The organism is Streptomyces sp. NRRL WC-3742 (genome assembly GCF_000720635.1).
Taxonomy (GTDB): domain Bacteria; phylum Actinomycetota; class Actinomycetes; order Streptomycetales; family Streptomycetaceae; genus Kitasatospora.
Genome location: NZ_JOCF01000035.1, coordinates 1 through 57,221, shown reverse-complemented (window position 1 = coordinate 57,221; position 57,221 = coordinate 1). Strand labels below are relative to the sequence as shown.

Annotated in this window: 48 protein-coding genes and 5 pseudogenes (1 of these 53 running past the window's edge); 36 read left to right on the top strand and 17 right to left on the bottom strand. The window is 72.8% G+C overall.

What is annotated here, in order from left to right:
* On the bottom strand, positions 1-978 hold the 5' portion of the coding sequence (locus IH61_RS0120160) for a trypsin-like peptidase domain-containing protein (RefSeq protein ID WP_031071720.1). Its footprint begins 789 nt before the window's first position; only the first 978 of its 1,767 coding nucleotides appear in the window; it begins with the start codon at positions 976-978; its stop codon lies off the left edge, out of view.
* 1 nt (position 979) lies between these two features.
* Positions 980-1,420 carry a CU044_2847 family protein gene (locus IH61_RS0120155; protein WP_031071718.1) on the bottom strand — a complete coding sequence of 147 codons (441 nt, stop codon included), beginning with the start codon at positions 1,418-1,420 and terminating at the stop codon, positions 980-982.
* 349 nt (positions 1,421-1,769) lie between these two features.
* On the opposite strand from IH61_RS0120155, the gene IH61_RS0120150 reads away from it, so the two are divergent.
* From IH61_RS0120150 to IH61_RS0120140, 3 genes are read left to right on the top strand one after another with little or no spacing between them, the layout of a single operon-like run.
* Positions 1,770-3,206 (top strand): APC family permease, encoded by a 1,437-nt coding sequence (locus IH61_RS0120150; RefSeq protein ID WP_234327265.1) that lies wholly within the window; start codon positions 1,770-1,772, stop codon positions 3,204-3,206.
* The gene (locus IH61_RS0120145) at positions 3,203-3,640 is read left to right on the top strand and encodes a hypothetical protein (RefSeq protein WP_031071714.1); all 438 of its coding nucleotides are present in this window, start codon (positions 3,203-3,205) and stop codon (positions 3,638-3,640) included. The genes IH61_RS0120150 and IH61_RS0120145 overlap by 4 nt, the downstream gene beginning before the upstream one ends.
* A gap of 10 nt (positions 3,641-3,650) precedes the next feature.
* Positions 3,651-4,997, top strand: coding sequence for a dipeptidase (locus IH61_RS0120140; protein ID WP_031071711.1), 1,347 nt, complete (start codon positions 3,651-3,653; stop codon positions 4,995-4,997).
* A 157-nt stretch (positions 4,998-5,154) separates the two neighbouring features.
* On the opposite strand, the gene IH61_RS0120130 is transcribed toward IH61_RS0120140, so the two are convergent.
* Both IH61_RS0120130 and IH61_RS47030 read right to left on the bottom strand, forming a co-directional pair.
* Entirely contained in the window at positions 5,155-6,519 is a 1,365-nt protein-coding gene (locus IH61_RS0120130; RefSeq protein ID WP_031071708.1) for an NAD(P)/FAD-dependent oxidoreductase, read from the bottom strand.
* 621 nt (positions 6,520-7,140) lie between these two features.
* Complete coding sequence (locus tag IH61_RS47030; protein WP_031071707.1) at positions 7,141-8,274, bottom strand: thioesterase domain-containing protein; 1,134 nt, start codon at positions 8,272-8,274, stop codon at positions 7,141-7,143.
* 270 nt (positions 8,275-8,544) lie between these two features.
* Between IH61_RS47030 and IH61_RS0120120 the strand changes: the two genes are divergently transcribed.
* On the top strand, positions 8,545-8,979 hold the full coding sequence (locus IH61_RS0120120) for a CBS domain-containing protein (protein WP_031071705.1): 435 nt from the start codon (positions 8,545-8,547) through the stop codon (positions 8,977-8,979).
* 54 nt (positions 8,980-9,033) lie between these two features.
* On the opposite strand, the gene IH61_RS0120115 is transcribed toward IH61_RS0120120, so the two are convergent.
* Positions 9,034-9,603 (bottom strand): TetR/AcrR family transcriptional regulator, encoded by a 570-nt coding sequence (locus IH61_RS0120115; RefSeq protein WP_031071703.1) that lies wholly within the window; start codon positions 9,601-9,603, stop codon positions 9,034-9,036.
* A 95-nt stretch (positions 9,604-9,698) separates the two neighbouring features.
* Between IH61_RS0120115 and IH61_RS0120110 the strand changes: the two genes are divergently transcribed.
* Positions 9,699-11,150 carry a DHA2 family efflux MFS transporter permease subunit gene (locus IH61_RS0120110; RefSeq protein WP_078911258.1) on the top strand — a complete coding sequence of 484 codons (1,452 nt, stop codon included), beginning with the start codon at positions 9,699-9,701 and terminating at the stop codon, positions 11,148-11,150.
* A 46-nt stretch (positions 11,151-11,196) separates the two neighbouring features.
* On the opposite strand, the gene IH61_RS0120105 is transcribed toward IH61_RS0120110, so the two are convergent.
* Positions 11,197-12,246, bottom strand: a complete 1,050-nt coding sequence (locus IH61_RS0120105; RefSeq protein ID WP_158845116.1) for a hypothetical protein — start codon at positions 12,244-12,246, stop codon at positions 11,197-11,199.
* An 84-nt stretch (positions 12,247-12,330) separates the two neighbouring features.
* Here IH61_RS0120105 and IH61_RS0120100 point away from each other — a divergent pair, with 84 nt between their 5' ends.
* The 4 genes and pseudogenes from IH61_RS0120100 to IH61_RS0120085 all read left to right on the top strand — a co-directional run bounded on the left by IH61_RS0120100 (position 12,331) and on the right by IH61_RS0120085 (position 15,123).
* Positions 12,331-12,630, top strand: coding sequence for a PadR family transcriptional regulator (locus IH61_RS0120100; protein WP_031071696.1), 300 nt, complete (start codon positions 12,331-12,333; stop codon positions 12,628-12,630).
* On the top strand, positions 12,627-13,415 hold the full coding sequence (locus tag IH61_RS0120095) for a hypothetical protein (RefSeq protein ID WP_031071695.1): 789 nt from the start codon (positions 12,627-12,629) through the stop codon (positions 13,413-13,415). Before IH61_RS0120100 ends, IH61_RS0120095 begins: the two co-directional genes overlap by 4 nt.
* 69 nt (positions 13,416-13,484) lie before the next feature.
* Positions 13,485-14,255: pseudogene (uppS, locus tag IH61_RS41145) on the top strand (polyprenyl diphosphate synthase).
* 202 nt (positions 14,256-14,457) lie between these two features.
* On the top strand, positions 14,458-15,123 hold the full coding sequence (locus tag IH61_RS0120085) for a DUF6304 family protein (RefSeq protein ID WP_031071693.1): 666 nt from the start codon (positions 14,458-14,460) through the stop codon (positions 15,121-15,123).
* A gap of 118 nt (positions 15,124-15,241) precedes the next feature.
* On the opposite strand, the gene IH61_RS0120080 is transcribed toward IH61_RS0120085, so the two are convergent.
* From IH61_RS0120080 to IH61_RS47785, 3 genes are read right to left on the bottom strand one after another with little or no spacing between them, the layout of a single operon-like run.
* The gene (locus IH61_RS0120080; protein ID WP_037973126.1) at positions 15,242-15,718 is read right to left on the bottom strand and encodes a GNAT family N-acetyltransferase; all 477 of its coding nucleotides are present in this window, start codon (positions 15,716-15,718) and stop codon (positions 15,242-15,244) included.
* 20 nt (positions 15,719-15,738) lie between these two features.
* Positions 15,739-16,197 (bottom strand): NUDIX hydrolase, encoded by a 459-nt coding sequence (locus IH61_RS47790; protein ID WP_078911257.1) that lies wholly within the window; start codon positions 16,195-16,197, stop codon positions 15,739-15,741.
* On the bottom strand, positions 16,194-16,511 hold the full coding sequence (locus IH61_RS47785) for a MazG-like family protein (RefSeq protein ID WP_037973125.1): 318 nt from the start codon (positions 16,509-16,511) through the stop codon (positions 16,194-16,196). Before IH61_RS47785 ends, IH61_RS47790 begins: the two co-directional genes overlap by 4 nt.
* Positions 16,512-16,702: 191 nt before the next feature.
* On the opposite strand from IH61_RS47785, the gene IH61_RS0120065 reads away from it, so the two are divergent.
* A complete protein-coding gene (locus IH61_RS0120065; RefSeq protein ID WP_199823354.1) occupies positions 16,703-16,951 on the top strand; it encodes an XRE family transcriptional regulator in 249 nt (82 codons plus the stop codon).
* Positions 16,952-17,240: 289 nt separating this feature from the next.
* Entirely contained in the window at positions 17,241-18,152 is a 912-nt protein-coding gene (locus tag IH61_RS0120060) for a JmjC domain-containing protein (protein ID WP_158845113.1), read from the top strand.
* Between the two features lie 107 nt (positions 18,153-18,259).
* Here the strand turns inward: IH61_RS0120060 and IH61_RS49610 are convergent, their stop codons facing one another.
* The gene (locus IH61_RS49610) at positions 18,260-18,391 is read right to left on the bottom strand and encodes a hypothetical protein (RefSeq protein WP_267884034.1); all 132 of its coding nucleotides are present in this window, start codon (positions 18,389-18,391) and stop codon (positions 18,260-18,262) included.
* Positions 18,392-18,636: 245 nt separating this feature from the next.
* Between IH61_RS49610 and IH61_RS0120050 the strand changes: the two genes are divergently transcribed.
* Together IH61_RS0120050 and IH61_RS0120045 are read left to right on the top strand one after the other, a co-directional pair.
* A complete protein-coding gene (locus IH61_RS0120050; RefSeq protein ID WP_051837513.1) occupies positions 18,637-21,828 on the top strand; it encodes a lantibiotic dehydratase in 3,192 nt (1,063 codons plus the stop codon).
* Positions 21,825-22,982: a lanthionine synthetase LanC family protein gene (locus IH61_RS0120045; protein WP_051837511.1), complete on the top strand. Its 1,158-nt coding sequence runs from the start codon at positions 21,825-21,827 to the stop codon at positions 22,980-22,982. The genes IH61_RS0120050 and IH61_RS0120045 overlap by 4 nt, the downstream gene beginning before the upstream one ends.
* Before the next feature lie 45 nt (positions 22,983-23,027).
* On the opposite strand, the pseudogene IH61_RS48660 reads toward IH61_RS0120045, so the two are convergent.
* Both IH61_RS48660 and IH61_RS0120040 read right to left on the bottom strand, forming a co-directional pair.
* Positions 23,028-23,123: pseudogene (locus IH61_RS48660) on the bottom strand (IS982 family transposase); the annotation flags it as partial.
* A 290-nt stretch (positions 23,124-23,413) separates the two neighbouring features.
* Entirely contained in the window at positions 23,414-23,902 is a 489-nt protein-coding gene (locus tag IH61_RS0120040; protein WP_031071676.1) for a phosphoribosyltransferase family protein, read from the bottom strand.
* A gap of 257 nt (positions 23,903-24,159) precedes the next feature.
* Here IH61_RS0120040 and IH61_RS0120030 point away from each other — a divergent pair, with 257 nt between their 5' ends.
* A complete protein-coding gene (locus IH61_RS0120030) occupies positions 24,160-25,236 on the top strand; it encodes a pentapeptide repeat-containing protein (protein ID WP_037973122.1) in 1,077 nt (358 codons plus the stop codon).
* Positions 25,237-25,445: 209 nt separating this feature from the next.
* Here IH61_RS0120030 and IH61_RS0120025 read toward each other — a convergent pair whose 3' ends face one another.
* The gene (locus IH61_RS0120025; protein ID WP_031071673.1) at positions 25,446-25,877 is read right to left on the bottom strand and encodes a hypothetical protein; all 432 of its coding nucleotides are present in this window, start codon (positions 25,875-25,877) and stop codon (positions 25,446-25,448) included.
* 52 nt (positions 25,878-25,929) lie between these two features.
* On the opposite strand from IH61_RS0120025, the gene IH61_RS0120020 reads away from it, so the two are divergent.
* The 16 genes and pseudogenes from IH61_RS0120020 to IH61_RS0119930 all read left to right on the top strand — a co-directional run bounded on the left by IH61_RS0120020 (position 25,930) and on the right by IH61_RS0119930 (position 50,477).
* Positions 25,930-26,961 carry an alpha/beta hydrolase gene (locus tag IH61_RS0120020; RefSeq protein WP_234327260.1) on the top strand — a complete coding sequence of 344 codons (1,032 nt, stop codon included), beginning with the start codon at positions 25,930-25,932 and terminating at the stop codon, positions 26,959-26,961.
* Positions 26,962-27,115: 154 nt separating this feature from the next.
* Positions 27,116-27,877, top strand: a complete 762-nt coding sequence (locus IH61_RS0120015; RefSeq protein ID WP_234327259.1) for a hypothetical protein — start codon at positions 27,116-27,118, stop codon at positions 27,875-27,877.
* Complete coding sequence (locus IH61_RS44685; protein ID WP_078911255.1) at positions 27,864-28,472, top strand: Fic family protein; 609 nt, start codon at positions 27,864-27,866, stop codon at positions 28,470-28,472. Before IH61_RS0120015 ends, IH61_RS44685 begins: the two co-directional genes overlap by 14 nt.
* A 132-nt stretch (positions 28,473-28,604) precedes the next feature.
* Positions 28,605-29,399: an ArsR/SmtB family transcription factor gene (locus IH61_RS0120005; RefSeq protein ID WP_031071665.1), complete on the top strand. Its 795-nt coding sequence runs from the start codon at positions 28,605-28,607 to the stop codon at positions 29,397-29,399.
* A gap of 134 nt (positions 29,400-29,533) precedes the next feature.
* Entirely contained in the window at positions 29,534-30,742 is a 1,209-nt protein-coding gene (locus IH61_RS0120000; protein WP_051837507.1) for a 4-hydroxybenzoate 3-monooxygenase, read from the top strand.
* 120 nt (positions 30,743-30,862) lie between these two features.
* On the top strand, positions 30,863-32,599 hold the full coding sequence (locus IH61_RS0119995; protein ID WP_037973121.1) for a methyltransferase: 1,737 nt from the start codon (positions 30,863-30,865) through the stop codon (positions 32,597-32,599).
* A gap of 183 nt (positions 32,600-32,782) precedes the next feature.
* A complete protein-coding gene (locus IH61_RS0119990; RefSeq protein ID WP_031071659.1) occupies positions 32,783-34,159 on the top strand; it encodes an exo-alpha-sialidase in 1,377 nt (458 codons plus the stop codon).
* Between the two features lie 299 nt (positions 34,160-34,458).
* A complete protein-coding gene (locus IH61_RS0119985; RefSeq protein WP_031071657.1) occupies positions 34,459-36,219 on the top strand; it encodes a DUF885 domain-containing protein in 1,761 nt (586 codons plus the stop codon).
* A gap of 176 nt (positions 36,220-36,395) precedes the next feature.
* Positions 36,396-36,917: an RICIN domain-containing protein gene (locus IH61_RS0119980; RefSeq protein WP_031071654.1), complete on the top strand. Its 522-nt coding sequence runs from the start codon at positions 36,396-36,398 to the stop codon at positions 36,915-36,917.
* Between the two features lie 378 nt (positions 36,918-37,295).
* The gene (locus IH61_RS41135) at positions 37,296-42,512 is read left to right on the top strand and encodes a DUF7507 domain-containing protein (RefSeq protein WP_051837505.1); all 5,217 of its coding nucleotides are present in this window, start codon (positions 37,296-37,298) and stop codon (positions 42,510-42,512) included.
* Positions 42,449-43,279 (top strand): annotated as a pseudogene (locus IH61_RS50335) (DUF7507 domain-containing protein); the annotation flags it as partial. The gene IH61_RS41135 and the pseudogene IH61_RS50335, both read left to right, overlap by 64 nt.
* 40 nt (positions 43,280-43,319) lie before the next feature.
* Positions 43,320-44,813, top strand: coding sequence for a DUF7507 domain-containing protein (locus IH61_RS0119950; protein ID WP_031071648.1), 1,494 nt, complete (start codon positions 43,320-43,322; stop codon positions 44,811-44,813).
* A gap of 273 nt (positions 44,814-45,086) precedes the next feature.
* A complete protein-coding gene (locus tag IH61_RS50330) occupies positions 45,087-46,811 on the top strand; it encodes a carbohydrate binding domain-containing protein (protein WP_078911254.1) in 1,725 nt (574 codons plus the stop codon).
* A gap of 189 nt (positions 46,812-47,000) precedes the next feature.
* Entirely contained in the window at positions 47,001-47,768 is a 768-nt protein-coding gene (locus IH61_RS0119940) for an ABC transporter ATP-binding protein (protein ID WP_031071644.1), read from the top strand.
* 14 nt (positions 47,769-47,782) lie between these two features.
* The gene (locus tag IH61_RS0119935) at positions 47,783-49,192 is read left to right on the top strand and encodes an FtsX-like permease family protein (protein ID WP_234327256.1); all 1,410 of its coding nucleotides are present in this window, start codon (positions 47,783-47,785) and stop codon (positions 49,190-49,192) included.
* Between the two features lie 73 nt (positions 49,193-49,265).
* Entirely contained in the window at positions 49,266-50,477 is a 1,212-nt protein-coding gene (locus tag IH61_RS0119930) for a sensor histidine kinase (protein WP_031071641.1), read from the top strand.
* A 69-nt stretch (positions 50,478-50,546) separates the two neighbouring features.
* On the opposite strand, the gene IH61_RS0119925 is transcribed toward IH61_RS0119930, so the two are convergent.
* From IH61_RS0119925 to IH61_RS50325, 3 genes and pseudogenes are all read right to left on the bottom strand, one after another.
* Positions 50,547-51,215, bottom strand: a complete 669-nt coding sequence (locus IH61_RS0119925; RefSeq protein ID WP_031071639.1) for a response regulator transcription factor — start codon at positions 51,213-51,215, stop codon at positions 50,547-50,549.
* A gap of 35 nt (positions 51,216-51,250) precedes the next feature.
* The gene (locus tag IH61_RS0119920) at positions 51,251-51,484 is read right to left on the bottom strand and encodes a hypothetical protein (RefSeq protein WP_158845103.1); all 234 of its coding nucleotides are present in this window, start codon (positions 51,482-51,484) and stop codon (positions 51,251-51,253) included.
* A 167-nt stretch (positions 51,485-51,651) separates the two neighbouring features.
* Positions 51,652-52,589, bottom strand: a pseudogene (locus IH61_RS50325) (cupin domain-containing protein).
* Positions 52,590-52,634: 45 nt separating this feature from the next.
* Between IH61_RS50325 and IH61_RS50320 the strand changes: the two are divergent.
* The 5 genes from IH61_RS50320 (at position 52,635) to IH61_RS0119900 (ending at position 55,618) form a co-directional block, all read left to right on the top strand.
* Positions 52,635-53,168: an SDR family oxidoreductase gene (locus IH61_RS50320; RefSeq protein ID WP_420713978.1), complete on the top strand. Its 534-nt coding sequence runs from the start codon at positions 52,635-52,637 to the stop codon at positions 53,166-53,168.
* Entirely contained in the window at positions 53,117-53,353 is a 237-nt protein-coding gene (locus tag IH61_RS50315) for a hypothetical protein (protein ID WP_420713977.1), read from the top strand. Before IH61_RS50320 ends, IH61_RS50315 begins: the two co-directional genes overlap by 52 nt.
* A gap of 11 nt (positions 53,354-53,364) precedes the next feature.
* Complete coding sequence (locus IH61_RS50310; protein ID WP_420713976.1) at positions 53,365-53,487, top strand: hypothetical protein; 123 nt, start codon at positions 53,365-53,367, stop codon at positions 53,485-53,487.
* Positions 53,488-53,731: 244 nt separating this feature from the next.
* Positions 53,732-54,325: an ArsR/SmtB family transcription factor gene (locus IH61_RS0119905; protein ID WP_031071634.1), complete on the top strand. Its 594-nt coding sequence runs from the start codon at positions 53,732-53,734 to the stop codon at positions 54,323-54,325.
* 33 nt (positions 54,326-54,358) lie between these two features.
* The gene (locus IH61_RS0119900) at positions 54,359-55,618 is read left to right on the top strand and encodes an MFS transporter (RefSeq protein WP_031071632.1); all 1,260 of its coding nucleotides are present in this window, start codon (positions 54,359-54,361) and stop codon (positions 55,616-55,618) included.
* A 172-nt stretch (positions 55,619-55,790) separates the two neighbouring features.
* Here the strand turns inward: IH61_RS0119900 and IH61_RS41120 are convergent.
* Positions 55,791-56,522 (bottom strand): annotated as a pseudogene (locus tag IH61_RS41120) (SDR family NAD(P)-dependent oxidoreductase).
* A gap of 76 nt (positions 56,523-56,598) precedes the next feature.
* On the opposite strand from IH61_RS41120, the gene IH61_RS0119890 reads away from it, so the two are divergent.
* Positions 56,599-57,144, top strand: coding sequence for a MarR family winged helix-turn-helix transcriptional regulator (locus tag IH61_RS0119890; protein ID WP_234327255.1), 546 nt, complete (start codon positions 56,599-56,601; stop codon positions 57,142-57,144).
* Positions 57,145-57,221: the final 77 nt, after the last annotated feature.

Genomic DNA, 57,221 nt, shown 5'->3' with positions numbered 1-57,221 from the left:
GACGAGGATCGGCGACCAGGTCCCGGGTGGCCAAGTGCGGGCCGGCTCACCCGTGTCGGCGGAAGGCCCGGTCGGTGGAGGGCGGTTCTCCGACCACTGCCGCAGGGCGGCTCCGGCCGTGGCGTCCTCGGTCCAGTCCGCCAGGTCCGATGTGAGCCGGGCGGCCGGACACCGCCCCGGTGGCGGGACGACCTCCGAGACGAGGTACCACGCCAGGTCCCACAGCGAGGTCAACTCCCGTGTGGGGTAGGAAGGTCCGAGCGGCCCGACGGCGCTGGTGTAGAAGCGAGCGAGGTCCTCGGGGCGCAGTGGGTCGCGTACCAGCGCGAGGGCGGCGCGCAGCCGGGCCTTCTCGTCCCTGGTGAAACCGGGGGTCGGGACGAGGTCGGCGGCGTCGGGCCAGTGACGTGCGATGACGTGCCCGGGAATCATCCGACCGGTCCGGACGTCCGCCGGCTTGGCGGCGGCGGAGATCATCCCGACGACCTTGTTGGTCCCCTCGATGACGGCGGCCGCGCCGCTGTACCCTCGGGCCAGCGACTGGCCGCTCACCGTCCAGGCTTCCAGCTGGTTCCACTCGCCGGCGATCAACTGCCGGGCGGTGACGCGGAATTCCGTCAGGGCGCCCACCTCGAAACCGTGCGGGAAGCCGTAGGCGACGAGCTTCGGCGCGGGATCGGCGAAGGCGTCGTCGAGGTCCGCGAACTGCGCCGGGGAGATGGGGACGTCCTCGTCCAGGAGCAGGACGGCGACATCGCCCCGGTCGTCGACCCTGCCTGCCCAGCCGCCGCGTTCCACCACCGTCGCGCCGACCGGCCCGAGGCCCGGCAGTCCCACGAAGGTCAGCTCCGCCCGGTCGGCGCGGGCGACCACATGGGCGCAGGTGAGCACCTGGCGCCCGGTGACGAGGAAGCCGGAGCCGACGGCGCCGCCGCAGGTGACCTTCGCCTGCCAGGGCGCGCGACCGCCTTCCCCCACCTCACCGGCCCTCGTCGTCGGACCCGTGCCCATCGGATCCGGGCCCATCGGATCCGGGCCCCTCGGACCCGGGCCCCTCGGATCCGAGTCCCTCGGACCCGCGCCCGTCGGGCCGGTCCTCGGGGGACGGGGTCCAGGAGAGCTTCACGACCAGGTGTCCCTCCAGGCTGCTCCTGGCGATGACCGCGCCGGCCTCCGTGGTGAGCTTCACCCCGAACTCGATCTCGACCGAGTCCGGCTTCAGGCGGCCGTCGCGGAAAACGCGCAGCGTGGATTCAGCCGCGCTGTGGATGCCCTCCAGAGCCTGCTCGAAGGTGCGCCCGACCCGGGTGACCGCGCCGCCGTCGCCCCGGGCGACCAGTTCGAGACCCGGCCCCTCGTCGTCCACCTCGACGACCACGTTCGCGCCGCTCTCGGTCCGGAATTCAACCAGCGAGTCCAACGGATTCCCCCTGCTCAGCGCTGAGTTGCCAGTGCGTTCCGGATCAGTATGCCGTTCGCGAAGGCGCGTGGTCCCCGGAACGGAACCCCGGGGACGCCTCTGCTGGACGGGAAACCGGCGGGCTCGCCCCGGGCCGAACAGCCTCACCCGTACGGCCGTACGCCGCATGCGGCGGGGTCGGGGGGCCGGTGGACTGGCCGGGTGCGGCCCGCCTCGGGGCCCCTTCGGAGGAGGACCGATGAGTGCCACGGACGCGTCGCCGCCCGGCCCCGGTTCGGGTGGTGAGGCCGGTGCCGGGATCCGGGAGCGCGGTGGTTCGGTGGCCAGCCGGGTGGCTGCCGCGCCGCGGATGTCCTGGGTCACCCTGGCTCTGATGACCACGAGTTCGGTGGCCAGTCTGCGCTCCGCCCCGACGATGGCGGTGTACGGGCTGGCCTGCGTGTTCCTGTACCTGGTGCCGGCGGTGGTGTTCCTGCTGCCGACGGCGCTGGTCTCGGCCGAGCTGGCCTCGGGCTGGGAGGGCGGGGTCTACCGGTGGGTGTCGGAGGGGCTGTCGAAGCCGCTCGGGTTCCTGGCGGTCTGGTGCCAGTTCGCGATGACGATCTTCTACTACCCGTCGCTGCTGGCCTACGTGGCCTCGACCGTCGCCTACGTGGTGAACCCCCGGCTGGCCAGCAACGGCCCGTACACCGCCCTGGTGATCATGGTGCTGTACTGGACGGGCGTCTGGGTCTCCTCGCGAGGGACGAAGGCGGTCGCCGGGCTCTCCTCGATGGGCCTGGTGATCGGCACTCTGATCCCCGGCACCCTGCTGGTGGTGCTCGGCTTCGTCTTCCTCGGGCAGGGCAACGCCTCGGCCGCGCCGATGGACGCCTCGCACCTGTTCCCGCAGTGGACGGGCCTGGCCAGCCTGGTGCTGATCGTCAACAACTTCCTCAGCTACTCCGGCATGGAGATGAACGCGGTCCACGTCTCCTCGCTGCGCGACCCGGCGCGGGAGTTCCCGCGCTCGATGTTCACCGCCTCCGCGATGGTGCTGGCGATCTTCATCCTGCCCGCGCTGGCGATCAGCTGGGTGGTGCCCTCGGCCGAACTGAGCCTCACCGCCGGGGTGATGCAGGCGTTCGACGCCTTCTTCCAGTACTTCCACATCGGCTGGTTCACCCCGGTCATCGCGGTGGCGCTGATCGCCGCCTCGCTCGGCGGCATGCTGACCTGGCTGGCCGGGCCGTCCAAGGGCCTGCTGATGATCTCCCGGCAGGAGGGCTACCTGCCGCCCTTCCTCCAGAGGCTCAACAAGGAGGGCGTCCAGCAGAACCTGCTGGTCACGCAGGGCGTCGTCACCACCGCCATCGCCCTGCTGTACGCGCTGATCCCGAACGTCTCCAGCGCCTACTGGATCTTCTCGGTGATCACCACCCAGGTGTACCTGATCGTCTACCTGCTGATGTTCGCGGCCGCGATCCGGCTGCGCCGCACCCAGCCCGACCACCCGCGCGGCTACCGGGCCCCGGCGCTGGTGCCGATGTGCGTGATCGGCCTGCTCGCCTCGGCGGCGGCGATGGGGATCGGCTTCGTGCCGTCCTCGCAGTTCGGCAGCGGCTCCGTCTGGTCGTACATCGGGATCGTCGGAGGCGGCCTGCTGGTGCTCGGACTGCTCATCCCGTTCCTCTTCCTGCGGCTGCGCAGGCCGAGTTGGCGCTCGCCCGAGGCCGCGGCCGAGCTGGCCGCCCAGGCGGCGGAGGAACGTCGGGGCGCCGGAAGCGAAGGAGGAGCGGCGTCATGACCAGGAGTCCGATGGCCTCCCGGCACCGCTGGATCTACCTCGGCTCGATCGTGCTGCTGGTCGCGATGCTGGTCACGGGCCTGCTGTCGTTCTCCCAGCTGCACGCCACCGACCTCGCGAACGAGAAGGCGAAACAGCTCTCCGCGAAGCTGGGTTCGGCCGGCTACCCGGTGCCCACCAACGACCAGATCACCCACACCCTCGGCGAGGACGGCGGCGCGGTCTGCGAGGACCCGGCGAACGCGCTCAACCAGGCGCAGTGGAAGTACGGGATGTCCAACGGCGCGGGCGGGCCGGGCCAGCGTCCGGTGCTGTCCGACGCGGCGATCGTCCGGGCCGAGGCGATCGTGCTCTCGGTGTACTGCCCCGACCGGCTCGCCGCCATCCAGGGCAAGATCGAGGGCCTCGACCTGCGCGACACCGTCCGCAAGTAGGAGTGGAACCATGACCGACGAACTCGCCCGCCGGATCGACGCGTTGATGCCCCGCGCCAGGACCGACCTGGCCGAGCTGGTGGCCATCCCGTCCGTGGCCGACCCCCGGCAGTACCCGCCGGAGAAGTGCCGGGAGGCCGCCGAGTGGGTCGCCGCCGCCTTCACGGACGCGGGCCTGCGCGACGTCCACCTGGAGGAGACCCCGGACGGCAGCCACGCCGTGGTCGGCCACCGCCCGCCCCCGCCCGGCGCCCCGACTGTGCTGCTCTACAGCCACTACGACGTCCAGCCCCCGCTCGACGAGGCCGCCTGGACCTCCCCGCCGTTCGAACTCACCGAGCGCGACGGCCGCTGGTACGGGCGCGGCGCGGCCGACTGCAAGGGCAACATCCTCATGCACCTCACCGCGCTGCGGGCGCTCGGCGAGGACATCCCGGTCGGGCTGAAACTGGTGGTCGAGGGCTCCGAGGAGCAGGGCACCGGCGGCCTCGAGCAGTACGTGCCCCCGCACGCCGGGGAGTTGCACGCGGACGCCCTGCTGATCTGCGACACCGGCAACGCCGCCGTCGGCGTCCCCACCGCCACCACCTCGCTGCGCGGGGTCGTCTACGTGGTCGTCGCCGTCGAGGCGCTCAAGGGGGACGTGCACTCCGGAATGTTCGGCGGCCCCGCCCCCGACGCCCTGGCCGCGCTGATCCGGATCCTGGACTCGCTGCGTGACGCCGACGGCGGCACCAGGATCAACGGGCTCGACTGCGACGGCAGTTGGAGCGGCGTCGGCTACGACGAGGGCACCTTCCGCACCGACGCGGGCGTCCTGGACGGCGTCCGGCTGACCGGCTCCGGCACCGTCGCCGACCGGCTCTGGGCCCGCCCCGCCGTCACCGTCATCGGCATCGACTGCCCGCCCGTCGTCGGCTCCGTCCCCGCCGTCCCGGCCACCGCCCGGGCCCGGGTGAGCCTGCGGGTGCCGCCCGGTACCGACGCCCAGGCCGCCCAGGCCGCCCTGGTCGCGCACCTGGAGGCGGCCGCGCCCTGGGGCGTACGGGTCTCCGTCGAACGGGAGAGCGCCGGCGCGCCCTTCCGGGCCGAGACCGGCGGGCCCGCGTACGCCGCCCTCGACAAGGCCATGCAGGAGGTCTACGGCAAGCCGATGTCCTTCCTCGGCCAGGGCGGCTCGATCCCGCTGTGCAACGTCCTCGCCACCACCTTCCCCGAGGCGGAGATCATGCTGATGGGCGTCGAGGAGCCGCGCTGCCGGATCCACGCGCCGAACGAGAGCGTCGACCCGGAGGAGATCCGGCGGATGGCGCACGTGGAGGCGCTGTTCCTGCGGCACTTCGCCGCCTCCCGCTGAACCCCTGTTCCAGCTAGGTTCTGTCGTCAAATGTCAGGCCCAACACCAGGAGGGATGTGAGGGCGACGGCTGCTTCGCAAAGCTCGGGGGTCCTGTCGTCGCGGGTGGCGACCTGGAACCACGCCACGCCGCCGCGGATCAGGTGCTACCCAAACCTTCAGGAGTTCCCACGCCTGCCACGACGGAGCGCCCGCCGGGCCAGTGTCCTGCTGCCGTTGAAGAAGTCGTTGAACCGGTCCAGCCCCCAGATGGCTCGGAGGACGAACGGCTGCATCAGCAGCGACATCGACCGCGGGTACTTCGAGGCGTCCGACCAGATGCCGGCGAGGTCGTCCGACATCTCACCGTCGACGATGTAGTCGGCGAGCTGGTGGGCCACGTACGGCACCTGACAGAGGCCGTGGCCGTTGCAGGCCATCGCGTAGAAGACGTTGTCGCCCACCTGCCCGGCGACCGCCAGCCAGTCCGGGCTGACGCCGATCCAACCGCCCCAGGCCCGCTCGACGGCCACGTCGGACAGCGACGGGAACCGGTTGGCCAGATCCTTCCCCATGTCCCGCACGACACGGGGGTCCGGGACACGGTCCGGGAGCGGGTAGGTCTGGCCTCGCTGCGCTTGGCGGACCCCGCAGACGATGGTGTTGCGCTCGGTGAGCCGGTAGTGGGTCATCACCTGGTGCTGGGTGATGATGCCGGACCGACTGGTCCAGTCCAGCGCGGCAAGCCGCTCCGGCGCGACGGGTTCCGACTCGATCTCGATGACGTACAGCGGCGTCGCGAGGTTCCTGGGCGTGATGTCCCACTCGCCGCCGTAGACGCTGGTTGCGAGCACCACCTTGTCGGCCCGCACGGTGCCGTGCGGTGTCGTGATCTCGACGGTGCTGCCGGTGCGCCGGACATCGCTCACCCGCGTCCGCTCGAAGACCTTGGACGAGGAGGCGAGCAGCGCGCGACGCACACCACGAGCGAGCTTGCCCGGGTTCAGCATCCCGCCGATGGACTCCCGCATCCCGCCCACGAAGCCTGCAGGGAGGCCGAGTTCCTCTCTGCTGCCGACGGTCCCTTGCCCACCGAAGGCGCGCAGAACCGCCGCCTGAGTGCGCACCCTGAGCATCATGAGGGGTGAGACCGCACCCCACACCAGGCCGTTCGCCACGTAGTCGCAGTCGATGTCGTGCGTCTTGATGAGGTCTTCCACGTAGCGGCCCGCGTGCTCCGCCAGTTTGACCATGACCGGCATCTTCTTCGGGGACTGGAGGCTGAGCATCCGCAGGTCGCCACCCGGCGCCCCGGCGATCTGACCGCCGTTGCGCGAGGCCGAGCCGTAGCCGCAGAACTCGGCCTCCAGCAGGACCACGTCCTGGCCGCGCTCCGCGAGGCGCAGCGCAGCCGCCATGCCACCCATGCCTCCGCCGATGACGGCGACGCCACAGGTCAGGTCGCCGTCCAGCGCGGGCTGCACGTCGTCCGGCGGGTCGATCCAGCCGGTGAAGTTGCTGTACTTCGTGTCGTCGGTCCTCATGCCGTCCTGATCTCGTTGAGGTGGGGTGTTCGTCCTACGTCCTGCTTCGCGTCAAGACCTGTCCGATGGCCTGCTCGAAGCCGTAGTGGCCGACGACTTCGCCCCGGCAGCGAGCCTTCTCGAACTCCTCTCAGATCGGGGTGGCTCTGCCATGGATGGGCGAGCTCTTCGCAGTCCGCGCGTTGCAGCAAGGAAGAAGCGATGGCCCGGCCAGTGGCACCGAGACCCACCATGACAGTGTGATTACTCAACATCAGTCCCCTGGGTGTCCCGGTCGGCAGGTCCACGACACAGTGCGTAGCGAAACCAAACTTTGCCTGCGGCGGTCATCTCGTACGCCACTGTCGCAAGCCACGGCCGCGGCGAGAACGACACTGAGCACCTGCTTCCCCTGAGGACGGTGCACGGTGCACAGGCCGGCCTTGTCCGTGCGCTCATGCGCTGCCCGAGTGGGGCGCGGCCTCGACCGAGGTCGCGCCCCACTCGGGCAGCGAGGAAACGCCATCACGGCTGCGGTGTGAGACGCCGTCGAGAAGTTCGACGTGGCGATCATCGGAGCGGGACTCTCCGGGATCGGCGCGGCCACCCATTTCGGCCGAGAACTCCCCGACAAGTCGCTAGCTAGCGGGGGAGCAGGTACCGCCACACGTCGCGCTCGGCCGTGGCCGACCAGACGACGTCGCCGTGGCCGTAGCCCTGGACGACGCGGTAGTCGACGCTCGCGCCGCCGTGGCGGATGAGGCGGGCGCCGAGGTCGTGGTCGCCGCGGCCGAGTTCGGCGTTCAGCCAGACGACCTCGGCGCGCACGGCCGGCCAGTCGATCCGGTGGACGTCGGTGCGGTCGGCCCAGATCGCCGCCAAGTCGCGGAGCAGGGCGGTGGGTTGGAGGCCGCTGCCGAGGCGGGCGACGGCCTGTTGCCAGACGGGGAGGGGGGTGTGGTCGAGGGTGAAGCGGTCCTCGGCGGGGGTGGGGCCGAAGGTGTGGGTGCCGCTGCTCTGGGCGCGGTGGTAGATCCAGTTCACGGGGCCGGGGAGGTCGCGGGTGTGGGTCAGGGCGTAGTGGAGGAGGGCCAGGTTGGTGAACCGGCCTGCGCGACCGGCCGGTCGGGGGAGGCCGCTGGGTGCGTCCGGGGCGGTGGCGGCGCGGGCGAACAGGGCCTTCAGGCCGGGGTCCACCGTCCGTACGCCGGAGGCGAGTTGGTGGCGGAAGTGATCGGTCAGGGCGTCGGCCCTCGCCGCGAGTTCGGGGTGGGCCCGCGGGTCGTACGGGCCGGTAGTGTCGAGGACGAGGACACGTCGCAGGCCCGCGTCCTCGCGGCGGGCGGCGGCCGTGGCCAGGGCGAGGGCGGCCCCGGCCGAGTGGCCGAGCAGCTCGTACGGCAGGCCCGTGACGGCGGTGGCGGCTTCGAGGACGCGCTCGAGGTCCGCGCGGTGGCCGTCCAGGCCCCAGTCGGCGCAGTGCGGTCCGAGGAGGTCGGGCGTCAGGGTGTCCTCGCGCGGCGTGGTGCCGATGACCAGGTAGCCGTGGTCGGCGAGGAAGCGGGCGAGGCTGCGGCCCTGCGCCGTGCAGTAGTTGGCGGCGACGATGAGCCCTCCGCCGGGCAGGAGGTGGATCACCCGGTGGGCGGTACGGGCGTCGCCGAGGACGTCGACGCTGAACACCGGGGCGGCCAGCCGGTGGTGGTCCGGGCCGACGTACGTGGGTGACGCGTCGCCGCAGCCGAGGGCCGCCCCCAGATCCCTGACGATGTCCATCGCTTCCCCTCCCGTACCCCGGCCACCTTGCAACGGCGGCCATTGTGACCGACGGAACGGGCGCGGCCGATCCCACGGCCAATCCCACGGCCAATCCCGGGGCCGATTCCGCGACCGGTCCCGGGCCCGGGTCCGGACCCGCGACGCGTGGCAGGATGCGGCGGCGTCGCCTACGGTGAGGGCACGGTCACCTCGGGTGCGGCGCTGTGGGCCGCCGAGGGAAGGACCGTCGGGGGGTAACCGGGGGGTAACACCGACGAAGGAGTCCCCGTGACCACTGCCCGAGACATCATGCACACCGGCGCCCAGTGCATCGGCGCCCACCAGACGCTGGACGAGGCCGCGAAGATGATGCGCGACATGAACGTCGGCGCGCTGCCGATCTGCGGCGACGACCAGAAGCTCCACGGCATCATCACCGACCGTGACATCGTGGTGCGCTGTCTCGCCGAGGGCAAGGATCCCGCCGCCATGACCGCCATCGAGCTGGCCGGTCACCTGCACTGCGTACGGGTCGACGACACCGTGGACGCCGTGCTCAAGAAGATGGAGCAGCACCAGATCCGCCGCATCCCGGTGATCGACGGTGACCGTCTGGCCGGCATGATCAGCGAGGCCGACCTGGCGATGGGCCACCGCGACGGCCACCGGGTCACGGACCAGCAGATCATGGAGTTCATGGACAGCGTCTACATGAAGCGGTGACGATTCCGGCTTCATCGCAGCCCCGTCGTGACCACGGTCGGTCGCGGCGGGGCTTCAGCGTAGGAGGGGGAGGAAGAGCGTGTCGACGATCTCCTCGAGCACGTGGTCGGGCACGGCGGCGAAGGTCGTCAGGAACTCGTGGCGCAGCAGGTCGAAGGGCAGCGTCTTCATGCGCTCGGTGAGGCGCTCCGCCTCGACCTCGCCGCGGGCGGCGGCGCGCTCGTAGACCACGTCGAGGGCCTGCTTGCGGCCGGTGACGGAGGGGTCGAGCAGGTCACGGGGGCTGGTGCCGGTCTCCTGGTGGTACCCGGCCAGGTACACGCTCATCACGGTGACGAGCTGGACGCGGGTGGCATTGATCTCCCGCATGAGGGTCAGCACGTCCTCGCGCAGGCTCCCGGTGTCGGGGACGGCCAGGATGCTCCGGCGCCCGACGTGGGCGAGGGTCGCCCGGATGAGGGCCTCACGGTCGGGCCAGCGGCGGTAGAGCACCGGGGGGCTGGTGGCGGCGCGCTTGACGACGCCGTCGACGGTGAACCTGGCGTAGCCGACGGCGGTGAGCTCCTCCCAGGCGGCGTCGAGCAGGGCGTTCTCCAGGGCTGCGCCGCGTCGTCGTTCGGTCATCGCCACTCCTTCGAGTTGGAAAGACTTGCCTATCTTAAGCCTGCCGACCTACTCTGCCCTTCGTAAGATAGAACACTGTATCTTAAGGAGTGCCCATGAGTACCCGCGACCCCCGGTCCCCCGTCGACCCGGCCCTACGGCGGCTGACCTACACGCTGATCGTCGGCGCGCTCGCCGTCATCTTCGACACCACGATCATGAGCGTCGCCATCGACGACCTCGCCGGGCAGCTGCACACCCCGCTCGCCACCGTCCAATGGGTCAGCACCGCCTACCTGCTCGCCCTCTCGGCCACGATGCCGGCCGTCGGCTGGGCCCAGTCCGTCCTCGGCGGCAAGCGGCTCTGGCTCCTCGCCCTGGCGCTGTTCCTCGCCGGGTCCGTCCTGTGCGCGGCGGCCTGGAACGCCCCGAGCCTGATCGCCTTCCGGGTCGTCCAGGGCGTCGGCGGCGGCGTGATGATGGTGCTCATGGCCACGCTGGTCATGCAGGCCGCGGAGGGCCGCAACACCGGCAGGGTCATGGCGCTGATCACCGTGCCCACGGCGCTGGGCCCGGTCATCGGCCCGGTGCTCGGCGGAGCCATCCTGCACCTCGGCGACTGGCGCTGGATCTTCCTGTTCAACATCCCCTTCTGCCTCGCCGGCGGCTACCTGGCCCGCCGCAACCTCCCCGACGACGGCCCGCGCCCCGGCCGCGCACCCCGCCCGGACGTCGTGGGCATGCTGCTGCTCCTGCCCGGCATCACCGCCGTCGTCTACGGCCTCACCCAGCTCGGCGGGCCGTTCCTCCTCCTGGGCGCGGCCCTGCTCGCCGGGTACGTCGCCTGGGCCCTGCGCCGCGGAGACGACGCCCTGCTCGACATCCGCCTCCTCCGCCACCGGGCCCTCGCCTCCTCCACGGCACTGCTCCTCCTCGCCGGAGCCGCCCTGTACGGCGCCATGCTGCTGATGCCGCTCTACTGGCAGCAGGTCCGCGGCGAATCCGCCCTGGGCGCCGCGCTGTTGCTCATCCCGCAGGGGCTCGGCACCCTGCTCTCCCGCTCCCTCGCCGGCCGGTACATGGACCGCATCGGCGCCCGCCCGGTCGCCGTCACCGCCTTCGCCGTCACCCTCGCGGCGACCGTCCCCTTCGGCTTCGTGACCGCCACCACCGACAACGCCCTGCTGATGGCCGCCCTCTTCGCCCGCGGCCTTGGCCTCGGCGCCGCCATGATCGCCCTGATGGGCGGCGCCTACGCGGGCCTTCGCCACGAGGACATCCCGGCCGCCTCCGGCATCAGCCGCGTCACCCAACAGATCGGCGGCTCCCTCGGCACCGCCCTCCTCGTCGTCATCCTCCAACGCACCACCGCCGACACCCACACCCGCGCCGCCCTGGCCACCGGCTTCGCCACCGCCTTCTGGTGGACCGCCGCCATCACCGCGGCAGCGCTCCCCCTCTGCCTCCTCCTGCCGCGCCGGGCCGCCGCCGAGCGCGCCGCCTCCGCCCCCGTCGCCGCTTCCGGCAGCGAGGGCGCAGCGGCCGTCGACGAACCGGCTCGGCGCTGACGACCCCGGCCGCGCCTCGCGGACGAGCATCCCGCCACCGGCATGATCACTTCCGGGTCTCCGGTCGGGCGGCGAGCATCGCCGCCGCCGTACCGAACGTGAGCGCGCCCGTCAGGAGCGCACAGGCGAGCGTGACGGCCGCCCACGGCCCGACGGAGTCGACCTGGTCGCCGAATCCGAGCAGTTGCCAGACGGTGTCCCGCAGCGCCAACGAGACCGGGAGCGCCAACGCGCCTGCGGTGGTCGCGATCCGGGCGGCCCGCCGCGTCCTCGATACGGGAGGAGACACGGCGAACCTCAGGGCGCTGTTGCAGATCATCACGAAGGCGAACGTGCCGCCCGCGAAGACCGCGGCCTCCACGGCGAAGAGCAGTACCCCGGGCCAGCCCTCGCCGGAGGCGAGTCCCGTGGCGACCAGCAGGCCGGCGGCGAGGGCAGCCGCGGCGGCGAGCAGGGCGAAGCGCAGGCGCACGAAGTCGAGCACGCCGCCGCGGCAGATCAGCGCAGCGAGTGCGCGCCCCGTACGCGAGCGGGAGCCGGCGAGCAGGTTCGCGAGGGGCGCGAGGTCGTCCAGCCAGTCCCCGCCTACGTCCTCGGCTCCGGGCGCGGGTTCCGGTAGCCGTCGGATCGCCCGGCGGTGCAACAGCAGGCTCTCGGCCGTCATCCCCGTGAGCGGCAGCAGGGATGCGATCAGCCAGGTGGTGCCGCCGTCCCAGGAGGCGCGGTCCGCCCGCGCGGCCACCGCCGCCCAGTCGGTGGCGAGCGTGGCGGCGACGAGCAGCGTGCAGACCAGTGCGGTCCGAAGCAGTTGCTCGACCCGGTAGCGCGGCAGCGGCCGGTCACGGCGGCACAGCAGCGCCCTCGCTGCGCCGAGCGCGCCGAGCAGTGGGACGAAGAACATGGTGAAGGTCACCACCGCGTCGTACGGATCGCCCTGCCAGGGACTGCCCGCCCGCACCACGCGGACCTGTGTCGTCAGGTAGGCGAACAGGGTGAAGGCGGCGGCGCCGGCGGCGGACGTCAAGAGCGCCACGGCCGCGGCAGGCCGGGCGGGGTGCCCGACTTCCAGGTGATCGATCGTCATGTCTTCGCGCATGGCGGCGATAGTACACATCGCGTACTACGTGGCGCGTAGTTCGTGGCACGTAGTATGGTGCTCCGTCAGATCGGGAGGAGCAACATGCAAGCCAACGATGCCCAGACCCTGGTGCTCTGCGCGCTGGCCGACGGGCCGCTGCACGGATACGCCATCAACACGGCGATCGAGGAACTGACCGGGGAGCGGCTGGGGCCCGGCAGCCTGTACGGGGCGCTGGCCAGGCTGGAGTCGAAGCGGCTGATCGAGCCGCTCGACGGGCAGGGCCGCCAGCGCCCGGTGCAGCTGACGCCCCTCGGCCGCGAGGTGCTGGAACGCGAGCTGCGGGCCATGGCCCGGGTCGCGAACGCGGGCCTGCGGCGCCTGGGGGTGAACCCGGCGTGAGCGTCGTCACCCGAAGCCTGGTCAGGCTCTACCCGGACGCATTCCGCGAGCGCTGGGGTTCGATGGTGGAGGACGAGGCCCGGGGCGCGGGCTGGAAGTCCTGGCCCAACCTGATCGTCGGCATCGTGGACATGTGGCTGCACCCGGCCGTCTGGCCCGCCGACTCCCCGGCACAGGGCCAGCGGCGGGTGGCCACCATGGGCATCACGATCGCCCTCGCCGCCTGGTTCCTCGGCCACCTGGCCGCCGAACAGGTCGGCCCCCTGCCCGCGAACGGCGTGCGGAACGGGGTCATGCACGGCTGCACCACCCTGCTGCTGCTCGGCATCGCCCTGGTCGCACCCCGGCCCCGGCCCACGCCGGCCGCCGCGATCACGCTGTCGGGCTGGGCGGTCCGCCGCCTCGCCCTGCCGACGCTCCTCGGCACCGCCGTGGTCGTCCTGGTGCACAGTGGCGTCGACGCGGACGCCTCGCCGCCCACCCTGCGCACCGCCGTGCTCGCCGCCTGGTGGATCGCCCTCGGCCTCGGCGCGATCCAGATCCCCCGCATCTTCACCGGCGTCGGCGCGGACGCCGTCGTGCCACCTGGCAACAGCCGCCTCCGGGCCGGCGTGTGGTCCCTCGCCGCCGCCAGCGCCACCGGCGGCGCAACCATCCTCGCCGTCTCGCTCGCCGGCGACGGCCTGCACCTGCTCGGCGCCGGCATCGGCGTGGGCCTGCTGCTGCTGACGGGGGTGTGCGCGGGCACCCTGCGCGACCTGCACGACCTGCCACCGGCCCCGTAGATCACGCGGCACCCGCCCGACCAGGGCCCGCCCGAACCGGCGGGCCGCCCCGATCACTTGGACGTGCTCATGTCCGACCTGCTCCGCTCCCTCTACACCCGCCGCCTGCGCCGCGAGGTCATGGCGGGCCCCGTGCCCCGGCACGTCGGGCTGATCATGGACGGCAACCGTCGCTGGGCCCGCCAGATGGGCATGGCCAACCCGAGCCTCGGGCACAAGGTGGGCGCCGAGCACGTCGAGGAGGTGCTCTCCTGGTGCGAGGCCCTGGGGATCCACCACGTCACCGTCTTCCTGTGCTCGACCGAGAACCTCCAGCGCCGGGGCGACACCGAAGTCGCCTACCTGATGCGGCTGATCGAGCAGGTGGTCGCCGATCGCCTCACCCGCCCGGACGCCCGCTGGCAGGTCCACCTCGCCGGGATGACCGACGCCTTGCCCGACAGCACCGCCCGCGCCCTCAAGGAGGCGGTCGAGGCCACCCGCACCTGCACCACCGGCGCCCATGTCACCCTGGCCGTCGGCTACGGCGGCCACCAGGAGGTCGTCGACGCCATGCGCGACCTGATGTACGCGCGAGCCGAGTCCGGCGCGTCACTGACCGAGGTCGCCGACACCCTGACCGTCGACGACATCGCCCCGCACCTCTACACCGCCGGCCGGCCCGATCCCGACCTCGTCATCCGCACCAGCGGCGAGCAGCGGCTCTCCAACTTCCTGCTCTGGCAGAGCGCCTACTCGGAGCTGTACTTCTGCGAGGCGTACTGACCCGCGTTCCGTGAGGTCGACTTCCTGCGCGCCGTCCGCAGCTTCGCCGCCAGGCAGCGGCGCTACGGCGGCTGAGCCGGCCGGAGCATCCGCCGACACGCGCGGCGTCGGGTGTGTGCCGGGTTGTCAAAACTGCCTCCTGGAACGATCGTTGGTGCAAGTACCGTAGAATCTCGAGCAGGATTGAGGTCGAGATCGATCTCTGCGTCGCTGTGCAGAAAGTCGGCCCGGCCGACTTCCTTCGCAGGAGCGCGCGGGATCATCGCTGTGGAGGTGGATGGTGATCCCGCAGTCATTCCCGGGCGAGTACGCCGATGATCACGGTGCGGAGCCGGTCACATGGCGGTTCGAGCCGCTGGCCGGAACGCCGATGCTGGGCTTCGAGATTCACTCCACCGTGCGCGGCGTCGGCGTCTGCGGGGGCGACTTCGACAGCCTGGAGCCGGTCGACGCGCCCGCCGCGGTCGAGGCCGGCCTCTTCCTCGACGCCTTCGGTGCCCTGACGGCCTGTGTCCTCACCGGCGACCTCCCGTGCACCCTGGAAGGGCCTGCGGGCGAGCAGCTGTTCCCGATCCGGTTCGCTGTGGAGCTGCGCGAGGGCGAAGCGCCGCGGCGCGAACCGGTCATTCGGCTGTCCATCGACCTCGAGGGGCAGACCTTCTCGGTGGTGGACGATCGGTTCGAGGACGGCCTGCTCCGGCTGGCGGCCGCGCTGCCGGACGGCTTCCGCTTCCGCAGCTGCCTCACGTGCCTCTTCTCCGACTACTCTCCGGCCGGCAACCCTCTGCTGGGAATCCGCTGCCATCGCGATGACAGGGCGCAGTACCTGGCAATGACGGGCAAACGCGACTACTGGTCGGTGCCGATGACGGAGGAGGTGCCGGAGACGTACCTGTGTGGGGAGTTCGAGCCCCGTGTACGCGGCACCGGATACCGGGGTTGAAACTCCGGTCCGTCCGGCCGATGAACCCCCTCACGCGGACCGGCGTCCACCGCCGGTCCGTCCGGCCACGGACCGTCAGATGCTCCGCAGGGCACGGCCCGGGCGGCACCTGCCGCGCCTACCCCTCCGGGGCGGGGCGCAGGGCCATGTAGCCGTCCAGGGGGCCGAAGCCGAGGGAGCGGTAGAGCGGGGCGCCGGCGTCGGTGGCGCGCAGTTCGATCGATCCGCAGCCGGCCGTCCGGAGGCCGTCGATCAGGGCGGCGGTGACGGCGCGGGCGTGGCCGAGGCGTCGGTGGGCGGGGTCGGTGACCACCGCGTGGATGCGGCCCCACAGGCCGGTCGGGTGGGTCGGGCCGAGGTAGCCGCGGTAGACGATGCCGATGGCGCACGAGGCCAGGGTGTGCCCGTCGGCGGGGACGACGTACGCGAGTAGGTGCGGGTCGGTGCCGAGGCGGGCGCGCATGTCGTCGCGGAAGGTGGAGCGCCAGGCGTCGGTGAGCTCGAGCCCGTCGAGGACTTCGACGCGCAGGCGCATCAGTTCGTCGGCGTCCTGCGGACCGGCGGGGCGTACGGGGCGTACGGCGGGACCGGGCACGGTGGTTCCTCCGGTAGTGGCTAGGTCGGCCAGCCGATGGTGGAGAGCGGGTTGCCGCGGGTGATCTCGCCGAGGGCGTGCGCGGTGTAGGGCACCGTGTCGTGCGGCAGCCGGTCGAGGGGCCAGCGGCGCAGTTCCTCGCACTTGTGCGGCTCGGCGTTGCGGAGCCGGCCCTCGTAGTGGGCGGCGCGGAAGAAGAGCTGGAGGCGGCTGCGGCCGTCGTCGGCGTCGAGGTGGTGCAGGGTGTGGACGAGGGTGAGGTCGTGCTCGGCGACGGTGATGCCGAGTTCCTCCTCGGCCTCGCGCGCCATCGCTCGGGTCACGGCCTCGCCGTGTTCCATGTGTCCGGCCGGGAGGTGCCACAGGCCGGCGGCGTAGCTGGTGTTGCGGCGGCGCCCGAGCAGGACCTCGCCCTGGTCGAGGAGGACGAGGTGGACGCCGACGACCAGGGTGACCGGGTCCGTTTCCGGGTGGGTCACGGGGCGGCGCTCCCTCGGGCGGCGACCGCGCGGAGGTGGTCGGCGAAGAAGCGGGGCGGGTCTCCGCCCATGCGGGCGAGCATCACGAGGGCGGAGACGGCCACGTCGCACGCCTCCTTGCGGACGTCGTCCCAGTCGTGGGAGTGGCCCTTGCGGGGGTTGACGCCGAGGGCTCCGATGACGGCTTCGGCGACCTCGCCGGCCTCCTCCTGGAGCTTGAGGGCCTGGAGGGTCCAGCGTTGCTCGTCGCTGCGGTCGGAGTGTGAATCGAGGCGGGCAGCAAGGGAGTTGATGATCGTCCAGGTGTCTTCCACGGGGGAGAGCCTGCCCCTGTTCGAATCGGTCGATCAAGCTGGGAGGTTCCCGGCGAGCCCGGGTCTTTTCGATTGTTCGTGCTGCTTCGGGTGAGAACGCCTCCGACGCTTGAGGGAGTGGGAGGAGGCCGGAAGGCGTGGGCGGACCGGGAAGGGCTGACGAACCGTTCGTGGGGAGGGACGCTCGGGCCATGAGTGAGGAATCCGAGCGGCTGGCGAAAGCGCTGATCGAGTACCGGGAAGCCGAGGGCATCTCCGTGAGTGAGCTCGCCTACCGGACCGAGTTGAGCATCGCGACCATCCGGGTCCATGAACAAGAGGGTGGGCAGACTCCCACCTCGTTCTCGGCCCGGCGCTTCGAGGAGGTTCTCGGCTGGGAGCCGGGCAGCATCCCGAGCAGGGACCGGGAGCCCGAGGAGGGCGAGCCTTCGTCGGAGTGACGAGGCGCCGCACGTCCCGGGGCCGTGGGCCGTTCACGGGTGCCGGTGTGATCTATCCCACGTCCGCCGGATTTCGCCCGCTGCGGTCGCGTGCCCGGCGCCGGTGGCAGGGGTGAGGTACGCCGACCTGCGGATTCGGGTGTCTGGTGTGTGGACGGGCGCGCCGGGAAGGTGGCCTGTTCCCGTTCCGGCCGTGGATGCGGTTCAACCGCTTCCCCTTGTTCATCCGTTCGTCATGGGACGGTCGGCCGTTGGAGGCCGGGCCGGACGAGACGTTGGGAGACGGGCGATGGGGCGAGTGCTGGAGCAGCTGGTGGGGGACGCGGGTGCCTTCGCCAAGACGCTGGAGGAGCGCAGGCCGCAGCTGTTCCGGCCTGACGGGTGGCCCGCCGGGCTGCCGCGGCCGCAGGAGCTGGACGCGGTGCTGCGCGGCGGGCTGCTGCGGGTGCCGTACGTGGAGATGGTGCAGGACGGCGAGGTCGTGGCGCCGGAGCGGTTCTGCACCGCCCGTACGGTGGCCGGGCGGCGGGAGGACGGGTGGGCCGACCCCGAGCGGATCGCCGAGCTGCTCGGCGAAGGCGCGACCCTGCTGCTCCCGCAGCTGGACCAATGGCACGGCCCCGTACGGGCGTTGGCCACGGACATCGCGCTGCGTCTGGGCCGTCGGACCGAGGCGTTCTGCTTCGCGACGGGGGCCGGGCGGCGCGGGCTGGACGTGCACCGGGACGACGCGGACGTGCTGGTGGTGCAGCTGGCGGGGGAGAAGGAGTGGACGGTCCACGAGGCGCCGGCGGACGGCCGGTGGCGCCCGGGGCTCGCGCCCGAGCCGGGGCCCGTGGCGCTGCACACGGTGCTCGCGCCGGGGGAGGTGCTGTACGTGCCGCGGGGCGCGCCGCATGCGGCGGTGGGGCGTCAGGGGCTGTCGGTGCACCTGTCGTTCACCGTGCGGGAGGCGGGTGTGGGGCGGCTGCACGCGGCGGTCGGCGAGTTCCTGGCCGGCGGCGCGGAGGAGGAGGGCCTGCCCGAACGGCCGGGGACGGACGAGGAGTTGCTCGCCGCGGCCGGTGAGGTGCTGCGGCTCAGCCGGGAGCGCCTGGCCGGGCTGACTCCGCAGGAGCTGGTGCGGCTGGCGCGGGGACCGCTGCCCGCGCCCGCGCCCGCGCCGGACTCGCCGGACTCGCCGGGGCCGCTGGGCGGTTGATCAGGAGGGAAACACGACCGGGCGCGGCTGCCCGGACCGTACGAACGGTCCGGGCAACCGCGCCCGGCGGTACCCGTACTGCTACGGGATCAGGCGGATCGCGCTGATCAGATGCAGTACGGGCGGGTGCAGGAGCCTTCGCACGAGATGCTGAACGCCGCTTCCTCCTGCTCGCCGGTCTCGGCGGCGACGAGGTCCTGGACGTCGAGGTCGAACAGCTCCTGCATGTCGTTCGCCATGAGGGTCTCCTTCCGTCGGTGCCGCGACTGCCGCGGCGGACTGCAGCGGACGTTAGGCACTCGTCGTAGGGCCGGACAATGACTGCACTCGGATGAATAGGCGAATTCAGCCAACTATTGATGACTTCTGATCAACCGTGGACAGTTTTCGACCATCGGGATAGAACGAGCCGACGGACGACACGGGGCACGACGCACGACGCACGAAGCGCGAATCACACGTCACGAGGCACGGGAGCGGCACGGTGGGCAAGAAGACGCGCGGGACGGCCCGGGACGTGCTGTTCACCGCGACCGATCCCGTCCTGCTGCGCACACCCGCCGTTGCCCGCCTGCACCGGAACGCCGCCGGGCCGGGCGACGAGGGCCCGTCGGCCTACCTCGCCGAGGCCGCCGCCGACCCGGTGTTGCGCGAGGCGATCGAGGTGTCCAGCCCCTCCCTGGCCGATGTCCTCGATCAGGCAGCCGCCGCCTTGGGCCCCGCCGCCTTGCACCCTGCCGCCTTGGGCCCGGCCGTTGCCCTGCGCCCCGCCGCTGCGGGCCGCGCCGCCGAGGCCGTCGGGCGCTACCGGCTGCGGATGGCCACCCGCCCGACCCCCTTCGGGCTGATGGCCGCCGTCGCGACGGGCCGCTTCGACGCCCGGGCCAAGGTCCGCTGGGACGGTGCCGAGCGCCGCACGTTCCGCCCCGACCTCGGCTGGCTGCTCCCGCTCCTGGACCGGCTGTGCACCGAGCCGCAGGTACTGGCCGGGCTGCGGCTGGCCGCCGACCAGCAGGTCGTTCTGCGCGGCGACCGGCTCGTCCTGCCGTACCTGCCCGAGCGGGGCGCCGCCACCGGTGGGGACGCGGACGCGCAGCCCGTCACCGAGCGGACCGTCCGCGCCACCGCCGCCGTCCGGGCCGCCGTCCGCCATGCCGCCCGTCCGCTGCGCCACGCCGACCTGCTCGCCGCCCTGGCCGCCGACTTCCCCGCCGCCCCGGCCGAGGCGATCACCGGGCTGGTGCGCACGCTGGTCGCCCAGGGGTTCCTGCTCACCGACCTGACACCGCCGCCGGACAGCACGGACCTGCTCGGTCACGTCCTCGAGCGGCTGCCCGACGGGCACCCCGTGCGCGCCGAACTCGCCTCCGTACGAGACCTGTTGGCGCAGGCTGCCGCCTCGCCGCGCGGGCAGGCCACCACCGCGCTGCGTGAGGCGCGGCGGCGGATGACCCGCCTTTCGCCCGCCGACCGACCCCTCCACGCCGACCTCGCGCTGGACGCGGAGGTGGTCCTGCCCGAGCAGGTCCGCACCGAACTGGAGCACACCGCCACGGTCTTGTGGCGGCTCTCACCACCGGCCACCGCACCCGAGCACCTGCGCGCCTACCACGCCGAGTTCGTCGAGCGGTACGGCACCGACAGCCCGGTCCCGCTCGCCGAACTGCTCGACCCCGACACGGGCCTCGGCCCGCCCGCCGGCTACCGGCGCCCGGCAGGCGCGCGGGGCGCGGCGACCCCGCAGCCCGCCCGCGCCCGCAGCGACGCCGACGCGGCGCGCGACCGCCTGCTGGCCGAGCTCGCGGCGGGCGCGCTCGCCGACCGGGAGCCCGGCGGGCCGCTGCCCGAGGTCGTCCTCGACGACGAATTGCTCGCCCGGCTGGTCCTCCAGCAGCAGGAGGGCGGCGCCGCCGACACCCCGCCCGCCTCCATGGAGCTGTACGCCGAACTCGCCGCCGACTCGCTCGACGCCCTGGACGACGGGCGGTTCCGCCTCGTACTCTCGCCGACCGCCGGCAGCGACCGCGCCGGGGCCACCTTCGGCCGGTTCGCCGCCCAGCTCGGCGGTGGCGCCCTCCTGGCCGCTGCCGCCGGCCTCGAGGACGGTGAAGTCCTGGACGCACACCTGGAGTTCACCCCCTACCGCGCCCGCCACGCCAACATCGCGCTCACCCCGCGCTGGCTCGACCACCGCGTGACCGTCAGCGCCTTCCCCGAGGACGGCGGCCCCGCCGTGATCCCGCTGGACGACCTCGTCGTCCTCGCCGACACCGAGCGCCTCAGCGTCCACTCCCGCAGCCTCGGCCGCGAGATCCGCGCCACCGCCCACCACGCGCTCAACCTGCGCACCGGCGCCCCCAACGCGGCCCGCTTCCTCCAGGAGGTCGCGCTCACCGGGCAACGCCCCTGGCAGCCCTGGGACTGGGGCGCCGCCGCCAGTGCCCCCGCGCTGCCCCGCGTTCGGCGCGGCCGGGTCGTCCTCGCCCCCGCCGCCTGGCGCCTCACCGACCCCGTGCCGCCCGCCGACAGCCCGTACGAGCAGTGGGCGCAGGGCCTCGCCCGGTGGCGCCGCCGCTGGGGCGTACCCGCCGCCGTGCGGCTGCTCAGCGGCGACCAGCGCATCGGCCTCGACCTCGACGACCCCTGGCACCTCCGCCTCCTGCACAGCCAGGCCCGCTCCGGGCGGCCCACCGTGCTCCAGGAGGACCTCGCGGGGGACGGCGGCTGGCTGCGCGGTCACGTCACCGAACTCGTCGTCCCGCTGCGCCGCGCCGCGCGCCCGGCCGACTCCCCGGCACGCCGGCCGCTGCCCGCCGCTCACGCCCGTACGCCCGAACTCCCCGGCGGCCCCTGGCTGTTCGCCCGCCTCGCCGCCACCGAGGCCCGCCACGACGAGATCCTCGCCGACCACCTGCCCCGCCTCCTCGCCGCCCTGCCCGGCGACGTGGACCGCTGGTTCTTCATCCGCTACCGCGACCCCGCGCCCCACCTGCGGCTGCGCTTCCACGGCACCCCGCCCGCCCTCGCCGCGGACCTGCTGCCCGCCGTCCACGACTGGGCCCATGACCTGCGCCGCGCCGGGCTCGCCGCCGACCTGCGACTGGACAGCTACGCGCCCGAGACGGACCGGTACGGCGGACCGGACGCCCTCGCCCACGCCGAGCGCGTCTTCCACGCCGACAGCCTCGTCGCCGTCGAGACGCTGCGCCTGGCCCGCGCCTCCCGTACGGTGCCCGGTGCACTGCTCGCCGCCGTCAACCTCACCGGCACCGCCCGGGACTTCCTGGCGGCGCGCGCCGCCGCGCCGCCCGTCGGCGCCTGGATCGCCGCCACGTACCCCAAGTCCGAACAGCACCACCAGGCATTCCGCACCCACCGCGCCGCCGCCCTGCGCGCCATCGGCCCGGACGGCCCCGCCACCCCCGGCGGGGGCCTCCTGCCCGCCGACCCGGCGCTCACCGCAGCCTGGCAGGAGCGCGGCGCCCGCCTCACCGAGTACGCCGCGCACCTCGCCCCGGAGTCCGCCGGCCCCGCCCTCACCTCCCTGCTGCACATGGGGCACAACCGCCTCATCGGCATCGACCGCGAAGCCGAACGCCGCGCCTACGCACTCGCCCGAGGCGCCCTCGAAGCCCACCGCACCCGCCCGACGAGTACAGGGGAGGGGGGCCGATGACCCCCGACGAAGCGGTCGAGGCCGTCGCCGCCCAACTCGCCAAACCCGAAGCCGCCTTCACCCCCGGGCTCGGCGCCGGCCACAGCGGCGCGGCGCTCGCCCTCGCCGTCCTCGCGGGCGAGGACCCCGCGCTGCGCCGGGCCGCGCACGGACAGCTCGCGGCCGCGGTCAAGGCCCCCGGGGCGATGCGCGGAGGCGGCCTCTACTCCGGCGCCGCCGCCGTGGCCTTCGCCGCCCGCACGATGGCGCGCGGCCCCGGCGAGTACCGGGGGCTGCTCGACGCCCTGACACCCCGGGTCGCCGAAACCGCCGCCGGACGGGTGGCCGCGCTGCGCGCCGACCTGGCGGCGGGGGCGGGACTGCGGGCACACACCTTCGACACCGTCTCGGGCGCCGCGGGCCTGGGCCGGCTGCTGCTCGCCCTGGACCCGCACGGACCGGCGCTCGCCGATCTCCTCGCCGCCCTGGTGGACCTGGCCGCGCCGACCGGCGAGCCGCTGCCGCGCTGGTGGACGGCCGGCGGCCCGGGGCTGCCCGGCGCGGACCCCGACCACCCCCGAGGCCACGTCAACCTCGGCCTGGCACACGGGATTCCGGGCCCGCTCGCGCTCCTGTCCCTGGCCCGCCTCCACGACGTGCGGGTGCCCGGACACGATGAGGCGATCGAGGCGCTGGCACTCGGACTCACCGCCCACCGGCTTCCCACCGGCGGCTGGCCGATGACCGTACCCGTCGAGGACGTGGAGTCGGGCCGGCCACCCGCCGACGCACCCACCCGGGCCGCCTGGTGCTACGGCACCCCGGGCGCCGCCCGCGCACTCCACCTCGCCGGCACCGCCCTGGCCCGCGACGACTGGCGCACCACCGCCGTCACCGCCCTCGCCGCCACCCTGGCCGACCCCGCCACCTGGCACCTGTCCGGCCCCGGACTCTGCCACGGCACCGCCGGCCTGCTCCGGATCACCCGACGCATGGCCGAGGACGCCGCCTCCCTGGCGGCTCACCTCCCCGCCCTCACCGCCACCACCACCCGCGACCTCACCGCCGCCCTCGCCGTCGGAGAACCCGCCACCCTCCTGGAGGGCACCGCCGGCGCCGCCCTCGCCCTCCACCCGGCCGACGGGAGCTGGGACGCCTGCCTACTCCTCAGCTGAGCCGGGCCGGGCACCGCACGCTGGACGAGTTGTTCCGAATGATCGTCAGTGGTCGTAGGCGATCAGGGATCGTGGGACGGGTTGGCCTGTCCTGTGGTGGTGCCAGACAGCCGCGGCCATCGCGAGGATGCGCTGAGCGACGTCCGAGGTGACGTTCGTGGACTCGGCGACTGCACTGTGCCCGGACGCGAGCCTGGCGGCGATTCTGCGGTCGCTTTCCTCGAAGCCGTCCGTCCGCCGCCTCCGAGTCCGCGTCGGCGGGTGACGTGCCGAAGAGTTCCGCGCGGATCTCGTCGCTGGACACCACGGTTTCCACGGTGATCTGCCGACGCTCGATCAGTGCCCGGACGAAGCTGGTCGTCCACGGGTCCATCCTGCCGTGCGGCGCGTGCCCCGGCAGCGACCGCCCGGCGTGATCCGAAAGACACGGCCTAAGCGTCGAGCACCTGGCTGTCGCGCTTCACGACCGGTGGCTCCGTCGACCACGGGAAGTTGATCCAGTCGTCGGTCTTCTTCCACACGTACTCGCAGTTCACCAGTGAGTGCGACTTCTCGTAGATGACGGCGGAGCGCACCTCCGCGACGTGCTCGAGGCAGAAGTCGTGCACCAGCTTCAGCGTCTTGCCGGTGTCGGCCACGTCGTCGGCGATCAGGACCTTCTTCCCGGAGAAGTCGATCGCGTCGGGGACGGGCGCCAGCATGACGGGCATCTCGAGCGTGGTGCCCACCCCGGTGTAGAACTCGACGTTCACCAGGTGCAGGTTCTTGCAGTCCAGCGCGTACGCCAGCCCTCCGGCCACGAACACCCCGCCACGGGCGATGCTCAGGATCAGGTCGGGCTCGTACCCGTCGTCGGCGATCGCCTGCGCGAGTTCGCGCACCGCCCGGCCGAATGTCTGGTAGTCCAGCGTCTCGCGCATGTCAGTCACAGCGACCAGTGTCCCCGTTCACCCGCCCGGCGGCGAGTACCGGCGCGCCCCCGGGTGGAAGCGGTGATCGATCAGGTGCTCGAGGAGCGCTTCCGTGGACCGTTCCACCCACGCCCAAAGGACGGCCTGAGGCCGGTCGACGGCCACAGGTTGGCCGAGCGCGGTCCGGCTCCTAGGATCCGGTGGCTATGGGGGAATCCGTTCGTGGCCGTCGGCGCGCGGCTCGCATCGCCGCTGTGGCGGCGGGTGTGGTGGCTGGACTGGGCGTGCTGTTCGTCGTACTGCTCACCCTTCCGGGGTTCGTGGTGGACCACGACCTCGCCGGTGACCACGTCGCCGCCGCCGAGCGGTTGAGCGCCGTGAACAACGTGCGCACCACGCTGCTGCAGGCGGTCGGCGGCGGGGTCGTCCTGTTCGGCGCCTATGCGACCTGGCGGCAGCTGCGCGTCAGTCAGGAGGGGCTGAACGCGACCCGGGAGGGCCATGTCACCGATCGTTTCAGCCGGGCCGTGGAGCAGTTGGGCAGCGAGAAGCTGGACGTACGGATCGGCGGCATCTACGCGCTGTGGCGGATCGCGGACCACTCCGGCCGTGACCACGAGGCGGTCGTCTCGATCATGGCGGCGTACCTGCGGACGCACCTGCCCTGGCCGCCGCTGGACCCGGCGGCCCCGGCGGCGGAGGTGTCCGTCAACGCGGTGCGCCCGCTGGAGACCCGGGCCGCGGACGCTCAGGCGGCGCTGACCTGTCTCGGGGTCCTGGGGCAGGAACGCGCCCCGGGGTGGCTCAACGTCAGCTTCACCGACCTGCGGCGGGCCGACTGCGACGGGCTGTGGCTGGGCGGCGTCAACCTCGACGGGACGTGTCTGGAAGCGGCGAGCGTGTACCGGGTCGACCTGAGCGGGGTGTCGTTGATCGCGGCCAACCTGCGGCACGCCGAACTCGGGACGTCGGTCCTGCGGCAGGCCCGCTGCCTCGAGGCCGATCTGCGCGGCGCACGCCTGGTCAAGGCGGACCTGGGCGGGGCGGACCTCTCCGGTGCGGACCTGAGGGAGGCGAATCTGCGCAAGGCCCGCGCCCATGGAGCCGTGCTCGCCGGCGCGGACCTGCGAGCGGCCGACCTGCGGGGCTGCGACCTGGGCGGGGCGGACCTGCGTCAGGCGAGGCTGGAAGGCGCACTGGCGAGCGACCTGACGGTCTGGCCGACCGGATTCGACGCCCACGCGGCCGGCGTCGTCCTCGCCGCCGACCCCGGCGCCGAACCGGACAACCCGCTGCCCGCCGCCGCGATCACGAGGCAGGCCCCGCCCCTGGCGTCGAGCTGACGCCCCGGGCCGCCTCCCAGATCGGGTGGTCGAGGAGGAACCGCGCCGCCGACGCCGCCCCAGCGGCCGGGGCGCCGGCCGAGACGAGGGCTTCGCCGATCACCTCGGCCGCCTCGCCCGGCAGAGCCGTTCGGTCGAGTACTGGGTGATCACCGGGCAGACACCCGAGGACTGCTCACAGCACCGCAGGGTGCGCCCTGCGCAGGAAGTCAGCTCGGCCGACTTCCCGTGCAGGGCTCTACGGCGCCGACCGCGAATCCGGACGCCTCGTCCCAGGCGACGGCGCCCCACAGGTCGACGAGTGCCGTCCAGATGCGATCGACGAGCGGCCAGTCGGGCGAGTCCCCGCTGAGGGTGATCGTGGCGAGCAGGTCGCAGCCCCAGATGCCGTGCGCGTCGTCGGGTGAGGCTTCGATCACCGACTCCGCGATCCAGGCCGTCCCCACCTGCACCTCAAGCTCCAGCCGGTCGGCCGACCCGCCCGTGCCCAGCGCGTACGCGGCGACCTCGTCGACGAACGGGCCGCGCCCCTCCGCCAGCAGGGGCGCACCGGCGGAGAGCAGTTCGTCCAGGAGGCGGTCCAGCGCCTCCAGTCCGTTCTCCTCGCCCGAGCGGCAGAAGAACGTGAGCCGGTATGCCATGGTCGGTTCCCCAGCCTCCTGATGTGCCTCGACCGGGTCAGGATAATGGCGGGTGTTCGAGCGTCGGGGAGGGGAGTACGAGGTGGACGGACGGGCGGTGCCTCCGCTGGACCCGGAGGTGGCGGCGGCGGTCGGCGGCGCACGGCAGGTGCTCACCCCGGAGAACCTGGCGGCCTGGCAGGAGCGTGACGCCACCGCCCGGCCCCGGCCCACGCTCGAACGGCTGCGGGACGGCGGCCGGTTCGAGGTGGAGGAGCTGCGCGTTCCGCGTCGCACGGACGGCGAGGGCGAGGGCGAGGGCGAGGGCGAGGGCGAGGGCGAGGTCACGCTGATCAGCGCCCGGCCCGCCGGGGCGGACGGGCCGCTGCCGCTGCTGTACTACCTGCACGGCGGCGGGATGGTGATGGGCAACGCGTGGTCCGTACTGCCGCGCCTGCTGGACGGGTGGGTACGGGAGTTGGGGCTGGCGGTCGTCTCCGTCGAGTACCGGCTGGCACCGGGCACCCGCTATCCGGGGGCGCTCGAGGACTGCTACGCCGGGCTCGCCTGGGCGGTCGAGCACGCGGACCGGCTCGGCGTGGACGCGCACCGCGTGATCATCGGCGGCAAGAGCGCCGGAGGCGGGCTCGCCGCGGCGCTCGCCCTGCTCGCCCGGGACCGCGGCGGCCCGGCCCCGGTCGGGCAACTGCTGCTGAGCCCGATGCTCGACGACCGCGGCGCCACCTTCTCCAGCCACCAGATGACCGGCCACGACACCTGGGACCGTACCTCCAACACCACCGCCTGGCAGGCCGCCCTCGGCGACCGCCACGGCGCCGCCGACCTCCCGCCGTACGCCGCCCCGGCTCGCGCCACCGACCTCTCCGGCCTGCCCCCGGCGTACGTCGAGGTGGGTTCCGCCGAAACCTTCCGCGACGAGGGCGTCGCCTACGCCAACACCATCTGGCAGTCCGGCGGCGACGTCGAACTCCACGTCTGGTCCGGCGCCTGCCACGGCTTCGACACCCTCGCCCCGACCGCCACCCTCAGCCGCGACGCCCACGAGGCCCGCACCCGCTGGCTGCGCCGGATCCTCCACCGGTGAGGCGGCGCGGGGACCGTCGCGGAGACCTTCCCCCTGCGCAGCGCAGGTCGTGACCCCCCGGCCGGGTTCCGCAGGAAAACCGTTCGCGGCCCCGAGGGCGGTGAGCCGAGACTGATGGGTCGACCATGTCGGACAGGAAGGCCAGCGACCGCTGATGTACAACCGTGACACCCTGCCCTTCCCCGAGAACCGCGTGCCCTCCGTCACCTACGAGGGCATTCGGACCTGGGAGGAGTTCGATCCTGCCCGTCACCCGTTCGTCTGGGACGAGGACGAGGAGGCCCGACTCCGGTCGCTGGTCCGGGAGTGGGTGCCGCCCGTGCTCTCCGGGATGGCCGGCTGGTGGCAGGGCGAGGACTGGTGCGAATCCCAGGTGGACGCGGTCATCCGGGAGCGTTACGGCACCTGGGCCTGGGGATGGAGGTGGCGCCACTACGACGGAGGGCCCATCGGCAGCTGGGCCAGCGGGCGGGGCTCGGTGACGACCCCCGAGGAGACGGCGGAATGCGTCGTGTCCGCCCTGTTGGAGTGGCGGGAGTGGTTGGAGCGCACGGCCCGGCTCTTCGCCGACCTGGCGCCGCCGCCGGACGCCTCGCCGGAGGACCGCAGCTGGCACCTGGAACGGGCCTGTGTTCGGCTCGTGACCTACACGTTGGACTCGGGCGCGGAGGGTGGCTGGTACGGGCAGGCGTCGATCGTCCTGGGCTGGTTTCTCGCCAGCACCGGCATGGACCGCGTCGAAGCCGTGCGAGCGGTGGAGGTCGCGATCGGCGGCCGGTTCAGGAGCTGGGTCACCCCGGAGCGGACGCTGATCGATTCCGTCGGTGAGGACCTGGCCGTCGGCCTCACGGGCCACGCTCCGTACAGGGGCGATCGTGAGAGGGAGGCGCTGGAGGAGCTCCATGACCGCTACTGACAGCCTCGCGGTCTGGCTGCGCGTGCGCCGTGAGGTCGACTGGCAGGGCGCACCGGCCCTGCGGCGGGTCCCGCCCGGCCGCGACGGGTTCCGGTCCTGGTGCGAGGAGTCCGTGCGCCGGCACGATCCGGTGCGCGCCGAGCGCCTGCTCGCCGCACACGCCCTGGCCCGAGGCGATGCCGCACGCCGCGCCCCGCTGGACTTCGCGCTGCTGGCCGGTTGGCAGCGCGAGGTGCTGGCTGCGACCGCGGCACCGTTCCGCGTGGGCGACGCCTATGCGAAGGCCGGTCGCGAGCGCTACGGCCTGACCTCTCGCACGCGGGCCGACTTCGATTCCTGCCTGTGCGAGGCGACCGATCCGGACGTGCCGCTGGCGGCTCGCGCGGCCCGTGCCTATCTCGATGTGGCGTTCTTCCATCCCTTCGCGGATGGCAATGCCCGCGCCGCGCTGTTGACCCTGGTCCATGTCCTGGCCCGGGAGGGCGTCGTCCTTCCCGAGGTCGGCCCTCTCCAGATTGCCCGCTACGCGGACGACCGGGCAGGCGCGGCGGACCTTGCCGTTCTCATCGGGGTGCTCAACCGCCGCCGACACTGAGGCGGGAGGCGCGCCTGCCGCCCCTCGGGTCACAGCTGCACCGCTTGACAGGCAGCCGTGCGGCTGCCTAACGTAAAAGGCAGCCGAAAGGCTGCATATATCGAGAGGCGGCGATCACGGGTGCGGGCGGGCATGGACGAGGTGTTCAAGGCGCTGGCGGACCCGAGTCGGCGGGCGTTGCTGGACAGTCTGAACGTGCGGAACGGGCAGACGTTGCGGGAGCTGTGCGGCGGGCTCGACATGGCGAGGCAGTCCGTGAGCAAGCACCTGGCGGTGCTGGAGGAGGCCGGGCTCGTCACGACCGTGCGGCGGGGCCGGGAGAAGTTGCACTACCTCAACGCCGCGCCCGTGCACGAGATCGCCCACCGGTGGATCAGCCGTTACGACCGGGCCAGGGTCCAAGCCCTGGCGGACCTGAAACTCGCCCTGGAGGAGAGTCAGATGGACGCGCCGACCTTCGTCTACACCACGTACATCCGCACCACCCCGCAGAAGCTCTGGCAGGCGCTGACCGAGCCCGAGTTCACCCGGCGCTACTGGGCGACGGCCTTCACCACGGACTGGGCCGCCGGCTCGGAGATGACCTGGGACAACCACGGCGTGCTGATCAGCGACCCGGAGCAGGTCGTGCTGGAGTCGGAGCCCTACACCAAGCTCGCGTACACCTGGCACACCATGACCCCGGAGCTCGCCGAGCGCTTCGAGTGGAACGAGGAGTTCCTCGCCAAGCTCGCCGAGGAGCCCCGTTCGAAGGTCACCTTCACCATCGAGGAGGCGGTCGAGCACGTGGTGAAGCTGACCGTCGTGCACGACGGCTTCGCGCCCGGCTCGACCCTGGCCGAGATGGTCGGCCAGGGCTGGCCGGACGTGATCGCCAGCCTCAAGACCCTGCTGGAGACGGGGGAGCCGCTGCCGCAGGTGTTCTGAGCTGGGCGTTGCGGCCCGCCATCGCTCCGATGGCGGGCCGCTTTTGCATGGACATGGTTGGGTTGTCCGACTTTTCACCGTTGAGGGTGATCACGGATGCTCCGTACACCTGAGGTGGCTACGATCCAACCTTTGTGACGAATCATCAGTACTTTCGAAGAGATCAGGACTCCGCCGAGGTCGTCGTCCTCGGCGCCGGAGTCGCCGGGCTGACCCTCGCCAACCTGCTGCAGGCGGCGGGCGTCGAGTGCGTCGTCCTCGAGCGCGCCACCCGCGACCACATCCAGACCCGGGCCCGGGCCGGCTTCCTCGCCCCCGGCACCGTACGCGCCCTGGAGCGCCACGGCCTGGCCGAGGGCCTGCGCCGTCGCGGAGTGCCGCACGGCACCTGCGAGTTCCGCACCAGGAGCGGCGCCTTCCGCCTCGACTACCGGGAGCTGGGACGGCGCGAGCACCACACCGTCTACCCCCAGCAGGACCTGGTCACCGACCTGCTCGCGCACTACCTGGCGGGCGGGGGAGAGGTCCGCTTCGAGACGCGGGCCGTGAGTGTGGACGGCGCCGACGGGGCGAGGCCCACCGTCACCGTCCGTGACGCCGAGGGCCGCCCCGGCCGCTGGAGCGCCCGCTACGTCGCCGGCTGCGACGGCCGCCACGGCGCCGCCCGGGACTCCCTGCCCCCGACCGCCCGCCGCCACCGGCGCAACCACGGCGTCACCTGGCTGGGCCTGCTCGCGGAGGCGCCGCCCAGCCTGGACGCCGTCGGCTACGCGCTGCACGAGCGCGGCTTCGCCGGCCACATGGCCCGCACCCCCGAGATCACCCGCTACTACCTGCAGTGCGCACCCGGCACCCCGGCCGACGCCTGGAGCGAGCAGCGGATCTGGGACGAACTGGACCGGCGCATGTACGCGGCCGAGCTCGGACCGCTGCGGCGCGGCCCGGTCGTCCAGCGCAGCGTCATAGCGCTGGAGTCGGACGTCGTCGAACCGCTGCGCCACGGCTCGCTCCTGCTGGCCGGCGACGCCGCCAGCCTCCTCAGCCCCTCGGGCGCCAAGGGCGCCAACCTCGCCGTGCTGGAGGCCGAACTCCTCGCGGGCGCGCTCGTCGACGACCTCGTCCACGGCGACCCGGCGCCGCTGGAGCAATATTCCCGGCGATGCCTGGAGTACATCTGGCGGGCTCAGGAGTTCTCACACTGGATGGTCCAACTCCTGCACGCCCCAAGCGAGTCCGAGAACGAGGCGTCGTTCGAAGCGGCACTGCGCGACGCCCGGATCGACTCGCTGCGCACCTCACGCACCCACCAGGACTGGTTCGCCGAGAACTACCTCGGCCTCTGAGCTCGGCCACTGTCCAAGAAGCCACCGCACAAGATGCCACCGCCCGAGAAGGCACTGCACAAGAAGTCACCGTCCAAGAAGCCAAGCCGGCCCCCACGCCTGCCGAAGGACACCCGCACCATGACGACCACCATCGATGACACGGCGCGCCTGCGCGCGACCGCCGACTTCGTCCGGGAGCACGACACCGCCACGCTGCTCCCGCTCCTGCTGCCCGGCCTCGAAGGCCCCGAACTGCGGGCCCTGGCCGATCACTGCCGCTTCGCCCACGCCGCGCTGCTGGTCTTCCCGCCGGACGACGAGACCCTTCGCGCCCAACTGGCCGCCTGCGCCCTCGACCCCGACGCCCGGTTACAGCCCAGCGTCGTGGTCCGCGGCCGCCTGGCCCGCCGTCACCACCTCGACGAGTCCGCGCTGGAGGTGACCATCGCGCACCCGGCCGTCCCCGGCCCTCCTCCGGGTAGCAGGGAGGACGGGGAAGGGCTACGCACCGTCGAGGTGTTCGTCCTGACCGTGCCGCCCGGCTCGGACCTGGCCCACCTCGCCGCCCACGAGCGCGAGCACCAGCACGAGGCCCATCTCGCCTTCGAGGTCCGCCGCCCGGACGCGCTGCTCCTGCGCGGCCTGTGCGCGCTGCTGGCCCGCCACGGCGCGGCCCCGGACGGCGGCGGCTACACCCCGCACGAGGACGCCACCGTCCTGTACTTCACCGCCCCCGCGGGCTCCACGGCCGGGTACCGGCGCATCGAGCTCCACGCCCGTGGCGCCCACCACGCCGTCCTCGCCGACCATCTCAGGGAGGACTCCCTCAGGGAAGACTCCCTCAAGGAGGACTCCCTCAGGGAGGACTCCGACGCCCACCCTGCTGAAACGCTCCTGCGCCGCCTGACCGGCGCCTGGACCACCCAGGCCCTCGCCACCAGCGCCCGCATGGGCCTGCCCGACGCCCTGGACGCCCGCTCGCCCACCCGCCTCGACGCGCTCGCCCCGGCCCTCGGCGCCCACCCGAGGGCCCTGGCCACCCTCCTGGGCTACCTCGCCATGGCGGGCGTGGTCACCGAACACCCGGACGGCTACCGGCTCACCGAGACCGGCACCCTGCTGCGCGCCGACGCGGACGGCTCGATGCGGCCGCTGGCGCTGATGTACGGCGGCCCGTTCTACCGGTCCTTCGGCGCCCTGGAGCACAGCGTGCGCACCGGGGAGCCCGCCTTCGACCACCTCTTCGGCGAGCACCACTTCGAGCACTTCGCCCGCGACCCCGAGCTCGCCGACCTGTTCGACCGGTCCATGGCCGCCTCCTCCCGCATGTTCGACCCCCTGCCCGCCCACCCGGCCGTCACGGCGGCCCGTACGGTCGTCGACGTCGCCGGGGGCAACGGCGAACTGCTCGAACGCCTCCTCGCCGCCAACCCCGGCCTGCACGGCGTCCTGCTGGAACGCCCCCACGCCGTCGAGGCCGCGCGCCGCCGCCTCGATGCGAAGGGCCTCGGCCCGCGCTGCTCGTACGTCACGGGCGACTTCGCCGACGTCCCCGCCGACGCCGACCTGTACCTCCTGTCCCGGGTGCTGCACGACTGGGAGGACGAGCGCTGCGTCGAGATCCTGCGCCACCTAGCCCGCGCGATGCCCGCCCACGCGGACCTGCTCGTCGTCGAGCGGCTGCTGCCCGAGGACGGCTCGCCCTCGCTGGCCACCGCCTGGGACCTGCACATGCTGTGCAACACCGGCGGCCGCGAACGCCGCGCCGACCACTACGCCCGCCTGCTCGCCGAGGCGGGGCTGCGGCTGCTCGGCCACACCCCGCTGCCCCTGGAGGCCGCGGTGCTCCATGTGCGCAGGGCCGAGGCCGGGTGACGGTGCGTCGGGTGTGACCCTCGCTTGTGCGCAGCCGGCGCCGTTTGGGCCCGTGCTGTGTGGATCCGAGCCGCCCCGGCATGGATGCTGCGGGTACGGGCATCCGTCCGGGGCGGGCCGGCAACCCTCACGAACGGCGGCCCGTCACCCCCACCCTCATCTCCAGTCAGAGGAGAGCAGCTCGTGCACGCCTGTCGCACCACGCTCAGATCCCTGATGCTCGGCCTCTGCGCCGGGGCCACCGCGCTCGCCCTCACGGCGGCGCCCTCGCAGGCCGCACCGATCGCCGCCGCCAAGCCCGCGTCCCTCCTCGCCTCCTACACCGTCAGCACGCCCGCGAACATCTCGTCCTCGTGCGGGGGACAGAACGCCGAGGCCATCCAGGCCGTCGACCCGGCGGCCAACGCCGTCTACAACCTCTGGATGGGCTGCAAGGGCATCGGCTTCGCGCGCTCCCTGAACGGCGGCGCCACCTTCGGCACGCCGCTCACCCTGCCGGGCAGCACCGGCCAGAACGGCTCCCGCTCCTGGGACCCGGCGATCACCGTCGCCCCCAGCGGCGCGATCTACGCCGTCTTCATGGTCACCCGCGCGGGCCAGACCTTCCCCGTGGTCGACGTCAGCACCGACCACGGCGCCTCCTTCAAGACCGCCGGCTCGATCGTCCCGCCGGACGCGAACAACTGGGGCGACCGCGTCTTCATCGCCGCCGGACCGGACGGCGCGCTCTACCTGACGTGGGACTACGGGCCCAGCAACGCCGCCGTGACGTTCCTGTGCGCGCCGAACGGCAGTTGCTCCTTCGCCACCGGGGACCTCAACGTCGTGATGCAGAAGTCCACCGACGGCGGGAGGACGTGGAGCGCGATGTCGCACATCAGCCCCGGCTACCCCAACAGCGGAGGCGACAGCGCGCCCATCATCGTCGAGCCCGACGGCTCCCTGGACGTGCTCTACCAGGGCTACACCGTCACCGACATCCCGACCGACAAACTCTCCGACGCCTACACCTACTCCACCCGCTCCACCGACGGCGGCGCCACCTGGTCCGAGCCGGTGAAGGTCGGCCCCGAGGCCGGGTCGATGAACGACGGCGAGTGGTGGATCGACGGCAGCGAGGCGCTCGGCCCGGACGGCACCCTGTACGCGACCTGGGACACCCAGGGCACGAACACCGACACCGGCTGGCTCTCGTACTCCCGGGACCACGGCGCGACCTGGTCCGCCCCCGTCCAGGTGCCCACGGACACGCTGAACGTCCCGCACGTCATGCAGGTGGTCGCCGGCCCGCCCGGCATCGTGTACGTGGGCTGGCTCTCCAGCAGCGACCCGCGCGGCTACGCGCAGTACCTGCGCACCTTCTCGACGACGCAGGGCTGGCTCTCCGCACCCGTGCAGATCTCGCGGGGCTTCGGGGCGACCTCGGTCTGGCCCGGGGACACCTTCGGGTTCTCGGCGCTCTCGCCGACCAGGCTGGTGTTCGCCTGGGGCAGCGCCGTCGCACCCACGGCCGCCAAGGACGACATCTGGGCCGCGACGGTCGACGTCACCCTGTCGTAGGGGCCTTCTGCGGTAGGGGGCCGCACCTCGGCGGGCGTCCGCGAGGGCGGCCCCGACCCGGGCGAGGCGTCGGTACGGTCGCGGGCACGGCCCCGGGCGTACGCCGCCTCGTAGCCGCCCGGGCCGAGGCCGCGCTCCAGCTCCCGGGAGAGCCCGGCGACGTCCGGGTCGCGGCGGTCGGCCGTGCCGCACTGCCACAACCTGGAGCACGAGGACATGGCGATGACGGCCGACTTCGTCACCGAGTGACCTCGGCAAAGCCCTGACAGCCCGTCGGCGGATCAACGACGATGGAGGGCATGCCGCAGACACCGATGTCCGCCCGCGCGATCGCCGACCAGCACGTGGCCCGGGCCGCAGCCCTCGACCCGGCGACCGCCACCAGGCTCGGCCTGCACCCCGAGGACGACCGGCAGCCCGACCTGTCCCCGGACGGCTTCCGGGCGCAGGCCGACCTGGCCCGCTCGACACTCGCCGCGCTCGACGCCGCCGAACGGGAGACGCGCACCGGCCCGGACGCGGACGTCGACGCGGACGCGGACGCGGACGTCGACCCGGACGCGGACGTCGACCCGGACGCCGAGCGCACCTGCGCCCGCCTCCTGCGCGAACGGCTGACCGCCGAGCTCGCCCTTCACGAGGCCGGGGACCACCTCCGCGAGCTGCGCAACGTCAACTCCCCGCTGCACAAGGTGCGGGGCATCTTCACCCTGATGCCCACCGACACCGACGAGCACTGGGCCACCGTCGCCGGACGGCTGCGCCACGTGCCCGGCGCGCTCGACGGCTACCGGGCGACCCTGACGGAGGGCATCACCCGAGGGCTGCTCTCCGCACCGCGCCAGGTACGGGCCGTCGCCGCCCAACTCGCCGCCTGGACCGGCGAGGACGGCGGCGGCCCGAGCTGGTTCACCGCCTTCACGGCCGCCGGCCCCGCCCGGCTGCGCCCCGAACTGGACGCCGCCGCCGAGCGCGCCACCGCCGCCGTGTCGGCCTTCCGCACCTGGCTCCTCGCCGTCTACCTGCCCGCCGCCGACGCCACCCCGGACGCCGTCGGCCGCGAGCGCTACCTGCGCTCCGCCCGCTGGGCGACCGGCGCCGACATCGACCCCGCCGAGGCGTACGCCTGGGCCTGGGAGGAGTTCCACCGCACGTCCGCCGAGATGCGGGCCGTGTCGGAGCACATCCTTCCCGGCGCCGGGGCCCGCGCCACCATGGACCACCTCAACCGGCACGGCCACGCCGTCGAGGGCGAGGAGAACATCCGCGCCTGGCTGCAGCAGGTCACGGACGAGGCGATCGACGCCCTGCACGGCACCCACTTCGACCTCTCCGGCCCGCTGCGCCACGTCGAGACGAGGATCGCCCCGCCCGGAAGCTCGGGCGCGCCGTACTACAACGGCCCCAGCCTCGACTTCAGCCGCCCCGGCCGCACCTACCTGCCCACCCTCGGCCGGACGTCCTTCCCGACCTGGCAGCTCGTCAGCACCTGGTACCACGAGGCCGTCCCCGGACACCACCTGCAGACGGCCCGCTGGACGGCCTGCGCCGACCGGCTCAGCAGCTACCAGATCACCCTCGGCGCGGTGAGCGCGGACAAGGAGGGCTGGGCGCTGTACGCGGAGCGCCTGATGGACGAGTTGGGCTTCCTGACCGACCCGGCCCGGCGCCTCGGCTACCTGGACAAGCAGATGCTCCGGATCATCCGCGTCATCGTCGACCTCGGCATGCACCTGGAACTCACGATCCCCGCCGACTCCGCCGGTAGCGGTTGGAGCGGCCACCCCGGCGAGCGCTGGACCCCGGAGCTGGCCACGGAGTTCATGGCCGCCCACCACGGCAGCTCCGCCGCCCGCCGCAGCAGCGAGATCGACCGCTACCTCGGCTGGCCCGGCCAGGCCATCGGCTACAAGCTCGGCGAACGCGCCTGGCTGCGCGGCCGCGAGGCGGCCCGCCGCCGTCTCGGCCCGGCCTTCGACCTCCGCGCCTGGCACACGGGCGCGCTCTCCCAGGGCTCGCTGGGCCTGGACGACCTGGCCGACCGGCTCGCCCAGGTCTGAGGCCCGTTGAGGGGCGAGGGTGCCCGGCGGAAGCGACCCACGCGTGCACGACGGTGATCCCTCGGATCGCGCCAATTCACTTCGTGCACTTCCCTTAGCGGCTGCCCGCGGTCTATGGTCATCGCGCAGATCACCTACACAGATCGGTCTCCGATCTCGTTCCGGGGGGAAGTCCCATGCGCAAGAAGGCTCTTGGAACACTGGCGGCCGTCGCGTCCGCCGTGGCCCTGATGCTCCCCACGTCCGCCTCGGCGGCAAGCCAGTCGACCGGTTCCACCGAGAGCACCCGGGCCCTCACCGGCCTCTCCAGCGGCCACATCACGAACGCCCTGTTCGGGAGCGGCCAGTGCCTGGTGCACTTCTCGAACGGCCAGCGCGGCAACAGCCCGTGGTTCTACGACTGTCTGAACTACGACGACCAGACCTGGTACTTTCCCTCGGTCGGCACCACGGGCCCGATCATCAACAAGTACAGCCTCCTGTACATGACGGCCCAGAAGACCGGGTACACACCGGCGTTCCTGTACTACAACTCCGGCTACCCGGACCAGCAGTGGACGACGGAGGACATCCTGGGATCGGGCTACGTCCAGTTCCGGAACGTCAACAGCGGCGAGTGCCTGACCGCCACCCCCGGGGGCATCGTCCAGCAGGACTGCATCGGCCTCCCCGGCCAGCGTTGGGAGCTGCCCTGGTGAGCGCCATGACCCGCACGATCCTGGAGTCGAACGTGAAGAAGACCTGCACCTTCGGGAAGCTGATCCAGATGTCCTGCGTCCCGGGTGTCGACCAGGTGTGGGACCGCTGGTAGGCCCGAACCCGGGCCCGGCGGCAGCGAACGGGGGCGCCCCCGTTCGCAGCCGCCGGACCGCCGGACCGCCGGACCGTCATGAGTCCTACTGTGAGTTAATCGGCCCGGCCATCGCCCAGCTGGCCCCAGGAGGCGCCCGAACAGGTTGAGTTCGAACCGAGTTCGGGATCCCGGCGGTGTGTTCGCCCGAGGGGAGTGCCGCCCGCCCGCATAGTCATCCTGCCTTTTTGATCATTAAAGGCTGACCGGACAAGGGCAGGATGGCATGGGCTTCCTACGTCGAGCACGCGACCGTCGGTCGGGCGCGCCCCAGGCGGGACCACGGACGGGCGGCCTGCTGCGCCGGCTCGGCAGGCGACGCCCGATCCTCGCGGGCCTGCTCGCCGCCGGACTCGTCCTGACCCTCACCCCGGTTTCCGAGGCCGGCACTGAGCATGGGCCCGGGCACGGCCACGGCGCCGGCCCGGGCCACCGGGCCCAGCGCGCGCCGGGGGACACGCTCGACTGCAGCGGGAGCGTGATCTACTCGATCGAGCAGACCTCCGGCGCCCCGTCGAGGCTCGTCTCCGTCCGCACGAGCGCGATCGGCCCGGCCCAGGTGACCCCGGCGCTCGTGAGCACCCTCCCCGCCGGTTCGTTCAGCGCCAACGCCCTCGGCATCACCAACGGCGGCACCGCCGTCTACGCGCTCAACTACCCCGACGCCTCGGGGACCGCGCTGGTGTACGCCTACACCGCCGCCACGGGCACCTGGGCGACGTACCCGGTGAAGGTGAACCAGCCCTTCTACGTGGCCGGGGCCGTGAACCCGGACAACGGGATCTACTACTTCGCCAATTACGGTGCGGGCACCGCGACCTCCCCCGGCGTGGGCACGCTCTACGGCTTCGACACGACCACCAACACCTTCATCGGCCAGGTGGCCACCTTCACCCTGCCGTTCAACAGCGCCAACTTCTCCAACGGCGACATCACCTTCGACGGCTCGGGCAACATGTACGTCCTGGCGCAGTCCGGTACGGACACCAACCTCGCCCTGGTCGAGGGCCCCCTGCCCACCACCGCCGGCTCGACGCGGCTGACCCTGCAGAAGCTGAGCACGATCTCCAACCCCACCGCCGACTCCTACAACGGCGACGCGTTCGACAACGCGGGCAACCTGTACGTCTCCTTCAACAAGCGGCAGCCCGACGGCACGACCCGGGCGCAGCTGGAACAGATCAACCCGAACACCGGCAACGTCACGGCGGGCCCGTCCTCCAGCACGAACACCGCGCTCGTCTCCGATCTCGCCTCCTGCGCACTCAACCCGACCCTCGCGCTGCAGAAGAACGTGGTCGGCCGCTTCGCCCAGACCGCCACCTCCAACGACCAGTTCGCCCTCTCGATCACCGGCGGCGGCGTCACCGCGAACAACAAGGCCACCACTGCCGGAACCGCCACCGGCGTCCAGCCCCAGTCCGCCGGCCCGGTCATCGGCCGGCCCGCCCAGACCTACACCCTCACCGAGACCGGCACCTCCGGCGCGAACCTTGCCAACTACACGACCACCTACGCCTGCGTCGACACCGCCAACGGTGACGCGGCCGTCGCCTCCGGCAACGGGAGCACGATCAGCCTGCGCTTCCCCAACACCCAGGCGGGCAAGCGCAGTCCGAACGTGCTCTGCACGTTCACCAACACCCCGAAGCCGGCGAACCCGGCGCTGACGGTCGTCAAGACCGTGCAGGAGAAGCAGTTCACCGGGCCCGGGCAGGTGCTGCACTACGAGTTCGTGGTCACCAACACGGGCAACGTCGACCTCACCGACGTGGCGGTCAACGAGACGGAGTTCTCGGGCACGGGGACGAAGCCGACCGTGACCTGTCCGGCCGCCGCGAAGTCGATGGCGCCCGGCGCGGCGGTGACGTGCACCGCGAGCTACACCGTCACGCAGGCGGACATCGACGCGGGGAAGGTGACGAACGCGGCGACGGCGACGGGCACGCCGCCGAGCGGTCCGCCGCCCGTGTCGCCGCCCTCGCGGGTGGACGTGCCGAGCCCGCCGAATCCGGCGATCTCGATGGTGAAGAGCGCGCAGGAGAAGTCGTACGCGAAGGCCGGGGACGTCCTGCACTACGCGTTCGAGGTGACGAACACGGGGAACGTCACGCTGGCGAACGTGACGGTGAGTGAGACGGAGTTCTCGGGGACGGGGACGAAGCCGACCGTGACGTGCCCGGACGCGGCGAAGTCGCTTGCCCCGGGTGCGAAGGTGACGTGCACGGCGAGCTACGCGGTGACGCAGGCGGATGTGGACACGGGGAAGGTGACGAACGCGGCGACCGCGTCGGGGACGCCGCCGTCCGGTCCGCCGCCGGTGTCGCCGCCGTCGCGGGTGGAGGTGCCGAGCCCGCCGAACCCGGCGATCGCGGTGGTGAAGTCGGCGCAGGAGAAGTCGTACGCGAAGGCGGGCGATGTCCTGCACTTCGAGTTCCTCGTGACCAACACGGGCAACGTCACGCTCACGAAGGTGGAGGTGAACGAGACCTCGTTCTCGGGCACCGGTCCGCAGCCGAAGGTGAGCTGCCCGGACGCGGCGAAGTCCCTTGCCCCGGGCGGGAAGGTGACCTGTACGGCGACGTACACGGTCACGCAGGCGGATGTGGACGCGGGGAAGATCACCAATGCGGCGACGGCGACGGGGACGCCGCCTTCCGGCCCGCCGCCGGTGTCGCCGCCCTCGACGGTCGAGGTGCCGAGTCCGCCGAGCCCGGGGATCTCGATGGTGAAGTCGGCGCAGGAGAAGTCGTACGCCAAGGCCGGGGACGTCCTCCACTACGCGTTCGTGCTGACCAACACCGGCAACGTCACGCTGGCGAACGTGACGGTGAACGAGACGGAGTTCTCGGGGACGGGGACGAAGCCGACCGTGACGTGCCCGGAGGCGGCGAAGTCGATGGCCCCGGGTGCGAACGTGACGTGTACGGCGAGCTACACGATCACCCAGGCGGACATGGACGCGGGCAAGGTGACGAACGCCGCCACGGGCACGGGGACCCCGCCGAGCGGCCCGCCGCCGGTGTCGCCGCCGTCGCGGGTGGAGGTCCCTGGCGTGCCGAGCCCGGGGATCACCGTGGTGAAGTCGGTGCAGGAGAAGCAGTTCACCGGGCCCGGGCAGGTGCTGCACTACGACTTCGTCGTCACCAACACCGGCAACGTCACGCTGGCGAACGTGACGGTGAACGAGACGGAGTTCTCGGGCACGGGGACGAAGCCGACCGTGACGTGCCCGGACGCGGCGAAGTCGATGGCCCCCGGCGCCGGCGTCACCTGCACCGCGACGTACTCCGTCACCCAGGCCGACATCGACGCGGGCAGGCTCACCAACGCGGCCACGTCCACGGGGACACCGCCGAGTGGTCCGCCGCCGGTGTCGCCTCCGTCGCGGGTGGACGTGCCGAGCCCGCCGAACCCGGCGATCTCGGTGGTGAAGAGCGCGCAGGAGAAGTCGTACGCGAAGGCGGGGGATGTCCTGCACTACGAGTTCGTCGTCACGAACACCGGCAACGTCACGCTCACGGACGTTGCGGTGAACGAGACTTCGTTCTCGGGCACCGGCCCCAAGCCGAGCGTCGCCTGCCCGGAGGCGGCGAAGTCGCTTGCCCCGGGTGCGAAGGTGACCTGTACGGCGACGTACACAGTGACACAGGCCGATGTGGACGCGGGGAAGCTCACCAACGCGGCCACCTCGACCGGGAATCCGCCCTCCGGCCCGCCGCCGGTGTCGCCACCGTCGGAGACCGAGGTGCCCAGCCCGCCGAGCCCGGGGATCTCGGTGGTGAAGTCGGCGCAGGAGAAGTCGTACGCGAAGGCGGGGGATGTCCTGCACTACGACTTCCTCGTCACCAACACGGGCAACGTCACACTCACCAAGGTGGAGGTGAACGAGACTTCGTTCTCGGGCACCGGTGCGAAGCCGAAGGTGACGTGCCCGGATGACGCCAAGTCCCTTGCGCCCGGCGCGAAGGTGACGTGTACGGCGACGTACACGGTGACGCAGGCGGACGTGGACGCGGGCAAGGTCACGAACGCGGCGACGTCCACGGGCAACCCGCCGTCCGGTCCGCCGCCGGTGTCCCCGCCCTCGGAGACGGAGGTGCCGAGTCCGCCGAGTCCGGGGATCTCGGTGGTGAAGTCGGCGCAGGAGAAGTCGTACGCGAAGGCGGGCGAGGTCCTGCACTACGAGTTCGTCGTCACCAACACCGGAAACGTCACCCTGACGGGTGTGACGGTCAACGAGACGAGCTTCTCCGGCGCTGGCACGAAGCCGAGCGTCGCCTGCCCGGAGGCGGCGAAGTCGCTTGCTCCCGGTGGGAAGGTGACCTGTACCGCCACCTACACCGTCACGCAGGCGGACGTGGACGCGGGCAAGGTCACCAACGCGGCGACGTCCACGGGCAACCCGCCCTCCGGTCCGCCGCCGGTGTCGCCACCCTCGGAGACGGAGGTCCCGAGTCCGCCGAGCCCGGCGATCACGGTGGCGAAGAGCGCGCAGGAGAAGTCGTTCGCGAAGGCGGGGGATGTCCTGCACTACGAGTTCGTGGTCACCAACACCGGCAACGTCACCCTCACCGACGTGTCGGTCAACGACACCGGCTTCTCGGGCACGGGCACCAAGCCGACCGTGACGTGCCCGGACGCGGCGAAGTCGATGGCCCCCGGCGCGAAGGTGACCTGCACCGCGACCTACGCCGTCACCCAGTCGGACGTGGACGCGGGCAAGGTCACCAACGCGGCCACCACGACCGGGAATCCGCCCTCCGGCCCGCCGCCGGTCTCGCCCCCGTCCGAGACCGAGGTGCCGAGCACCCCGAGCCCGGCGATCACGGTGGTGAAGTCGGTGCAGGAGCAGCGGTTCACCGGCCCCGGGCAGGTGCTGCACTACGAGTTCGTGGTCACCAACACCGGCAACGTCACCCTCAAGGACGTCGCAGTGAACGAGACCGAGTTCTCCGGCACGGGTACCAAGCCGGTTGTGACCTGCCCGGACGAGGCCAAGTCGATGGCTCCGGCCGCGAAGGTGACCTGCACCGCCACGTACTCGGTCACCCAGGCCGACATCGACGCGGGCAGGGTGACGAACGCGGCCACCTCGACGGGTACTCCGCCGTCCGGCCCGCCGCCGGTCTCGCCGCCGTCGCGGGTGGACGTGCCGAGCCCTCCGAGCCCGGCGATCTCCGTGGTGAAGTCCGCGCAGGAGAAGTCGTACGCCAAGGCCGGGGACGTCCTGCACTACGAGTTCGTCGTCACCAACACGGGCAACGTCACCCTCGCCGACGTGACGGTGAACGAGACGAGCTTCTCCGGCACCGGCACGAAGCCCGCCGTCACCTGCCCGGACGCGGCGAAGTCCATGGCGCCCGAGGCGAAGGTGACGTGCACGGCCAGCTACGCCGTCACGCAGGGGCCGGGGACGTCCTGCACTACGACTTCCTGGTGACCAACACCGGCAACGTCACGCTCAAGGACGTGACGGTGAACGAGACTTCGTTCTCGGGCACCGGTGCCAAGCCGAGCATCACGTGCCCGGACGCGGCGAAGTCCCTCGCCCCGGGCGCCAACGTGACGTGCAAGGCCACCTACACGGTCACCCAGGCGGACGTGGACGCGGGCAAGGTCACCAACGCGGCCACCACGACCGGGAATCCGCCCTCCGGCCCGCCGCCGGTCTCGCCCCCGTCGGAGACCGAGGTGCCGAGCACCCCGAGCCCGGCGGTCACGGTGGTGAAGTCGGCGCAGGAGAAGTCCTACGCCAAGCCCGGCGACCTCCTCCACTACGACTTCCTCGTCACCAACACCGGCAACGTCACCCTCGCCGACGTCACGGTGAACGAGACCAATTTCTCGGGCACCGGCACGAAGCCCGCCATCACGTGCCCTGACGCTTCGAAGTCCATGGCGCCGGGCGCGAAGGTGACCTGCACGGCGATGTACTCCGTCACCCAGGCGGACGTGGACGCGGGCAAGGTGACGAACGCGGCCACGGCCACCGGCACCCCGCCGAGCGGTCCGCCGCCGGTGTCGCCCCCCTCCCGGACCGAGGTGCCGAGCCCGCCGAATCCGGCGATCACGGTCGTGAAGTCGGTGCAGGAGAAGCAGTTCACCGGCCCCGGCCAGGTGCTGCACTACGAGTTCGTGGTGACCAACACGGGCAACGTCACCCTCGCGGACGTGGCGGTGGCGGAGACCGAGTTTTCCGGTACCGGCACGAAGCCGACGGTGACCTGTCCGGACGAGGCGAAGTCTCTTGCTCCTGGCGGGAAGGTGGGCCGGGGACGTCCTGCACTACGACTTCCTGGTGACCAACACCGGCAACGTCACGCTCAAGGACGTGACGGTGAACGAGACTTCGTTCTCGGGCACCGGCGCCAAGCCGAGCATCGCGTGCCCCGACGCCGCGAAGGCCCTCGCCCCGGGCGTCGGCGTCACCTGCACGGCAACCTACACGGTGACGCAGGCGGACGTGGACGCGGGCAAGGTGACGAACGCGGCCACGGCCACGGGCAATCCGCCGTCCGGCCCGCCGCCGGTCTCGCCCCCGTCGGAGACCGAGGTGCCGAGCACCCCGAGCCCGGCGATCGCCCTGGTGAAGACAGTGGAGGAGCAGCAGCTCACCGCGCCGGGCGAGGTGCTGCACTACCACTTCGTCGCGACCAACACCGGCAACGTCACCCTGACCGACGTGACGGTGAACGAGACGAGCTTCTCGGGCACCGGCACGAAGCCCACCATCACCTGCCCGCCAGCCGCCAAGTCGCTGGCCCCCGGCGCCGCCGTCACGTGCACGGCGACCTACACCGTGAACCAGGCCGACATCGATGCGGGCAAGGTCACCAACGCGGCCACGGCCACCGGTAATCCGCCCTCCGGCCCGCCGCCGGTCTCGCCCCCGTCCGGGGCCCAGGTCCCGGGCGAGCCGAGCCCGGCGATCACCGTGGTGAAGACGGTGGGGGAGAAGCAGTTCACGGCTCCCGGCGACCTCCTCCACTACGAGTTCGTGGTGACCAACATCGGTAACGTCACCCTCACCGACGTCACGGTGACCGAGTCGAACTTCAGCGGCACGGGCACCAGGCCCGCAATCACCTGCCCGCCCGCCACGAAGTCCCTCGCCCCGGGCGCAAAGGTGACCTGCACGGCGACCTACACCGTGACCCAGGCCGACCTGGACGCGGGCAAGGTGACGAACGCGGCCACGGCCACGGGCAATCCGCCCTCCGGCCCGCCGCCGGTCTCGCCGCCGTCGGCGGCCGAGGTCCCGGGCGTGCCCAACCCGGCCGTCACCATGGTGAAGTCGGCTCAGGAGAAGGCGTACGCCAAGCCCGGCGACCTCCTCCACTACGAGTTCCTCGTCACCAACACCGGCAACGTCACCCTCGCCAACGTCACGGTGACGGAGACCGGCTTCAGCGGCACGGGCACCAGGCCCACGGTCACCTGCCCGTCAGCCGCCAAGTCCCTGGCCCCCGGCGCGAAGACGACCTGTACGGCCACCTACGCGGTCACCCAGGCCGACCTGGACGCGGGCAAGGTCACCAACGCGGCCACCGCCAGCGGCACTCCGCCGAGCGGCCCGCCGCCGGTCTCGCCCCCGTCCCGCGTGGAGGTGCCCGGCACGTCCAACTCCCTCCCCCCGACCGGCGACAGCACCAGTGCCGCCCTTCTGGCGACGGCCGCGGCCCTGGTGACGGCCGGAGGCGGCACCCTGGCCATCGCCCGTAGGGGGCGCCGCCGCCACTGATCGCAAGTCCCCTGCCGGAGGCCGAAAACCGGCACCCGAGACGGCGGGCCCCGCCATCCACCACGGATGGCAGGGCCCGCCGTTCGGCTGTTCACGGGCCTCCGCCTCCACACCGCTCCACGCGATTGGTCCAGACCTATTGACGTGCCTTCGCCGACCCTCCTACGATCCGGTCCGGTACATCCCCCCACATGTCCCCACCTCACCCGAAGCCGGGCGTCACGCCCCCACGCGTCGTCATGTCCCAGGCGCTCGGCGGGAAGGGAGCTTCACATGTTCCATCGGAGGTCGCGCAGTCCACGCCCGTCCAGGGCGGCCGTGGAACGGGCGCAGCAGCCGTACAGGACCGACCACTCCGGGCGCGAGGCGAGCGTCGCGAAGCGCTTCATCGCCGTGGCGAGCGCCGCGGCGGTCATCGGCGCCGGCATCGCCGTGGCCGGTAGCACCACGGCCGGGGCCGCCGCGCCCAACCTGGTGGCCAACCCCGGGTTCGAGAACGGGCTCGCCAACTGGACCTGCACCGGCGGCTCCGGCGTCGTCGTCGGCAGTCCGGTCCACTCCGGCAGCGGCGCGCTCCAGGCGACACCGGCCGGCCAGGACGACGCCCAGTGCACCCAGACGATCAGCGTGCAGCCCAACTCCCAGTACACGCTGAGCGCCTACGTGCAGGGCAGCTACGTCTACCTGGGCGCCACCGGCACCGGCTCCGGCGGCGACCCGTCCACCTGGACGGGCAACAACGCGTCGTACGGCCAGCTGAGCGTCGGCTTCACCACCGGGGCGAACACCACCTCGGTGACCATCTACCTGCACGGCTGGTACGGGCAGCCCGCGTACTTCGCGGACGACGTCTCGCTCGTCGGCCCCGGCGGTACGAGCCCCTCGCCGACCGCCACCACGCCGACCAGCGCACCCCCGACCAGCCAGCCGCCGACCTCGGCCCCGCCGACCTCTGCCCCGCCGACCTCGAACCCGCCCACGTCGACGCCGCCGACCAGCACCCCGCCCACCAGCCAGCCGCCCACCACCCCGGCGCCGGGCGACACCTGCCCGACCAAACCGAAGCCCTCCGGCAAGGTCCTCCAGGGCTACTGGGAGAACTGGGACGGCGCCGCGAACGGCGTCCACCCCGGCATGGGCTGGGTGCCGATCACCGACAGCCGGATGGCCGCGCACGGCTACAACGTCATCAACGCCGCCTTCCCGGTGATCCTCTCCGACGGCACCGTCCAGTGGCAGGACGGCATGGACACCAACGTCAAGGTCTCCACCCCCGCCGAGATGTGCAAGGCCAAGGCGAACGGGGCGACGATCCTGATGTCGATCGGCGGCGCCGCCGCGGGCATCGACCTGAGCTCCAGCACCGTCGCCGACAAGTTCGTCTCGACCATCGTCCCGATCCTCAAGAAGTACAACTTCGACGGCATCGACATCGACATCGAGACGGGCCTGTCCGGCGGCGGCGACATCAGGACGCCCTCCGCCTCCCAGGCCAACCTGATGCGTATCATCGACGGCGTCCTCGCCCAGATGCCGTCCGGCTTCGGCCTGACCATGGCCCCCGAGACCGCCTACGTCACCGGCGGCAGCGTCACCTACGGCTCCATCTGGGGCGCCTACCTGCCGATCATCAAGAAGTACGTCGACAACGGCCAGCTGTGGTGGCTGAACATGCAGTACTACAACGGCAGCATGTACGGCTGCTCCGGCGACTCCTACCAGGCCGGCACCGTCCAGGGCTTCACCGTCCAGACCACCTGCCTCAACAACGGCATCACCATCCAGGGCACCACCATCCGGGTCCCCTACGACAAGCAGGTCCCCGGCCTCCCCGCCCAGCCCGGCGCGGGCGGCGGCTACATGGACCCCAGCCTGGTCAGCCAGGCGTGGAGCGCCCTCGGCGGCGCCCCGAAGGGCCTCATGACCTGGTCCATCAACTGGGACGGCTCCCGCGGCTGGACCTTCGGCGACAACGCCCGCTCCCTCCAGGGCCGCTGACGCCCACCCGACGCACCACCCCTGCGCCCCCGGCCCGGCGAACCCCCGCCTGCCCGGGGGCGCAGGTGTATCCGCTGCGGGTGTGGGTCCACCTGCGGGGTTCGGTTTTCCGAACCTTGGACTGGGGGGCCAGCACAATCGTTTCCGGGGCCCGATGTGTCCAGGATGAAGGGCATGAACGGGATCGGGATGACGACGGCCGCGGCCACGGCGGCGAGTGACGTGGCGACGGGGGGTGCGGCCCTGAGCGCTGAGGGGCTGCACCGGGAGTACGGGCGAGGCGCGGCCGTTGTGCGTGCGCTGCGAGGGGTGTCCGTGGCGTTCGAGGCGGGGACGTTCACGGCGGTGATGGGGCCCTCGGGGTCGGGGAAGACGACGTTGCTGCACTGCCTGGCGGGGATGGACCGGCCGACCCGGGGGAGTGTGCGCTGGGGTGGCACTGAGGTGACGGGACTGCGCGAGCGGCGGTTGGCCGAGTTGCGTCGGGAGCGGGTGGGGTTCGTGTTCCAGTCGTTCAACCTGATGCCCGCGATGACGGCCGCGCAGAACGTCGAACTGCCCGGGCGGCTGGCGGGGCGGCCGCCGGGGCGCGGCGAGGTACGGGCGGCGCTGGCGCGGGTCGGGCTGGCCGGGCGCGAGCGCCATCGGCCCGGGCAGCTGTCGGGCGGGCAGCAGCAGCGGGTGGCGATAGCCCGGGCGCTGGTGTCCCGGCCCGAGGTGCTGTTCGCCGACGAGCCGACGGGCGCGCTGGACCGGGCGACCGGCCGGGACATCCTCGACCTGTTGCGCGCCGGGGTGGACCTCGACGGGCGGACCTGCGTCATGGTCACCCACGATCCGGCGGCCGCCGAGTACGCGGACCGGGTGCTGCTGCTGGCGGACGGGCTGCTGATCGACGAGTTGCTCCGGCCGACGGCGGCGCAGGTCGCCGAGCGGCTGAGCGGCCTGGGCGGGTGAGGGAGGTGAGCGGGATGCAGAGGCGCAAGGGCAGTGCGACGGGTGCCGTGGTGGCGATGGCGTACGTCCAGATCCGGCGCCGTCCGGCGAGCTTCGCCGGGCTCGCCGTGGCGCTGCTGCTGGCGGTGGCGGCGCTGACGCTGTTCGGTTCGCTGGCGGCGGCGCAGCTGTCGGCGCCCGCCGCCGTGGCCCGGACGCAGGTGGACGGGCCGGGGCTGGTGGTGATCGCGGGGGCGTTCGGCGAGATCGCCGTCCTGGTCGCGCTGTTCGTGGTGGTGAACGCGCTCGGGTTCACCCTGCGCCAGCAGCACCGCGAACTGGCCCTGCTGCGGACGGTCGCGGCCACGCCCCGGCAGGTGCGCCGGCTGATCCGCGCGCAGGTGGGGGTGACGGTGCTGACCGCCGCCGTGCCCGGCGTGGTGCTGGGGCGCCTGGGCGCCGCCTGGTTCCTGGGCGCGCTCCAGCGGCGGGGGATGGCCGCGCCGGGCCTGCGCATACCCGGCACGCCGGTGCCGGTGCTGCTGGCGCTCGCGGTGACGCTGCTCGTCGGGCTGGGGGCGGTCGCCCTCGCGGCCGGCCGGATCACCCGGCCCGCCCCGGCCGCCGCGCTCACCGACGGCATGGTGGGGCAGCGACGGGCGGGCGCGGTGCGGCTGCTCGCCGGGGTGGCCGTGCTGGCGGGAGGTGGGCTGTTGCTGCGGCTGGCAGCCACCCGGCGGGCCGAGGAACTGGACAAGGCGGGGCAGGCGGCGCTGCTCGGGTGCCTCGTCCTGCTGACGGCGATCGCCCTGCTGGGGCCGCTCGCGGTCCGGGTGCTGGCCACCGTGCTCGGCGCGCCGCCGCGGGTGCTCGCTCCTCGGGCGGGCTGGCTCGCCGACGCCCACCTGCGCGGCTACGCGGCCCGGCTCTCCTCGGCGGTGGTGCCGGTGACGCTGCTGGTCGGGTTGTCGGGCACCATGTTGATCATGACGAGCACCGCGGAGCAGGCCGTACGCGCGAGCGGCGTGGCGACCAGCGTCACCAAGGCGAGCGACGTGTGGATGCGGCAGGCCGAACTCGGGCTGCTGGTCTGCTTCGCGGCGGTCTCCACGGTCAACACCCTGGTGGCGCTCACCGCCGACCGCAGGCGCGAGTTCGCCCTGCTGCGGCTGGTCGGCGCGAGCCGGCGGCAACTGCTGCGGATGCTCACCGTCGAGGCGGCGCTGACCACGGCGGTCGGCGTGCTGCTCGGTGCGGCGGTGGCCCTCGGGGCGGCGGGCGCGTTCAGCCTGGCCGTCACGGGATCGGCGCTGCCGCCCCTACCGGGCGCGGCCTCGGCCTGGGTCCTGGCGGGCGCGGCGGCGCTGACCCTGCCGGGGATCGTGGGCACCGGGCTGTGGGCGGTCGGCGGACGCGAGGTGGCGGCGGCCCCGGAGGCGTCGTGAGACGGGCGGCGGGCGGGCGGGCGGGCAGGCGGGCAGGCGGGCAGGCGGACGGAGGAGCGGTGACGTGCCGGGCGTGACGAAGAGGCGGAATCCACTCCCGCCGGGCGGCGAGTGGGCGTTCGCCGTGCTCGGGCTGCCGCTCGGGGTGCTCGGCGGGCTCTACGCCGTCGCCGTCCTCTACGCGGGGGCGCTGCTGTCGCTCACCGTGCTGGGCCTGCCCTTCGTCGTGGCCGCGCTGGCCGGGGCCCGGGCGATCGGCGGGCTGCACCGCCGCCTGGTCGGGCGGCTGCTGCACGCGCCCGTGCCCGCACCCTCGCCGCTGCCCCGGCCGTCCGGGCTCCTCGCCCGGGGCAGGGCGGTGCTCACCGATCCGGTGGCCTGGCGGGCCCTGCTCTACCTCCTGCTGCGCCTCCCGCTGGGCGCGCTCGGCTTCCTGACGGTGGTCGGACTGCCCGCCGCGAGCCTCTGGCTGACGGGCTTCCCCCTCTGGGTGCGGCTGATCGAGCCGGGCCCGCGCCCCGTCGGCTGGCCGGACGCGGGAGCGGTGCCCGCCGGACTCGCCGTCCTGCTCGCCGTACCCGCGCTGCTGCGCGCCCTCAGCGCGGCGAACCGCGCACTCGCCCGGGCCCTGCTCGGCCCGGCCCGCTCGCAGCAGCGGGTGCGCGAACTGGAGCACGCCCGGGCGACCCTGCTCGCCGAGGGCACCGAACGCCTGCGCGGCCTGGAACGGGACCTGCACGACGGCACCCAGGCCCAGCTGGTGGCACTCGCCATCACCCTCTCCCTGGCCGACGACGCGCTCACCACCACCGACCTCGAACGGCTGCGCACCCTCCTCGACCGGGCGCGCGGCCAGACCGACGACACCATCACCGGGCTGCGCCGCCTCACCCGCGGCATCAACCCGGTGGCCCTGGACGGCGGGCTGGCCGGAGCCCTGCCCGGGCTGGCCGCCGCCGCGCCGGTGCCCGTCACCGTCCGGGTGGACCTCCCCGAGCGCCCGGCCGAGCCGATCGAGCGGGTCGTCTACTTCTGCGCCGCCGAACTGCTGACCAACGTCGCCAAGCACAGCGGCGCCCGCACCGCGGAACTGGCCGTCGGCTCGTCGGGCGGCCGGGTCCGTCTGACGGTCCGTGACGACGGACGCGGCGGAGCCCTCCCCGGCGCGGGCTCGGGCCTGTCCGGTCTGGCCGAACGGCTGGCGGCCGTCGACGGCGCCCTGACGGTGCGGAGCCCGCCGGGCGGGCCGACCACGGTGACCGCCGACCTGCCCGACCGGCTCTGACGGATCTGGCTCCGACGTGACTGGCTCCGACGTGACTGGCTCCGACAGAACCGGCTGCGACGTAACGGCTCAGGCCCCGCCGCTCTCCGCGAGGTAGGCGAGGACGGCCTTCACCCGCCGGTTGTCGGCCTCGGTGGCGGGCAGATCGAACTTGGTGAACACGGCCGCCACGTGCTTCTCCACCGCGCACTCCGACACCGTCAGCCGCGCGGCGATGGAACGGTTGGAGTGCCCCTGCGCCATGAGCTCCAGCACCTCCCGCTCACGCGCCGTCAGCGCGTCCACAAGCCCGCGCCGCCCGCCGTGCAGCAGCCCGTTGACGATCTCCGGATCGAGCGCCGTCCCGCCCTCGGCCACCCGGTGCAGCGCCTCCACGAACTCCGAGGTCCGCGCCACCCGCTCCTTGAGCAGATACCCCACCCCGGACGCGCCGCCCTCCAACAGCCGTGCGGCCCAGGCCCGTTCCACGTGCTGCGAGAACACCAGGATGCCCACCCCCGGCACGTCGGCCCTCAGCTGCACGGCCGCCCGGATGCCCTCGTCGGTGTGCGTGGGCGGCATCCGGATGTCCACCACCGCCACGTCCGGCCGGTGTTCGGTCACGGCGGCCACCAGCTCGGGCGCGGTACCGGCCGTCGCGACCACCACGCACCCGCGAGCCGTGAGGAGTTCCACCATGCCGTCCCTGAGGATCACCGAGTCCTCGGCGAGGACGACACGGAGCTGCTTGTCGATCATGCAGCCCATTATCGAGCCCGCGCCCCCAGCGGGGCTCACTGCGAGGCGGCCGAGATCCCGAACAGCAGGGCCAGACCGAGCTGCAGGGTCGCCGAGTACGGGCGCCGCCGCCAGATGCACAGGGCGCCGGTGACCGAGGTCGCCACGCACGCGATGACCTCCCGGCCGGGGACCTCGCTGGAGCCGCACCCGTTCCCCCCGAGGGCCGAGCAGAGGCCGTGCCCGAGGCTTGCCGAGACGATGACGAAGATCAGGAGAAGATCCAGCATGACCAGGAACGCCACCACGATCGGCGTGCTGTCCGAGCGATCCGTCCGCTCAGGCCGTTGAAACCCCATGTGTCCCCCCAGGACCGGTGTGCCGTCGGCAACCCCGTCGGCACGTGTGATTCGAACGACCTTACGGGCCGCGCCAGTTCGGCACTACGGTCCGGCCGTCACCCCGACCGAAGCTGCCGCCGCCAGTCCGTCGGGCTGAGCCCGCGTGCCCGCTTGAACGCCACCCTGAACGCGAACGCGTCCTCGTACCCCACCTCGTGTGCCACCGCGGCGACGGTTGCGTCCGCGTCCCGCAGCAGGTCCGCGGCCAGGGCCATCCGCCAGCCGGTGAGGTACGTGAGCGGGGGTTCGCCCACGACGCCGGTGAAGCGGGCGGCGAAGGTGACCCGGGACCGGCCGACCCGCGTGGCCAGCTCGGCGACCGTCCAGCGGTGCGCCGGGTCCTCGTGCATCAGACGCAGAGCATCGCCGACGGCAGGGGTGGCCAGCGCTCTGTACCAGGAAGAGGGTTCGGCCTGCGGCCGGGCGCACCAGGCGCGCAGGGCCAGCACCAGGACGAGGTCCAGCAGCCGGTCGAGGACGGCGTCCTGGCCGGGTTCCTCGCGGGCCGTCTCGGCGGCGAGCAGGTCCAGGGCGGCCCGGGTGCGCGGCCCCGCCGGCACGACGGCCAGCGGCGGGAGCACGGCCAGCAGGCGCTCGCCGACGTCGCCGCGGAGTTCGTAGGCGCCCCGGAGGAGGGTGGTGGCGCCGGGGAGCCCGTCGCCGTACGTGCGGGGCTGCCCGTTGTCGTCGCGCCGTCGACGGCGTGCTTCCGTCCGCCGCGGATCACCACCTGCGGTGGGGTATCCGGGGCGTCGGCGACGGTGTACCGGTCGGTGCCGCTGATCAGGGCGATGTCCCCGGCGGCCGGCCGGACGGGCGTCGCGGCCCGTGGGTCGTCGTCGAGCCGGACCGAGGCGTGGCCGCCGAGGGTGGCCACGACGGTGAGCGGAGGGGCGTCGGCGAAGGTCATCGACCACGGCGGCCGCTGGATCCGCTGCCGGATCCGCGCGTTCCGGGCGCGGGCGCGGTGCAGCAGATCGCTCAGGACGTCGATGCGGGCCACGCTAGACGATCACCAAGGGATTTACGACGATCACTCATGGATCGTCTGCCCTGGCCAGGCTTGTCTGGAGGGCATGAAGAACATCCTCGTTCTCGGCGACACCGGCACGACCGGCCGCCGCATCGCCCGCCGCCTGACGGCCGCGGGCCACCCGGTCCGTACGGCGTCCCGCACGGTGGCGACCTCCGCTTCGACCTCGAAGACCCGGCGACCTGGGCATCCGCCCTCGAGGGCGCCGGGGCCGTCTACCTCGTGGAGCCCGACCTGCGACCCGGCGCGGACCGGCAGGAGCGCATCCCGCGCCTGGTGGCCGACGCGGTCGCCGTCGGCGTGCGGCGGCTGGTGCTGCTCTCCGCCTACGGCGTCGGCCACGCCGCCGACGGCCACCCGCTCAAGGCCGCCGAGCAGGCCGTCCGCGGCAGCGGCGTCGACTGGACCGTCCTGCAATCCGACTGGTTCGCGCAGAACTTCAGCGAGTCCTGGCTGGAGCCCTGGCCCTGCCCACCGGGGACGGGGGCATGCCGTTCGTCGATGCCGAGGACATCGCCGAGGTCGCCGCCGCGGCGCTGACCGAGGACGGCCACGGCGGACGGACCTACCAGTTGACCGGCCCCCGGGCGATCGGCTTCGCCGAGGCGGCGGACCTGATCGGCGCCGCCGCCGGTCGGACGGTCCGTCACCTCGACGTCGACCCCGAGGCTTTCGTGGACCGCATGGTCCTCGAAGCGCGCCCGCCGACGTCGCCCGCCTGCTGAGGGGCCTGCTCGTGGACGTCCGCGAGGGCCGGGGCGGGGAGGTCTCCGACGGTGTGGAGCGGGCACTCGGGCGCCCGCCCAGGTCGTTCGAGACGTACGTTGCCGAGGCGGCCGCCGCCGGCTGCTGGAGCTGACCCAGGCGGTCCGCTGGGGCACGAAACTACGGAAGTAGTGCCACTACTGCAGTAGTGGCACTACTTCCGTAGTCCGGCGGCTGCGGCCGACCGGAGCCCTACCGGGTCCTGTGCGCGCCGCTGTTGAGGTGGATCGTCTGCCCGGTGATGTGGCGGGCGCCCGGGCGCCCGGAGCCAGGCTGCTCGGCCGACCAACTCTGAAGCGACTATTGCGAAGTTTTCGCTTCATACCTACGGTGAGTGGATGCGACCGAAGCACAAGCCCGAGCAGATCACCGAACTCTCACGGTTGAGGGCGTTCATGATCCCGCTGCGTATGCAGCTCTACCGGCTGCTGTACGCCGCGGGCACCGCGACCGCCTCTCAGCTCGCCGAGCATGTCGACGAGACGCCCTCGCTGGTCAGCTACCACTTGCGCAAGCTGGCCGAGCACGGCTTCGTGACCCAGGCGAGCGGTGAGGGCACCGACGGCCGCGAGCGGTGGTGGCAGGTGGCGTCCGAGGAGGGCTGGGGCTTTCGCGACTCGGACTTCGCGGACACGCCCGAGGGCGCCGCCGCGGTCGGCGCAGTGACCCGAGGGATGTTCGACACCCGCGTCGCCCAGTACCGCACGTATCTCGACCAGAAGTCCGCCTGGGGGAAGACGTGGACCGACGCGTCCTTCACCTCCGAGTGGCTGCTCGACCTCACCCCGAACGAACTCACCGAGATGAGCGACGAGCTTGAGGCGTTGGCCCGACGCTGGCGTGAGCGCGGCAAGGCCGCCAAGGCGGCCGGCGACACCGAGGACCGCGAGCACGTGTCCGTGCACCTCTACGGCTTTCCCTTCCGGCCCTGACTCAGCCGAATTCCCGACTGCCTGGAGCCCACCATGGCCGCCCCGCAAACAGTCCTGCCCGAACGCGCCACCACACCGGCTCACCGTGACACCAACGTGCTGCGCTGGCTCACCGCCTACACGGTCTCCCTCATCGGCGACAGCGTGTACTTCGTCGCTCTCGGCTGGTCCGCCCAGAAGGCCGGCGGTCCCACCGAAGTCGGCCTCGTCATGGCCGCCGGAGCGCTACCGCGAGCGTTACTCATGCTCGGCGGGGGCGTGGTGGCCGACCGCTTCGACCCCCGCCGGGTGATTCTCGGCAGTGACACGCTGCGCTGCATCCTCATCCTGGCGGTGGCCGCCGGCATCGCACTGACAGCGCCGGCCTTGTGGATCCTGGTCACGGTGGCGCTCATCTTCGGCGCCGTGGACGCGCTGTTCGTACCCGCTGTCGGCGCCCTCCCATCCCGGATCACCACCCCTGACCAGCTGGCCCGGGTCACCGGCATGCGCTCGCTGTCGACCCGCCTCGGCCAGATCGCGGGCCCGCCGATCGGAGGCATGGCCATGGGAGTCGGCGGACCCGCGGCCGCATTCACCGTCGCCGGACTGCTCATCGCGCTGTCCCTGCCGCTCCTGCTGACGATACGGATTCGGCCCGTCGGGGCGAGCGACGCCGAGCGGCCGGAGCCCGGCACCGCGCGGAAGGACCTGCTCGACGGCCTGCGCTACATCCGCCGCCACCGCCTCATCGGCCCGCTCGTCGTCGCCGGCGCCGTCTGCGAACTCGGGCTGATCGGCACACTCAACGTCGGCATGGTGCTCCTCAACGCCGAACGCGGCTGGGGCCCTTCCGGCTACGGCTGGATCGCCGGCAGCTTCAGTGCGGGAGCCGCGGCCAGCGCCTCACTGCTCGCCATTGCAGGATGGCTGCCCCGTGCCGGCCTGATGATGACCGGGACACTTCTGGTGGGCTGCGCGGGCGCGGCCTCCATCGCGCTGGTGCCCGCCCTTTGGCTCACCGCGGTGGCGGCTGCGGTCATCGGACTGTGTGCGGGTGTCTTCGGCAGTCTGAACAACGCCCTCATGCAGACCGCGGCGGACCCCGCCTATCTCGGCCGGGTCACCTCCGTCGTCATGCTCACCATGGTCGGTATCGCCCCCCTCAGCTACCCGCTGGTCGGTGCCGCGATCGGGGCCTGGGGCGCCGCCCCGGTGTTCGTCGGCTGCGGCGTTGTCGCCAGCCTGGGAGCGGCCATCGCTCTGGCCTCCGACGCGGTACGCCACGCCGAACTGCCTCGGCAGCGGGGCTAGCAGGTATTCGGGTGCCCGCCCAGGTCCTTCGAGACGTACGTTGCGGAGGCTGCCGCCGGCAGTTGGAGCTGAGCGGACAGGCACCGGGGGCGGGGAACTACGCAAGTAGTGCCACTACTTCCGTAGTGCCACTACTACGGAAGTAGTCCGGCGGCTTCGGCCGACCGGAGCCCTACCGGGTCGTGTGAGCGCCGCCGTTGAGATGAATGGTCTGGCCGGTGAGGTGGCGGGCGCCCGGGGAGGCCAGGAAGTGGATGGTGCGGGCGACGTCCTCGGGCGTGCCGGGGCGCTTGTTGTGGGTCTCGGCGATCAGGGCGGCGCGGCGTTCCGGCGGGAGGGCGCCCTGGAAGAAGGCGGTGTCCTCGATGTAGCCGGGCGCGATGACGTTGGCGGTGATGCCGAGCGGGCCGAGTTCGGCGGACAGGTCGGCGTTCCAGGCGGCGAGGGCGGCCTTGGCGGCCCCGTACGGGCCGCCGCGCCGTTCGGCGCCGATCGAGCCGATGCTGATGACGGCGGCCCCGGTGGCGAGGACGGGCCGCAGGGCCGTCGTGGTGAGGACGGCGCCGAGGAGGTTCTGGCCGAGGTGGGCCTGTCAGGTGGAGGGGACGGCGTCGAGCGGCGCGAGGTCGGCGGAGGCCGGGCCGGGCAGGCCCCCTGAGCAGTTCACCAGGACGTGCAACTCGCCGACGGCAGCGGCCAGCTCGGCGACCTGGCGCGGGTCGGTGGCATCACTGGCCAGGCCCTCGACCGCCGCCCCCTCGGCGGAGAGCTCGGCCACGGCCCGCTCGACGCCCTCGGGGCGGCGGCCGGTGATCAGCACCCGCTCGCCGTCGGCGGCGAAGAGCGCGGCGGCGGCGCGGCCGATGCCGCTGGTGCCACCGGTGATCAGGACGGTACGGGACATGAGCGGTTCCCCCTGTTGGCGCGTCAGTGCACTATGTTTAGACCTAAACGTAAACCGGAGATCCCAGGAGATGTCAATGGCGGACGGCGGCGACGAGGTGACGGCGGCCCGCATCGCCGAGGCGTGGCGGCGCGAGCGCCCGGGCACGCCCACCGGGTCGATCGAGGTCGTGACCCCGGTCTGGTGGCTGGCGAAGCTGTTCTCCGACGACCGCGCCCGGGCGCTTCGCGCCGCCGGGATCGACGCCGCGACCCTGGACCTGCTCTCCGTCCTGCGCCGCTCCGGCCGCCCGTACGCCCTGACCACCCGCGAACTGGCCCGCCGCACCCTGGTGACGGCCGGGGCGATCTCCCAGCGCCTCGCCCGCGCCGAGCGGGACGGTCTGGTGGAGCGCGAGCCCGGGGACCCGGCGGAACAGGGCCGCCGCTCGGTGCTGGTGCGCCTCACGCCGGCCGGGCACGACCTGGTCGAGCGCTCCGTCGACGTGGTCCTCGGCCGGGAGGCGCTCCTCGTGGACGGTCTCGCGCCTGCCGAGCGCGAGACCCTCGTGGCGCTGCTGGACAAGCTGCTGACCGACGTCCGGCAGCGGCTGGCGGACACTCAGGAGCCGGAGGAGTGCTGAGAGAGCGATATGGCGGGCCCCGGTCCGGCCATCAGGCCGACCCCTGACCCCTGATCCCCAACCCCCAACCCCCAACC

What these genes read in the sequence shown, in the direction of transcription:
- IH61_RS0119925 (WP_031071639.1), bottom strand. Translation starts at nt 51,215, where the DNA reads ATGATCGACAAGCAGCTCCGTGTCGTCCTCGCCGAGGACTCGGTGATC.
- IH61_RS50315 (WP_420713977.1), top strand. Translation starts at nt 53,117, where the DNA reads ATGCCGTTCGTCGATGCCGAGGACATCGCCGAGGTCGCCGCCGCGGCG.
- IH61_RS0120150 (WP_234327265.1), top strand. Translation starts at nt 1,770, where the DNA reads ATGTCCTGGGTCACCCTGGCTCTGATGACCACGAGTTCGGTGGCCAGT.
- IH61_RS44685 (WP_078911255.1), top strand. Translation starts at nt 27,864, where the DNA reads ATGACCGCTACTGACAGCCTCGCGGTCTGGCTGCGCGTGCGCCGTGAG.
- IH61_RS49610 (WP_267884034.1), bottom strand. Translation starts at nt 18,391, where the DNA reads ATGGCGAACGACATGCAGGAGCTGTTCGACCTCGACGTCCAGGACCTC.
- IH61_RS0119995 (WP_037973121.1), top strand. Translation starts at nt 30,863, where the DNA reads ATGACGACCACCATCGATGACACGGCGCGCCTGCGCGCGACCGCCGAC.
- IH61_RS0120045 (WP_051837511.1), top strand. Translation starts at nt 21,825, where the DNA reads ATGACCCCCGACGAAGCGGTCGAGGCCGTCGCCGCCCAACTCGCCAAA.
- IH61_RS0120065 (WP_199823354.1), top strand. Translation starts at nt 16,703, where the DNA reads ATGAGTGAGGAATCCGAGCGGCTGGCGAAAGCGCTGATCGAGTACCGG.
- IH61_RS0120130 (WP_031071708.1), bottom strand. Translation starts at nt 6,519, where the DNA reads ATGAGGACCGACGACACGAAGTACAGCAACTTCACCGGCTGGATCGAC.
- IH61_RS50330 (WP_078911254.1), top strand. Translation starts at nt 45,087, where the DNA reads ATGTTCCATCGGAGGTCGCGCAGTCCACGCCCGTCCAGGGCGGCCGTG.
- IH61_RS0119935 (WP_234327256.1), top strand. Translation starts at nt 47,783, where the DNA reads ATGCAGAGGCGCAAGGGCAGTGCGACGGGTGCCGTGGTGGCGATGGCG.
- IH61_RS0119920 (WP_158845103.1), bottom strand. Translation starts at nt 51,484, where the DNA reads ATGCTGGATCTTCTCCTGATCTTCGTCATCGTCTCGGCAAGCCTCGGG.
- IH61_RS0120005 (WP_031071665.1), top strand. Translation starts at nt 28,605, where the DNA reads ATGGACGAGGTGTTCAAGGCGCTGGCGGACCCGAGTCGGCGGGCGTTG.
- IH61_RS0120060 (WP_158845113.1), top strand. Translation starts at nt 17,241, where the DNA reads ATGGGGCGAGTGCTGGAGCAGCTGGTGGGGGACGCGGGTGCCTTCGCC.
- IH61_RS0119900 (WP_031071632.1), top strand. Translation starts at nt 54,359, where the DNA reads ATGGCCGCCCCGCAAACAGTCCTGCCCGAACGCGCCACCACACCGGCT.
- IH61_RS0120145 (WP_031071714.1), top strand. Translation starts at nt 3,203, where the DNA reads ATGACCAGGAGTCCGATGGCCTCCCGGCACCGCTGGATCTACCTCGGC.
- IH61_RS0120110 (WP_078911258.1), top strand. Translation starts at nt 9,699, where the DNA reads ATGAGTACCCGCGACCCCCGGTCCCCCGTCGACCCGGCCCTACGGCGG.
- IH61_RS0120115 (WP_031071703.1), bottom strand. Translation starts at nt 9,603, where the DNA reads ATGACCGAACGACGACGCGGCGCAGCCCTGGAGAACGCCCTGCTCGAC.
- IH61_RS0119890 (WP_234327255.1), top strand. Translation starts at nt 56,599, where the DNA reads ATGGCGGACGGCGGCGACGAGGTGACGGCGGCCCGCATCGCCGAGGCG.
- IH61_RS0120040 (WP_031071676.1), bottom strand. Translation starts at nt 23,902, where the DNA reads ATGCGCGAGACGCTGGACTACCAGACATTCGGCCGGGCGGTGCGCGAA.
- IH61_RS0120085 (WP_031071693.1), top strand. Translation starts at nt 14,458, where the DNA reads ATGGTGATCCCGCAGTCATTCCCGGGCGAGTACGCCGATGATCACGGT.
- IH61_RS41135 (WP_051837505.1), top strand. Translation starts at nt 37,296, where the DNA reads ATGGGCTTCCTACGTCGAGCACGCGACCGTCGGTCGGGCGCGCCCCAG.
- IH61_RS0120015 (WP_234327259.1), top strand. Translation starts at nt 27,116, where the DNA reads ATGTACAACCGTGACACCCTGCCCTTCCCCGAGAACCGCGTGCCCTCC.
- IH61_RS47030 (WP_031071707.1), bottom strand. Translation starts at nt 8,274, where the DNA reads ATGGACATCGTCAGGGATCTGGGGGCGGCCCTCGGCTGCGGCGACGCG.
- IH61_RS0120105 (WP_158845116.1), bottom strand. Translation starts at nt 12,246, where the DNA reads ATGCGCGAAGACATGACGATCGATCACCTGGAAGTCGGGCACCCCGCC.
- IH61_RS50320 (WP_420713978.1), top strand. Translation starts at nt 52,635, where the DNA reads ATGGATCGTCTGCCCTGGCCAGGCTTGTCTGGAGGGCATGAAGAACAT.
- IH61_RS0119980 (WP_031071654.1), top strand. Translation starts at nt 36,396, where the DNA reads ATGCGCAAGAAGGCTCTTGGAACACTGGCGGCCGTCGCGTCCGCCGTG.
- IH61_RS0120025 (WP_031071673.1), bottom strand. Translation starts at nt 25,877, where the DNA reads ATGGCATACCGGCTCACGTTCTTCTGCCGCTCGGGCGAGGAGAACGGA.
- IH61_RS0119985 (WP_031071657.1), top strand. Translation starts at nt 34,459, where the DNA reads ATGCCGCAGACACCGATGTCCGCCCGCGCGATCGCCGACCAGCACGTG.
- IH61_RS0119940 (WP_031071644.1), top strand. Translation starts at nt 47,001, where the DNA reads ATGACGACGGCCGCGGCCACGGCGGCGAGTGACGTGGCGACGGGGGGT.
- IH61_RS0119905 (WP_031071634.1), top strand. Translation starts at nt 53,732, where the DNA reads ATGCGACCGAAGCACAAGCCCGAGCAGATCACCGAACTCTCACGGTTG.
- IH61_RS0120140 (WP_031071711.1), top strand. Translation starts at nt 3,651, where the DNA reads ATGACCGACGAACTCGCCCGCCGGATCGACGCGTTGATGCCCCGCGCC.
- IH61_RS0120100 (WP_031071696.1), top strand. Translation starts at nt 12,331, where the DNA reads ATGCAAGCCAACGATGCCCAGACCCTGGTGCTCTGCGCGCTGGCCGAC.